The sequence below is a fragment of the Acidovorax kalamii genome (assembly GCF_002245625.1).
In the GTDB taxonomy this organism is placed as follows: Bacteria; Pseudomonadota; Gammaproteobacteria; order Burkholderiales; family Burkholderiaceae_C; genus Acidovorax; species Acidovorax kalamii.
The window spans coordinates 1-57,671 of sequence record NZ_NOIG01000006.1 but is presented as its reverse complement, the minus strand read 5'-3'; the positions used below and the strand labels follow the sequence as shown (position 1 = coordinate 57,671).

Sequence of the window (57,671 nt, the reverse complement as noted above, 5' to 3'; positions counted from 1 at the left end):
AGGGCGTGCTGTTCCTCGACGAAATCGGCGAGCTGGGCCCCGACGAGCAGGCCATGCTGCTCAAGGCGGTGGAGGAAAAGCGCTTCTACCCCCTGGGCAGCGACCGCGAAGTGGAGAGCGACTTTCAACTGGTGGCCGGTACCAACCGAGACCTGCGCACCGAGGTGGCGGCCGGGCGCTTTCGTGAAGACCTGTTCGCGCGCATCAACCTCTGGAGCTATGTGCTGCCGGGCCTGGCCCAGCGGCCCGAGGACATCGAGCCCAATGTGGACCATCTGCTGCAGCGCGCGGGCGAAGAGCTGGGCCGCAGCGTGCGCTTTTCCAACGAGGCGCGCACCGCCTACCTGCGCTATGCCCAATCGCCCGCCGCGCTGTGGACGGGCAACTTCCGCGACCTGTCGGCCAGCGTGACCCGCCTGGCCACGCTGGCCGACAGCGGCCGCATTGGCCTGCCGTTGGTCGAGGCCGAGATCGCCCGCTTGCGTTGGCTGTGGCAGCCCGCCAGCGATGCGCGCCATGGCCTAGCACCCGCATCAGGCGGGGTAGGACGCGACGAACTCGCGGCCTTGCTGGGCGACGAGGCGGTGGAATCCATCGACCTCTTCGACCAGCTCCAACTGGCGGCGGTGCTGCAGGTCTGCCGCCAGTCGCGCACGCTGTCGGACGCCGGGCGCCTGCTGTTCCAGGCCTCGCGCACGCAGCGCACGGTGGTCAACGACGCGGACCGGCTGCGCAAGTATCTTGTGCGCTTTGGCCTGGACTGGGATCGCGTCGTGGCCGCTGGGCGATAATCCCACCCGTGAAGCACGCCAGACCGCCGCTGGTGCAATCTGGGAAACCAGGCACTGGAGGAACGTCCGGACTGCACAGGACAGCGTAGCAGCTAACGGCTGCCCACCGTGAGGTGAGGATCAGAGCAACAGAGACGAGTCCCGGGGGAGTGCCGCAAGGCAAACCACCGGGGGTGAAACGGGCAATCTCTACGCGCAGCAATACCAAGTAGGCCAGCGTTGATGTGGTTCCGCAGAGCTGGCGGGTAGGTAGCACCGAGCCGTGGTGGCGACACCCGGCCCAGATTAATGGCGGTCACGCTGCGGGGGCCCGCAAGGGTTTCCGCAGTGCACAGAATCCGGCTTATCGGCGTGCTTCACACTTTATTTCTAGCCCGCGCTGGCACGCGGGTGCGGTGCCCGCCCTGGGCACCGCTGTCCACCATCCATTCAGCTTTTGGCGCAGTGCGGCGCATGCCCCTGTTCCAGCTCGGTGGCGCGTTTCACCGTTTCGGGGTGGCTGCTGAGCAGTGACCAGACCGGGTGGGATTCGGCCTCCTTGCCCAATTTGCGCTTGCGCGCGGCGTCGGGAGCGCTGGCGGCGGATTGGGGTGTGGGGGCGTGGGCGGCATCGGCTGGGTTGTTGCCGTCTGGCGCTTTTTTGTCCTTGTCGCTGCCTTTGCCCTCTTCGTCTTCCTCGTCACGCGCAATCGCCAGCAGCAGCTGGCCCATGGGCGCCGTGGGCAGCGCGGTGTGGCGCATGAGGGCGATGGCGTAGCAGTCGGCCTCGCGCTCGTGGCTGCGGCTGTAGGCCAGGCCCGTCATCACCGAGGCGCCGGTGGAGACGATGCCCGACACGTCCCCCAGCGCCAGGCCCAGGCCCATGTTGAGCACGCCTTGCTCCACCACCATGCGGGTGGTGTGGCGGTGCACCACGTGGCCGATCTCGTGGGCCAGCACGCCCACCAGGGCGTCGTCGGGCAGGCCCTTGTCGGATGCAGCTTTCACGATGCCGTCGGTCATCACGATCTTGCCGCCGGGCAATGCGAATGCATTGGCGCCCATGCCCGCGCGGAACTCCAGCGTCAGGGGCGGGCGGTAGTCGGGGTAGCGGTGCCGCATTGCGGGCGCCTGCTGCACCAACGTGTCAAAGCGGGCCTTGAGCTGCGCCTGCCGCTCCGGGGGCAGCTTGCTGGGCTTCAGGGTGCCGTCGTCCATCTGCTTGAGTACGTTCTCGGCCACGCTGGTTTCCCAGCTCAGGGGCACAAACCGCGTGAGCTGCGTGGCGGCCCAGGGCGTGCCGTAGCGGTAGAACAGCGTAAGGCCGATGACGGCGGCGGCCGTCACGCCCAGCAACATGGGCCAGCGGGTCTGCATGCGCTGCGCGATGCCGGGGCGATCGCCTGCAGCGGCCAGCGCAGCGCGCCACTCGGCCACGGCGTCGATCTCGACACTGCCGTGGTCGCGCAGATCCACCACCACGCGGGGCTGGGGCTTGCGCTCGTTCCAGGCCTCGGGCCAGCCCACCTGTTTGCAGGCAAACACCACGGGCTCGGCCCCGGCCTGCGAGAGCGGATGCAGTACCAGCGACGGGCCCTGCGGCGTGGGCCGCAGGCTCACCATCACATGCCGGGCCTTGCTGCTGTGGCCGTCAAACCAGCGCCCGGGGACTGGTGTTGCGGTGTGAAGGGGGGCATTCATCTCAGTCGTCCATCACCTGATAGGTGGCCCGTGGCCGTTGAAACTGGCGCTACCCAGGCCAGCGGCCGCCGCGCAAGGGCCGCCCCGCCGCGCTGACGGCGTCCCCCTTCCCGAATCGCGTAGCGATTCGAGAGAAGGGGGAAGGCGCGAAGCGCCTCAGGGGGATGTTCCGTTTCACCCGATAAGGTCCAAACCAGCGGCGTCGGCCAGCGCATCGCCCAGTGCACCTTGCTGCTGGCGCACCATGGCGCCAGCCACCTGTTCCACGCCGCCCTTGACGTGCAGGGTGACGGACTCAACCTTCATGCGGTATTCACTCACCCGCGCAAACGGGCGGTACAGGCCCAGCGTCAGCAGGGAGAGCAGCATGTTCTTGATGCGCAGACCCACGTAGCTGCCGCTCTTGAGGTGGCTTTTGAAGCGGGCCACATGGCTCACGCCGATGTTGTTCCACATGAGCTGGAACATGCGCGCCTCGCGGTAGGCCCGGGCGGGGGCCGAGGCCAGGATCAGCATGAAGAAGCCCACCACGGCCGACACGATGCCCACCACGATCATCCACAGGCCCATGCGCTCGCTCTGGCTGGCCATCAAGGCGATGGAGCTGCCCGCGAGCACGCCGACCAGCACGGCGATGCCCACGACACACAGGATGAACACGGCCACGGTGGCCAGCCAGATCTTCACGAAGTCCATGTACACCGGCTTCCAGCGGCCCTTTTCTGCGCCCAGCTGGGCCTTGAGCACCAGCAGGCTTTTGAAGTTGTACTCCAGCCGGATGAAGCACAGGATCGACAGCACCAGGCCCAGCAGCAGCAAGCCGCCCATGGCGGGGGTGAAGCTGGGCATGGGCGCCTTGCTGCTTTCTTCCTCGACCGCTTCCAGCGCCTGCGCCAAGTCGGGCGACAGCATCTGCATGCCAAAGAACACGCCAAACCACACCAGGGCCAGCGCAAACACGGGCCAGCTGGCGATGTAGACCTCTTTCCAGCTGGCGGTGAACTGCAGCCGCAGGCCGCGCCAGCGTGTGGCCGCGAGGCGAAAGCGCATGGCACTGGCCCAGATGAAGGGGGCCAGCGCCGCACCCGTCAGCAGGAACAGGCCCACGGCCGTGTCCTGCCCGGTTCGCACGGCGATGTTGTAGGCGATGGTGAGCAGCATCAGCATCACAAAACCCATCACCATCTTGCGCTGCTGCGCGGTGAATTCGAGGGGGCTGCCCGCCACCAGGGTGTGGCTGTAGAAATACTGGGCGGTGCGGCGCCGGGCCCAGGGGGTGTAGATGCCCAGCGTGACGATGGACAGCAGCACGTTGACGATCCACACCCGGAAATACTCGCCCCCGCTGCCGGTGAATTCGACGGGGTGGGCGTCGATGGCCTGTGGCATGAAGGTGGACATCGGCCCTGCCGCGCCACCGGATCTTTCTTGGTTCATGAACTCCCTCCTGAGTGCAGCGCAGTGTAGCAGCGGCCCCCGCGCAAGGGAATCATGAATAAAAGGCCGTCATCGCGCGACCATCATGCCTTGATAGCTATCATTTAAGGAGCGAATGCGGCGCGATGGCAAAGTCCCGGCGGCGCATCAGAACTTCTCCCACGGCTGCAGGTAGCGCCACTGCCCCTCGGGCACCTTGGCCAGTGGCACGCGGCCGATGCGGATGCGCTTGATGCCCACCACCGCCAGGCCCACGGCCTCGCACATGGCGGGGATCTGGCCGGGCCGGATGCCCTTGAGCGCAAAACGCAGCTTGGTCTCGTTTTGCCAGCTCACCTTGATGGGCGGCAGCGGGCGGCCGTTGAAGCTCAGGCCATGGCACAGGCGCTGCAGGCCGTTCTGCGCGATCTCGCCTTTCACCTCCACGATGCACTCCTGCTCCAGCACCTCGATGTCTTCGGCCAGCTTGCGCGCAATGCGCTTGTCCTGCGTGTAGACCACCAGGCCGCTGGCCTCGGTGGGCAGGGGGGTGAAGCATTCGAGCTGCTTGAAGTGGCGTTGCAGCACACGGATGCCCGAGGCGTCTTCAGGCAGGTGGGATGCCGCGCTGAGCAGTGTGAGCGCCTGTTGCGCCCCTTGGCTGCGGCTGGCGTGGGCCGCCTGCCCTGTGGCGGCGCCTGGCAGGCCCAGGCCAGCTTCAAACCCTGCGGGCTTGTGCAGCAGCAAGGTGACCGGTGTCAGCTCCAGCAGGCTGGCATCGGGTGCGACCGTTACCGCCTGATCGGGGCGCACGCGCGCGCCGGGGGCTTCCTCGATCTGGCCGTCCACGCTCACAAAGCCGCCCTCGATGAATTGCTCGGCCGTGCTGCGCGAGCAGTTCAGTTGTTCGGCCACGCGTTTGGCCAGGCGGATGTGGGTAGGGTCGGGGTGCTTGTCGGTCATTGAATCGGGGGGATTGCGGTTGGGTGTTCTTCGGTTCAGTTGTTGCCGGGGCGCTGGGAGCGGATGCGCTCGACATGCGCCAGCAGCGAGCGTTGCGCCACCGGCCACATGCGCGGCGGCACGTCGTCATAGGCGTGGCGCACCCAGTCTTCCATGCTGCCCTGCGGCAGCGCCTGCATGGCGGCCAGCACCTTGGCCTCGCGCGCCAGACGGTGGGCCTTGAGCTTGGCAATCGCGCCGCGCGCCGTGTGCACCGGTCCTCCGAGCACATAGCCGTGCGCGGGCAAGATGAACTCCACGCCGTGCGCGGCACAGACGGCATCCAGCCGGTCCAGCGAATCCAGGTAGTCGGCCATGTTGCCGTCCGGCGGATCCACCACCGTGGTGCTGCCGTTCAGGATGTGGTCGCCGCTGAAGAGCAGGCCGTCTTCCACCAGCAGCAGGCACACATGGTTGGCGGCATGGCCTGGGGTGTGGATGGCTTGCAGGGTGTGAGTGATTTTGGCCTCTCCCGCGCTACCATAAAGCCTGAGTAGCTCATCATTTTGTAGCGAACGGTCGGGCGTGAACTGGCTGGCTGCGCGTGCCGTGGGCGCCGATGGCAGGCCCAGGATGGGCGGTCGGGCTTTGCCCGCCTGCACACACAGTGCCTGCAGCGGCGCGGCGCCCGGCGAATGGTCGGGATGCGAGTGGGTGCAGACGATCATGCGGATGTCGCCACCCGCTGCGCGCCAGAGCTTGTCCAGGTGCTCGGTATCCGCCGGGCCGGGGTCGATGGCGATGAAACCCGTGGCCGGGTCGCCCACCAGGTAGCTGTTGGTGCCGGGGCCGGTCATCACGCCGGGGTTGGGGGCGGTGAGGCGCATCACATTGCGCAGCAGCGGCACCGGGCGCTCGGTCTGCCAGTCCAGCGGGTGCACGATCTGCCCATCGGGGCAGACCAGGGCCAGCTCGCCGTAGGGCATGTCGCTTTCCATATAGCGGGCTTCCTTACCTGCCAGCGTGCCCGCGCGGGGGCAGCTGGTCCACAGCGGCGCTTCGCTTTTCAGCGCATCAAACACCGCCTGCGTGGAGCCAAATCCGGCCAGCCGCTGCAGGGTGCGGATGGTCGGGAAGATCATGAAGAACTGCCCCGCCTCGTGCCGCGCGAGCGCGTCGGCCGGGCGCACCCACACGGGCTCGAACTGCTCGGCCTCGTCGGCCACGGGCTCCTGGCCCTCGGGCATGCGGGCCACCAAAAAAGGCACGTCAAAGCGGCGCGGCAGGTCGCGGTCGGTGATCCAGTGCGCGAGCAGAAACACGCCGTCTGCCGCCAGCCGCAGCCCGCGCGCCGCGCATTGCGCCACAAAGGGCTGGTGGCGGTCGATGGCGGCGATGTCCTGCGCGTCGGCCATCTGCCCCTGGCGCGTGCCACCGGCATGGCGGGCCAGCAGGATACCCAGCTCTTCAAAACTCTCGCGGATGGCGGCGATGGCCTGGGTCAGGTGCAGGTCGCTCTGAGAGGGGCGGCGGTCTGCGGCGGCGTGGGTATCGGGGGCCGCGTCCAGCGTGTCGATGCCTCCCCCGGGGAACACATAGGCGCCCGGGGCAAAGCTGGCCTTGTCGGAGCGCCGCGTCATCAGCACCTCGATCCCCCCGGCGCCGCCAGCGGCGGTGGCATCGCGCAGCAGCAGCACGGTGGCGGCAGGGCGGGTGGCGACGGGTTCGCGGAAGGGGTGAAGCTGTTGGGTGGAGCGGGGCATCGGGCGATTATCCGGCGTTGCCCCTGGGGCGTGTCATCAATCAATACCCCCACGCGAAAGCCAGCCAGGCCGTGCAGTGCTAGGCGCCCTGAGTGCCGTGTAGCTTGGCTACACAAGCGAAGGGCAAAGACGCAATGCGCGGCCTGGATGGCTTTCCCTCCGGGCTGACCCCGCAATGCGGCGTCAGCTTTGTCGCGTGGCTTGCCCATAGATGACTATGGGCTGCGCCCCGCTTCGCGCATCCATCCGCATTGCGGGGTCAGCGCGTGGGGGTATTGATTGATGACACGCCCTAGCTGCTTTCGGCTTCCGCCAAAGACGAAGCCTTTTGCTCCGCGCAGGGATCAGTAGGCGCCGGAGAGCAGTGCACCCGCGTTGGGCACCCGCGTTTCCAGCCCCAGGCGCTTGAGCATCGCCCAGGTGGTGCAGGCTGCAGCGGACACGACAGGAATGCCCAACTGGTCCTGTGCCATCTGCACGGACGCCAGCGAGGGCATCTGCACGCAGGCCGAGATCACCACCACGTCCACGCCGCGCGTGTCCAGCCGTTGCACCAGCTGGGCCGGGGCGGCGGGGTCCTGCGCGCCCACCTGCAGGTTGTCGGCAATTTCCAGCGACAGGCTGTCGTGCACGGCAATGCCCTCGTGCTCGATGTAGTCCACCACCAGCTGGGTCAGCGGCTTCATATAGGGCGTGAGCACCGACACCTTCTTCGCGCCCATGGCCTTGAGCCCTTCGATCAGCGCGCCTGCGCTGGACACCACGGGCGCGGGCTTGCCATTGGCCACGGTGACCTCGTGCAGCCGCTTTTCGGATGTGCGGTGGTAGCCCAGGCCCATGCTCATGATGGCCACGAGGCAGGCATAGCCCATCACGTCCATCTTGCCGTCCGACAGCTCCAGCGCGCAGCGGTCAGAGTCGCGGTCCATCGCGGCCAGCTCTTCCTTGGTGACCTTTTGCATGCGCATGCGGCTGGCGTGGAAGCTGAAGCGCTCTGGCAGGATCTGCTCGCGGGCGCGCAGCATGGCCGGGATCTCGGTCTCCATGGTGGTGTTGGAGCTGGGCACGATCTGCCCGATGCGGTAAGTGCGTTGCATGGTGGTCTTTCAGAGGTCAATGGGCAAAGCGCTGCCCGCCCGGCGCGCAGAGCGCCGGGAAAGGGAGTGCGCAGGGGATGTTTGCGGGCCGGTCAGTCGGCCTTGATGCCGGCGGCCTTGATGGTCTTGGCCCAGTAGGCGGTTTCGGTCTTCACCAGCTCACCCAGCGCGTCGGGCGGCAGGTAGCGCAGTTCGATGCCCGCCGCGTCGGCGCGCTGGCGTGTCTCGGGCATGTCCAGCGCCTTCTTCACATCGGCTGTGAGCTTGGCCACCACGGCGGGTGGCGTGGCGGCCGGGGCGAACAGGCCCACCCAGGCTTCGAGCTTGAAGTCGGGCATTCCGGCCTCGGCCACGGTGGGCACGTTAGGAAGACCGGGGTGGCGCTTGGTGCCGGTCACGGCAAAGGCCTTGAGCTTGCCGTTCAGCACATGCTGCATGACCGACGGTGGCGTGGTGATGAACACCTGCACCTGGCCTGCCAGCACATCGGCCACCGCTGGGCCCGAGCCACGGTAGGGGATGTGGGTCATGAAGGTGCCGCTTTGCTGCTTGAAGATCTCGGTGCCGATGTGCGACAGCGAGCCGTTGCCCTGCGAGGCGTAGTTCACCTTGCCCGGGTTGGCCTTGAGGTACGCGATGAATTCCTTGAGGTTGTTGGCTGGCACCGAGGGGTGAGCGGCAATCACGTTGGTGGCCACGGTGAGCAGCGCGATGGGGGCGAAGTCCTTGGCCTCCCAGGGCAGACTGGGGGTGAGCGCCGGGTTGCCCACGTGGTAGGCCGAGTACGAGATCAGCAGGTTGTAGCCATCGGCCTTGGCGCGGGCCACGGCGCCATAGGCCACGTTGCCGCTGCCGCCTGCCTTGTTGTCGATCACCACGGGCTGGCCGATCACACGGGCCAGCGGCTCGTTGAGCAGGCGGGCCGAGGTGTCCACCACACCGCCGGGCGGGTTGGGCACGGTGAGCGTGATGGCTTTGCTGGGGTAGTTGTCTTGCGCCATGGCCAGGCTGGAAAGAGCGAGCGTGGCTGCCATCAGGCTGTGTGAAATCTTCATGGGTGTCTCCGCCGGGTTGTTGTGGTCTGGGCGTATTGTCGAAACGGCGGGGCTTACAGTCCAATATATTGTTGGTCTTGATCTAGATCGGAAAAGTATCAATGGAACTGCGCCACCTGCGTTACTTCGTCGCCCTGGCGGAAGAGCTGAGCTTCACACGTGCCGCGCAGCGCCTGCATGTCTCGCAGCCGCCGCTGAGCCTGCAGATCGCCCAGCTGGAACAAGAACTGGGCGCCCAGCTCTTCGTGCGCACCAGCCGGCGCGTGGAGCTGACGCTGGCAGGCCAGGCCTATCTGGTGGATGCACGCGCGGTGCTGGAGCGGCTGGACACGGCGCGCCAGCGTGTGGCGGCCATCGGCCAGGGGCAGGCCGGGCGCATTGAGGTGGGGCTGTCGGGCTCACATTTCCTCGGGCAGTTTCCGGCGGCGCTGGCGCGCTACCGGCAAAGCCACCCGGGCGTGGACGTGGTGCTGCACGAGATGCAGCCCTCGCTGCAGCAGGCGGCACTGCGCGACAAGCGCATCGATGTGGGCATCTCGCGCACGGCAGTGAATGACGACCAGCTCGCCAGCACCCTGCTGTGGCCCGACCCTGTGGTCGCGGCCCTGCCGCCCGGCCACCCGCTGGCAGCGCGCAAGGCGCTGGCTTTGAAGGATCTGCGCAGCGAGCCCTTCGTGATGCTGCGCCGTGATTCATCGGCCCATGCCGAGCACATGGTGCAGTGCTGCGTACAGGCGGGCTTCGCGCCCCGCGTGGCGCAGACCACGGTGGAGCTGGCGGCCGTGCTGAGCCTGGTGGCGGCTGGGCTGGGCGTGGCCCTGGTGCCGTCGTCCCTGGGCATGCTGTTCGGGCCGCGCGTGGTGTTCAAGCCCCTGGGCGCCAAGGCACCGCGCGCCGATGTGCATGCGGTGCAACGGCGCGACGATCTGCTGGGCGTGGTGCCTGCCTTTGTGCGGGTGATGGCGGGCTGAAGGGGGCTCAGTGCCCCGCAGGCACCACACCAGCGGCACGCACGGGGATGCCGCTGCGCCGGTCCAGCACACCGCTCCAGTGCGTGAGGGCCAGCGACACCAGCACCACCAGCGCACCGATCCACGGCGTGTGCTGCAGGCCCCAGTGCGTCACGATCAGGCCCCCGGCCCAGGCGGCGCCCGCAATGCCCAGGTTGAAGGCGGCAATGTTCAGGCCCGAGGCCACGTCCACCGCTTGCGGCGTGAAGCGCTCGGCCTGCTTGACCACATACACCTGCAGCCCCGGCACATTGCCGAATGCCACGGCGCCCCACAGCAGCACGGTGCCCACGGCCAGCCAGGGGTGGGGCGCGGTGAACTGCAGCAGCAGCAACACGGCCGCCAGCAGCGCAAAGATGATGCGCAGCGCCGGGATGGGGCCCAGCCGGTCGGCCAGCTTGCCGCCCCACAGGTTGCCCACAGCCACCGATGCGCCATACACCAGCATCACCCAGCCCACTGCACTGGCACTGAAGCCCGAGATGTCGGTGAGGATGGGGGCGAGAAAGGTGAAGGGGATGAAGGTGCCGCCGTAGCCGATGGCCGTCTTGGCATATACCAGCAGCAGGCGCGGCTCGGCCAGCACCTTGGCCTGCTGCAGCAGCGAGGCGGGTGGTGTGTGGGCCAGATGGCGCGGCACAAAAAGGGCGCTGCCGATGAACGACACTACGCCCAGCGCCGCCACGGCCAGGAAGGTCTCGCGCCAGCCGAAATGCTGGCCGATGAAAGTGCCCAGTGGCACGCCCGTGACCAGGGCCACCGTGAGGCCGGTGAACATGATGGCAATCGCGCTCGCGGCCTTCTCGCGCGGCACCAGGCCGGTGGCGATGGTGGAGCCGATCGAGAAGAACACGCCATGTGCCAGCCCGGTCAGGATGCGCGCGGCCACCAGCGTCTCATAGCTGGGGGCCTGCCAGGCCAGCAGGTTGCCGGCGGTGAACAAGGCCATCAGCGCCAACAGCAGCGCCTTGCGCGGCAGCTTGCCGGTGAGTGCGGTGAGTACCGGGGCGCCGACGGCCACCCCCAGGGCATACAGGCTGACCAGCAGGCCCGCCGAGGGGATGCTGATGGAAAGGTCTGCCGCCACGGTGGGCAGCAGGCCAACGATCACGAACTCGGTCGTGCCGATGGCAAAAGCGCTGAGCGTCAGCGCGAGCAAGGCAATGGGCATGGGAACACTCCAGTTTTCAGGCTTTCGGGCTCTGGAGTGTGGGCGTTTGGGTCTTGCAGAAAAAGATCGTTAAGTGCCATTGATAATTGATTTGAAATCAACAATCAGGCGCCAGGAGCTCCCATGAAAACCACGTTGGAAGAACTGCAGGCCTTTGTGGCGGTGGTGGACGGCGGTTCGATCACGGCCGCAGCCGACACGCTGGGCCAGACCGTCTCGGGCATCAGCCGGGCACTGGCGCGGCTGGAGAAAAAGCTGGACACCACGCTGCTGCGCCGCACCACGCGCCGCACCGAGCTGACGGAGGAGGGCCAGGCCTTTTTGCAGCGCACGCGCGCCATCCTGGCCTCCATCGACGACGCCGAGGAACACATGGCTGCGCGGCGCCAGCAGCCCGCCGGCCGCCTGCGGGTGAATGCGGCCACGCCGTTCATGCTCCATGCCGTGGTGCCCCTGGTGCCAGCGTTTCGCAAGGCCTATCCGCAGATCACGCTGCAGCTGGACACGGACGAGACATACATCGACCTGCTGGAGCGGCGCACGGACGTGGCCATTCGCATCGGGCAGCTTCCCGACTCCACCCTGCACGCGCGCCCCCTGTGCACCAGCCGCCTGCGGGTGCTGGCCAGCCCTGACTACCTGGCGCGGACGGGCAGGCCCAAGAGCGAGGCGGACCTGGCACGGCACACGCTGTTGGGCTTCAACCAGCCCGAGTCGCTCAACCACTGGCCGCTGCGGGGCGCGCATGGTGATGCCTGGCCCATCGTACCCAGCCTCACAGCATCGAGCGGCGAGACACTGCGCCAGCTCGCGCTGCAAGGGGTGGGCATCGTGTGCCTGTCGGACTTCATGACGGCCGCTGACCGTGCGCGCGGCGATCTGGTGCAGGTGCTGGCCAAGGACACGGTGGAGGTGCGCCAGCCCATCAGCGCGGTGTATTACCGCAACACGCAGCTGGCGGCACGCATCGCGTGTTTTCTGGATTTCTTGCAGGAGCGTCTGGGCTGAGCAGGCCTGCCTTGCAGGCCTGCCGTCAGCGCAACGCGCGCAGTTGCTGCAGGCGCTGCAGCACGGCGTCGATGACGGCGTTGGCGCCATCGACCTCGCAGCTCCACATCATCTCCAGCAACTCGATCAGCGCGATGGCATTGCTTTCCTGCAGCGCTGCGCGGGCGGCAGCCTGCAGGTCGTGCAGGTCCAGATCCTGAAGAACATCAACGGTCAATCCCATGGGGTGCTCCCTGTTTTTTTGAGGAGGCCCATGGTAGGTGCGTGGCGCCCGGGTGCCGGGCTGCGCGGCATGATCAAGATCAAGGGCGGATGAGAAACCCGGCGCCCTAGCCGTCAGCCGCGTGCCGGAATCGCCAGCCCCCGGGCCACCGCCGGACGCGCCACGAAGGCGGCGAGCACGCGCTGCACCTCCTTGAACTGGTCAAACTCCACCAGGTCGCCCGCGCCGTAAAAGCCCACCAGGTTGCGCACCCAGGGCAGGATGGCGATGTCGGCGATGGTGTACTGGTCGCCCATCACCCAGTGGCGGCCCGCGAGGCGCTCGTCCAGCACCTTGAGCAGGCGTTTCGATTCAGCGACATACCGGTCGCGTGGGCGCTTGTCTTCGTAGTCCTTGCCTGCAAACTTGTGGAAGAACCCGAGCTGGCCAAACATGGGGCCCACACCGCCCATCTGCCACATCACCCACTGCAGGGTTTCGTAGCGCCCGGCGGTGTCCTGCGGCAGCAGCTGGCCGGTCTTGCTGGCCAGGTACACCAGGATGGCACCGGATTCGAACAGCGCCAGCGGCTGGCCGTCCGGGCCGTTCGGGTCCAGGATGGCCGGGATCTTGTTGTTGGGGTTGAGCGAAAGAAATTCGGGCGTGGTCTGGTCGTTGGTCTCAAAGCTCACCAGGTGGGGCTCGTACGGCAGGCCCAGTTCTTCCAGCGCTATGGACACCTTCACGCCGTTGGGCGTGGGCAGGGAATACAGCTGGATGCGGTCCGGGTGCCGAGCGGGCCACTTGCGGGTGATGGCAAAAGCGGAAAGATCGGTCATGCGAGGTTCCTGAAAAGCCGGTGGAATCGAGAGAAGCTGCCAAGCGTACGCCCGCGCGCGGTTTGGCGCAGGGGCGGGGCCATAATCCCGTCCCATGCAGATTCGCTTTACCAAAATGCAAGGCGCGGGCAACGATTTCGTGGTGCTCGACGAAACCCAGGGCCGTCTGGGGCTGTCTGCGGCGCAGTACCGCTTCCTGGCCGACCGCCACTTTGGCGTGGGTGCCGACCAGATACTCACCGTACGTCCCTCCCCGGCAGAGGGCATTGATTTCGAATACGTGATCCACAACGCCGATGGCGGCGAGGTGGAGCAGTGCGGCAACGGCGCGCGCTGCTTTGCGCGCTTTGTGCATGACAAGGGCCTCACCGGCAAGGACCAGATCCGGGTGCAGACCCAAAGCGGCGTGATCGCCCCGCGTCTTACGGCCGATGGCCGTGTCACCGTGGACATGGGCCGCCCCGAGTTCGACCCTGCCAAGGTGCCCTTTGATACGTCCGGCCTGGTGCCCGTGGCGCAAGGTTTGGGGCAAAAATGGCCGTTGCCGCCTGATGGTAAAGCGCTTTCAGCTATCGTTTTGGTAGCGGTTGTGTCCATGGGCAACCCCCATGCCGTGCAGCTGGTGGACAACGTGGACACTGCGCCCGTGCAGGAAACCGGCCCCCTCATCGAAAGCCACCCGCGCTTTCCGCAGCGGGTGAATGTGGGTTATCTGCAGATCGTGGACCGTGCCCATGTGCGGCTGCGCGTGTTCGAGCGTGGCGTGGGCGAGACCCTGGCCTGTGGCACCGGCGCCTGCGCGGCGGTGGCGGCGGGCATCCGCCTGGGCCTGCTCGACCCCGAGGTGCAGGTGGACACGCGCGGCGGCCGCCTCACCATTGCCTGGAGCGGCCAGGCGGCCGATTCCGTTTTCATGACCGGCCCCGCCACCACGGTGTTCGAAGGCCAGATCGACATTCCTGACACCCTCGTATGACGACCTCCCACATCCCACCGATCACCGAAGACGACATCGCCCAGTTTTTGACCAACACCCCCGGCTTCTTCGAGCGGCATGCCGAGGTGCTGGCCAGCGTGCAGATCACCAGCCCCCACGGCGCGCGCGCCGTGAGCCTGCAGGAGCGCCAGGCCGAGATGCTGCGCGAGAAGATCAAGGGCCTGGAGCAGCGCATCATGGAGATGGTGCGCAACAGCAACGAAAACGCGGCCATTGCCCACAAGGTGCACCAGTGGACCAGCAGCCTGCTGGAGGTGCGCGACCCGTTCGACCTGCCGCAGGCGGTGGTCGATGGCGTGCGCACCCTGTTCGACGTGCCCCAGGCGGCCGTGCGGGTGTGGGAAGTGGCTGCGCCGTACATCGACGCCGACTTCACCCAGGGCGCGAGCGAAGATGCGCGGGCGTTCGCCTCGTCGCTGACCATGCCGTTCTGCGGCCCCAACCTGGGCTTTGAGCCCGCAGGCTGGCTGGCGCAGGAAAGCGGCGAGCCCGCCCAGTCGCTGGCGCTGCTGCCGCTGCGCGCGGGCGCCATCGATAGCGCCACGCCTGCGTTTGGCCTGCTGGTGCTGGGCTCGCACGACCCGCAGCGCTTTGACGCCACCATGGGCACCGACTTCCTGTCGCGCATGGCCGAGCTGGCCAGCGCTGCGCTGCTGCGCCTGAAATGATGCCCCCCTGTGCGGCTGCGCCGCTTCCCCCTTGCGGGGGGTCGCCACCCCGGGCCCGGCGAAGCCGGTTCCACGGTGGCGCTGGCCTGGGGGCGCGCCCGTTGCGGGGGTAGTGCTCCATGCCCGACGCGCCGCCCACGCAGATCCCCGCAGACCCGCACGTCCTGCGCTACCTGGAGCATGTGCGCGTTGAAAAGCGGCTGGCCGCGCGCACCCTCACGCTCTACACCCTGGACCTGGAAAGGTTGGTGCAACTGGCGGCGGCGGTGAATGTGCCGCTGCTGCAGCTCACGAGCGCCCACATCCGCCGCTTTGTGGCGCAGATGCACAGCGCGGGGCGCAGTGGGCGGGGCATTGCGCTCATCCTCTCGGGCTGGCGGGGGTTCTTCACCTGGGCCGGGCGGCAGGGGCTGATCCCGCACAACCCCGTGCAGGACGTGCGCGCCCCCAAGGCGCCCAAACCCCTGCCCAAGGCCCTGGGAGTGGACGACGCCGTGCGGCTGGCCGAGTTTGACAACACCGGCGCCGACCCCTGGCTGGAGGCGCGCGATGCCGCCATGGTCGAGCTGCTGTATGGCTGTGGCCTGCGCGTGGGCGAGCTGGCCGGGCTGGATGCCGTTGCCAACGCCGACACCCATCGCCTGGGGCGCGGCTGGGTGGATCTGCAGGCGGGCGAGGCCCATGTGTTTGGCAAGGGCAGCAAGCGCCGCAGCGTGCCGGTGGGCGCCGCCGCCACGGCCGCGCTGCAGGCCTGGCTGGCCATCCGCGCCACGCCGTTTGGCGGTGAGGGCGCGGCGCGGCTCGATGCCGCGCTGTTTGTGGGCCAGCGCGGCGCGCGGCTCACGGCGCAGGCCATCTGGCTGCGCCTGCGCCAGCGCAGCCAGCAGGCCGGGCTGACCACGCCGGTGCACCCGCACATGCTGCGCCATTCATTCGCCAGCCACCTGCTTCAAAGCAGCGGCGACTTGCGTGCGGTGCAGGAGCTGCTGGGCCACGCCAACATCACCACCACGCAGGTCTATACACGGCTCGACTTTCAGCACCTGGCCAAGGTGTACGACGCGGCCCATCCCCGCGCTCGCCGGAAAAAGCCAGGCGGCTAAAGGCCGCCGCGGCCGGACACGCCGGGGCGCGTCAGGCCGCAGCGATGCCCGCCGGGCCGTGGCCCAGCAGGTTGCGGCGCGAAGGCTGGTGGGGCAGGGCGGCGCGGTGTTCATACACCTCGGGCAGCTTGAAGGTGGCCACGGTGTCCACCAGTTCCCCGGCCTGGTGGTTCAGGCTGGCGGCGGCAGCGGCCATCTCCTCGACCAGGGCGGCGTTCTGCTGGGTGGCCTGGTCCATCTGGGTGACGGCTTCGCTGATCTGGTCCATGCCCTCGCTCTGCTCGGTGCTGGCGGCGCTGATCTCGCCCATGATGTCGGTCACGCGGCGGATGGAGGCGACCACTTCGTTCATGGTCTGCCCGGCGCGGTCCACCAGGGCGGTGCCTGCTTCCACGCGCTCCACGCTGTTGCCGATCAGGCCCTTGATTTCCCGCGAGGCCTCGGCCGAGCGGCTGGCGAGCACCCGCACCTCGGTGGCCACCACGGCAAAGCCCCGGCCTTGCTCACCGGCGCGGGCGGCTTCCACGGCCGCGTTGAGCGCCAGGATGTTGGTCTGGAAGGCGATGGAGTCGATCACGCCGATGATCTCGGTGATCTTGCTGCTGCTGTCGTTGATGTCCTTCATGGTGCGCACCACGTCAGCCACCACGGCGCCACCTTGCATGGCAATGGTGGTGGCACTGTGTGCGAGCTGGTTGGCCTGGCGAGAGCTGTCGGCGTTCTGCCGCACGGTGGCATTGAGCTGTTCCATCGACGCAGCGGTTTCCTCCAGCGCGCTGGCCTGCTCCTCGGTGCGGGACGACAGGCTGTTGTTGCCCTGGGCAATCTGCTCGGACGCGCTGGCCACGTTGACCGAACTCTGGTGCACCATGGCCACCATCGCCACCAGGCTGTCCTGCATGCGCTTGAGCTGGGCCATCAGGCTGGTGGTGTCACCGGGCTTGAGGTGGATCGCCACCGTGAGGTCGCCATGGGCCACGCTGCGCGCCAACTCGGCGGCCGTGCCGGGCTCGGTGCCCAGCTCGCCCACGATGCTGCGCGCCACCAGGGTGCCAAAACCCAGGGCAAACAGCACACCGCCTGCAATCGCCAGGACCACAAACAGCCGGGTATTGGCGTACGACACCACGGCCTGGTCGTATTCCTTGCGGGCCGTGTCCAGCTGCACCTGTACCAGCGCGCCCAGCACGTCCTGCAAGGGGTCGAGCGCGGGGTACATCTCTTTGGCGGCATAAGCGGTGAGGCCGGGCAGGTCCTTGCGGCCAATCAGTTCTTCCAGGGTGCGCACGGCACCGTCGGCCTGGGGCTGCAGCGTCTTGAACTGCGCGGTCAGACGCACCTCGTCGGCCACCAGCTCGGTGGCCAGGTAGGCGCTCCAGTTGTCGCTGATCTCTTTTTTGGCCTTGGCGATGGAGTCCAGCCCCTGCTGGGGCGTGAAAGCGCCGTCCCGCACCTTGTGGGCCGTGTCCACCACGTTCACGGCGTAAGCGTCGGACACCAACTTGATCTGCTTGAGAGGCACCACCCGGTCCTGGTACACGGTGTTCAAGCCCGCGTTGGCGCGTTGCATGCCCGCCAGGCCCACGCTGCCGATCACGGTGGTGAGCAGGCACAGCGCTGCGAGCAGCAGCGACAGGCGGGTAGAAATTTTCAGCTGCTTGAAGTTCATGGTGAACGCCCTCCTTGGTAAAAAGACCGCTGTCCCCACTGTGGACCGGGGGCCATGTCGCGCTTGTGACGCGTCAGAAGCTTTCCCAGTTTGCGTCGCCCCCGCTTGCAGTTGCCAGCGCAACGGCTGCGGGCTTCAGGGCGGTGGTGGTACGGGGCCGGTGGCCCAGGGTGGGGCGTGGGGTGTCGTGCTTGCCCACCATCGGACGGGCCGCGGCGCGCGGCTGCGCGGCCTGCGGGGTGTGCTGAGTGTGGGCCAGAGCTTTTGTCCGGGAGGGCGGTGGCAGGGCCGTGGTTTCGTCCTGGGCTGAAAGGCGGAAGGTGGCCACCGTGTTCACCAGATCCGTGGCCTGGTGGTTGAGGCTGGCTGCGGCAGCGGCCATTTCCTCGACCAGGGCGGCGTTCTGCTGGGTGGCCTGGTCCATCTGTGTGACGGCCTCGTTGATCTGGTCCACGCCCTGGCTCTGCTCGGTGCTGGCAGCGCTGATCTCGCCCATGATGTCGGTCACGCGGCGGATGGAGGCGACCACTTCGCTCATGGTCTGCCCGGCGCGGTCCACCAGGGCGGTGCCTGCTTCCACGCGCTCCACGCTGGTGCCGATCAGGCTCTTGATTTCGCGCGAGGCCTCGGCCGACCGGCTGGCGAGTACGCGCACCTCGGTGGCCACCACCGCGAAGCCCCGGCCTTGTTCACCGGCGCGGGCGGCTTCCACCGCGGCGTTGAGCGCCAGGATGTTGGTCTGGAAAGCGATGGAGTCGATCACGCCCACGATGTCCGCAATCTGGCGGCTGCTTTCATTGATGTCTTTCATCGTGTGGACCACCTCGGCCACCACGCTGCCGCCCTGTGCGGCCACTTCGCTGGCGCTGCGCGCCATGGCGTCGGCCCGCTGTGCGTTGTCGGCGTTGTTGCGCACGGCGGTGTTGAGTTGCTCCATGGACGCGGCGGTTTCCTGCAGCGCACTGGCCTGCTGCTCGGTGCGGGCCGAAAGGTCGTTGTTGCCTTGGGCAATTTCGGCCGATGCGTTGGAGACGCTGTCACTGTTGTGCCGCACCTGGCCCACCAGATGCACCAGCGATTGCTGCATCTCCAGCAGGGACTTGAGCAGCTGTGCGGTTTCGTTGGTGCCCCGGTAGGTGATGGGCAGGCTCAGGTCTCCGGCGGCCACGGCGCGCGCGGCATCCACGGCGCGGCGCAGGGGCTCGGTGGTGGAGCGGACGATGCGCAGGCCAATCACGGCGCCCGCGATCAGGGACAGCCCCGTAAGCGACAGCACAAACACATTCATGGTGGACACAGCGGCCACCGCCTCGGCCTGGGCGTTCTTGGCCAGCGACTCCTGGTAGGCGATCAGCCTGTCCAGCGCCTCAAAGTAGGTGGCGCGTGGCGCCGCCATGGCACCTGTGAGGATGGTCCGGGCCTCGTCCAGCTGACCCGCGTTGGCCAGTTCGGAGTAGCGTTGCAGTTGCGCTGCATAGTCGCTGCGCGCACGCTGGGTCTCGGCCAGCGCGGCCTTGCCTTCGGGCGAAGTGATCTGCTGGCCCAGGGTATCGAGGAGCTGTGTGATCTCTTGCCGCTTGCTGTTGACCAGGGCCTGGTGGCGCTGCAGGTTTTCGGGACGGGTATCCAGCAGCATCTGCGTGAGGGCCAGTTCCACAGCCGTCACGTCTTCCTTGGCCACGTGCAGGTTCAGCACCTTGGGGAAGCGATCGTCGATGATGGAGTGGAAGGCGTTGTCCGCGCGGTGGGCCAGCCCCATGGACAGCGTGCCCATGATGCCAATGAGCAGGCCCATCAGGCCGAAGCCCAGTGTGAGCCGGGTAGAAATCTTCAGGTCGTTGAAGTTCATGGTGTGCAGTTCCTTGTAGGTTGTGCTGCAGCTCAGTGGCAGGCAGCAGGTGTACCACTCGCCACAGAATTGGCAAGAAATTTTTCGATATCGAGCAGGATCAACATGCGCTGGCCGACCGAGCCAATGGCCAGCAGATGTTCGGGGGCGATGTCGCCACGCAGGGCGGGCATGGGGCGCATCTGTTCACGCTCCAGCGTGAGCACGTCAGAGACGCCGTCCACCACCGCGCCCACCATGCGCTGGCCGATGTTCAGCACGATCACGACCTTGAGGGGGTCGTATTGCACGGCGGTTTGCCCCAGCTTCAGGCGCAGGTCGATGATGGGAACGATCACGCCGCGCAGGTTCATCACGCCCTGGAGTTCGCCTGTGGCATTGGCGATGGTGGTGGGCTTTTCGTACGAACGGATCTCCTGCACGCGCAGGATGTCCACCCCGTATTCCTCGTTCCCGATCTTGAACGCCAGGAACTCGCGGAGGTCGGTCATCGTGGCCTGGGCGGTGCCGGGCGCAGGTGCCAGTCGGGTGGCGGGAATTTGGGTGTGGGTCGCAGGCATGGTTTTGATAAAAATGATAATTTCAGCAATTCTAAGTATGGGCAATCATTTTTGTCAAATAAGGAGGTGAAAATTGATAAATTCAGGAGGCGCAGCGCACTGCCAGCTGTTGCAGGGCTTGGTGGGCTTGGGAGGCTGCATCGCTGTTTTTGCGCGGCCCAGCGGGTGAGGCGGGCTCCCAACCCGCACAATCCGGGGCATGAAAACCCTTCGCCTTCGCCCTGGCAAAGAGCGCTCGCTCTTGCGCCGTCACCCCTGGATCTTTGAATCGGCCATCGCCAAAGGCGGCGGCGACAGCGGCGAGACCGTGCGTGTGGAGTCGCACGAGGGCCAGTTCCTGGCCTGGGCGGCTTTCAGCCCCAGCTCGCGCATCCGCGCGCGGGTGTGGAGCTTTGACGAGGCGCAGCGCATCGATGCTCCGTATTTCATAGCTGCTTGTGCACGCTCCATCATCGCCAGAGCCCGTTTTGATGTTCAAAGCGACGGCGTGCGCCTGGTGCACGGCGAGTCCGACGGCCTGCCCGGGCTCATCGTGGACCGCTATGGCGACACGCTGGTGGCGCAGTTCACCAGTGCGGGCACCGAGCGCTGGAAAGGCGTGATTGCCGATGCGCTGCTGCGCGAGACGGGTCTGACCAAGTTGTACGAGCGCTCGGACGCGAGCGTGCGTGCGCTGGAGGGCCTCCAGCCCGCCACCGGCTGGCTGCGCGGCGGGCCCACGGGGGCGTTGGGCGACGGCGAAGGGCCGCCGCTGGAGCTCACCATCCAGGAACACCAGTGGCGCCTGACCCTCAACATCGCCGAGGGCCACAAGACCGGCTTCTACCTGGACCAGCGCGACAGCCGCAAGCGGTTTGCCGATTACGCGCAGCGCCTGGGCTTCAAGCATGTGCTCAACTGCTTCTGCTACACCGGCGGCTTCAGCGTGGCGGCGCTGGCGGGCATGCGCGCGGCAGGCACCGTGGCCGACGGGCATGTGACCTCCATCGACTCTTCGGGCCCGGCCCTGGAGCGCGCCCGCGCCCATGTGGCGCTCAATGGGTTCGATCCGAACCGGGCCACCTTCCTCGATGCCGACGTGAACGCCTCGCTGCGCCAGTTCCTCAAGGAAGGCCAGCGGTTCGACGCCATCATCCTGGATCCGCCGAAGTTTGCGCCGACTGCGGCCCACGCCGACCGTGCGGCACGGGCTTACAAGGACATCAACCGCCTGGCACTGCAGCTGCTGTCGCCCGGCGGCGTGCTGTTCACCTTCTCCTGCTCAGGCGGCATCAGCGCCGACCTGTTCCACAAGATCGTGGCCTCGGCCGGGGCCGATGCGGGCGTGGACGGCTTCATTCTGGAGCGCCTGGGCGGCGCGCCCGACCACCCGATGACGCTGGAGTTCCCGGAAGGGGAGTACCTCAAGGGCCTGGTCGTGATGCGCAAAGGGTGAACCCGGCAACGCCCGGCAGGGGCTTGACAGCCTCGGTACACTGAAAAAACGTCCCCAGTGCGGGGCCCTGCAGCCTGCGGCACCGGGCTGCAGCGCAAGTATTTGACCCCCTTGAAAGACAGATTTATGGCACTGATCCCCGTCACCATCCTCACCGGCTTCCTGGGCTCGGGCAAAACGACGCTGCTCAAGCGTCTCTTGAGCGAAGCCCATGGCCAGAAGATTGCCGTGATCGAGAATGAATTCGGTGAAGAAAACATCGACAACGACATCCTCGTGACCGAGTCCAAGGAGCAGATCGTGCAGATGAGCAACGGCTGCATCTGCTGCACCATCCGCGAAGACCTGCGCGAAACCCTGCAGCTGCTGGCCGCCAAGAGGCGCAAGAACCTGCTGGAGTTCGACCGCATCGTGATCGAGACCACGGGCGTGGCCGACCCGGGCCCCGTGGCGCAGACCTTCTTCATGGACGAAGAAATCGCCGAGACCTACCTCATTGACTCCATCATCACCCTGGTGGACGCCAAGCATGCGCCCCAGCAGCTCAATGACCGCCAGGAAGCGCGCCGCCAGGTGGGCTTCGCGGACCAGATCTTCCTGTCCAAGACCGACCTGGTCAGCGCCGAGGAAACCGATGCGCTGATCCACCGCCTGAAGCACATGAACCCGCGCGCGCCTATCAAAGCCGTGCATTTTGGCGAAGTGCCGCTCAAGGAGGTGCTGGATCTGCGCGGCTTCAACCTCAATGCCAAGCTGGACATCGACCCGGACTTCCTCAAGGAAGAAGAGCACGGCCATGACCACCATGATCACGACCACGAACATGGCGAGCACTGCAACCACCCCTCGCACCAGCACGACCATGGGCATGGCCACCACCATCACCATGACGACGATGTGAAGAGTTTTGTGTACCGCTCGGAGCGCCCCTTCGACCCGGCCAAGCTCGAAGACTTTCTCGGGGCGATTGTCAACATTTATGGCCCGCGCATGCTGCGCTACAAAGGCGTGCTTAATATGAAGGGCACCGAGCGCAAGGTGATCTTCCAGGGTGTGCACCAGCTCATGGGCAGTGACCTGGGCCCCCAGTGGGCGGAGGGCGAGCCACGGGTGAGCAAGATGGTCTTCATTGGCATCGACCTGCCCAAGGACATCTTCCTGCAGGGGCTGGAGCAGAGCCTGGTCTGACCCCCTTCGCCGGTGTCGGGGCGTCGATTCGGCCCGATCTGTGTTGTATCCGCAACGTTTCTGTTTGCGTCAGCCCAGGTCGATACAATCGCGCCCCGGTAAAACCACCCAAGGCTTGCCACCAGTCCCGGGCCGTGAGAGCGGCCAAGGGCCCGCCCGTACAGCGAGGAGACCAGGAAGTGAAAGCCGACACCAGCAAACCCAAGGCGGCCACGAAGGCAACCAAGCCCGCCGCTGCAGCCCCTGCGGCGGCGCCCAAGCCAGCCGCCAAAGCCGCTGCGGCCAAAGTGGCAGCAGCTGCACCCAAAGCGGCAGCGGCCCCCAAAGCTGTTGTGGCCAAGGCGGCCAGTCCCGCTGTGGCAGCACCGGCGCCCAGCCCTGCCGCACCGGCCGAGTTGCAGGTACCCGTGCGCACAACCCGGCCTTCTTCCCGATTGGCCCAATTGACCGTACCATCCATGGCACAGGCAGTGGCGTCCACCGCTGCCAAAGCCAGTTATCTACATACCATGCCCACGACCGCGCAAGCGCAGCCCACTTTCACGGCTGCCAAAAAAGACCCCAAGCTGGCGAACAACTGGAAAACCAAGTCCGCCGCCGAGCTGACCGACGCTGAAGTCATGGCCATGCCCGACAGCGAGTACATGAACGACAAGCAGATGGCGTTTTTCCGTCTCAAGCTCGTTCAGCTCAAGCAGGACATCCACAACAGCGCTGGCGAAACCACCGAACACCTGCGGGAAGACACCGTGGTGGTGCCCGACCCGGCCGACCGCGCCACGATCGAGGAAGAGCATGCCCTGGAATTGCGCACACGCGACCGCGAGCGCAAGCTGCTCAAGAAGATCGAACAGTCCATCGCCCGCATTGACGCTGGCGACTACGGCTACTGCGACGAGACCGGCGAACCCATCGGTGTGGGCCGCCTGATCGCCCGTCCCACGGCCACCCTGTCGCTGGAAGCGCAGCAGCGCCGCGAACTCAAGCAGAAGATGTTCGGAGACTGATCGGGCCCTACGGCCTGATGACGATCATCGCTGCGCACTCTCCCCTGTACCCTGAGCCATGAGCAAGGAAGAAACCACCCCCGGCGGCCTGCTATCGAAGGTGGTTCGGTTCGTGAAGAATCCCACGGTCAACTGGACGGAGCTGGACTCCATCCAGGATGACCGGGAGAGCCAGTACAGCAAGCAGATGCTCAAGGAGATGATCGAGCGCAAGCGCCGCAACGACTTTGTGCGGCGGCGCGAGTTCGATCAGCTGCGCAAGCTGCGCCAGCGTGAAGTGTTGCAAGGCCAGCGCGTGGAAGACGCTGCCGGTCGCCCCTCGTTTTTTCAAAGCAGCATGGCCTCGCCCGACGAGCGCGCCGTCACGCTCAAGAAGATCGACGAGATCGAGGCGCAGATGTCGCAGCAGTGGTGGAAGAGTAAGCAAGGGGCCGATGCGCCCACCCAACCTGGTGTGATGCCCGAATCCAGCGCGGAGCCCTCCGACTCCGCGCACGCCCGGGCCTATGCCCCCACGGCCCCCGGCAGCCTGCCTGCGCCGCTGGACAACAAGGCCGCAGTCCAGCCGCTGTTTGCCGACGACAGCATGGCCATTGGCAAGTTTGGCGGCACCGATGCACAGATGCTCGGGGGTAACCACCAGCCTGTCGAGGCGTCCTTCAGCCCTGCGGCCCCAGCGGCAGCGCCCGCGACCGCATTCGAACCGGAGGAATTCGTGCACGAACCCGATCTAGAAGAAGCCGCCATCCGGTTTGCCAACGGTGACCATGCGGGTGCAGAGTCTGGCCTGCTGGATGTGCTGGCCCAGCACCAGCAGGACGAGCCAGAGCAGCAGCTCGAAATCTGGATGACGCTGTTTGACCTGTACCGCGCCACCGGGCAACACGACCGTTTTGATGCGCTGGCCATCGACTTTGCGGCCCAGTACAGCCGCTCGGCCCCCCTGTGGTTCTCGATGCCGGAGATGCTCGGGATGGCGGCAGCGGCCGCGCCCGCTGCGGCAGAGGCCGCGCCAGCGCCCGGCATGCGCCGTGATTTCAGCTGGAATGCGCCCCCGACCCTGGCGGTGTCATCGGTAGCAGCCCTGCAGGCCTCGCTGGCGCGCGCCGCCTCCCCCTGGACGCTGTCCTGGTCGCGCCTCACCGGCATCGACGAGGCGGCGGTGCCGCTGCTGGCGGACCTGGTCTCGCAGTGGTCCGACCGCGAAGGCCAGCTGGTGTTTTCGGGGGTGGAAAAGCTCAATGCCCTGCTTGACGCCAAAACCCAGTCCGGCGACCGGTCCAACAGCCCTGAGTGGTGGCGTTTGCGCATGGCCATGATGCGGCTCATGGGCAAGCCCGACGAGTTCGAGCTGGTGGCGCTGGACTACTGCGTGACCTACGAGGTCTCGCCTCCGTCCTGGGTGTCGCCGCGTTGCGGATATTCCGATAACGAAGGTGTGTCCTCCGGTGCAGCGCCCCTGGCGGCCGACAGCGACTTCATGGCCTCCGACCTGGGTGAGCTGTCCGCACCCGCGCCGCTGGAGTCGGGGCCCGTGGCCCAACTCAGTGGCCACATCGACGGCGATGCCACGCCCCTGCTGCAGCCCTTCGAGGCCTTCCTGCGGCCCGGCGTGCCCCTGACCATTGCCTGCGACAAGCTCATCCGCGTGGATTTTGCGGCGGCAGGCTCGGTGCTCAACTGGGCGGCCGAGCAACAAGGCCATGGCCATGTGGTGCAGTTCCACAACCTGCAGCGGCTGGTGGCGATTTTCTTCAACGTGATCGGCATCAACGAGCACGCCTGGGTGGTTCCACGCAAAAATTGACGGGCTGCTGGCTTGCAAACGGTGGCCGTGCCCCCACTTGCGCGGCTATGGAAAATCACAGCGAATCCCCGGTGTTCCACGGCACCACCATCCTCAGTGTGCGCCGCCAGACGCCCACAGGCATCCAGGTCGCCATTGGCGGCGACGGCCAGGTCACCCTGGGCAACATCGTGGTCAAGGGCACGGCGCGCAAGGTGCGCAAGCTCTATCACGGCAAGGTGCTGGCGGGTTTTGCGGGGGCCACGGCCGATGCCTTCACGCTGTTCGAGCGGTTTGAAGCCAAGCTGGAAAAGCACCAGGGCCACCTGACGCGCGCGGCCATCGAACTCACCAAGGACTGGCGCACCGACCGTGTGCTGCGCCGTCTCGAAGCCATGCTGGCCGTGGCCGACGCGAGCGCCTCGCTCATCATCACCGGCAATGGCGACGTGCTGGAGCCCGAGCAGGGCATCGTGGCCATCGGTTCGGGCGGCGCCTACGCGCATTCGGCTGCCAAGGCGCTGCTGGTGAACACAGATCTGTCCGCGCAGGAGATCGTGAAGAAGTCGCTCGAAATCGCGGGCGAACTCTGCATCTATACCAACATGAACCACACCATCGAGACGCTGTAAGGCGGCGAGGTGCGTTTACTCACATTTTGATAGCTGCTTGCGCTTATCCATTGAGCGCAGACGGCTGATTTTGCTTTGAATTTGAAGGCAGGCACCGCATGTCCTCCATGACCCCCCAGGAAATCGTCTCCGAACTCGACCACCACATCGTGGGCCAGGCCAGCGCCAAGCGCGCCGTGGCCATTGCGCTGCGCAACCGTTGGCGCCGCCAGCAGGTCGAAGGCAGCCTGCGCCACGAGATCACGCCCAAGAACATTCTCATGATCGGCCCCACCGGCGTGGGCAAGACCGAGATCGCGCGGCGCCTGGCGCGGCTGGCCGATGCGCCCTTCATAAAGGTCGAGGCCACCAAGTTCACCGAGGTGGGCTATGTGGGCAAGGACGTGGATTCCATCATCCGCGACCTGGCCGAAATGGCCGTCAAGCAGACGCGCGAGGCGGAGATGAAGAAGGTGCGCATGCGCGCCGAAGACGCCGCCGAGGAGCGCATCCTGGACGTGCTCATCCCGCCCGCCCGTGCCGCCACGGGCACCGAGCCTGCGGCCGACAGCACCGCCCGGCAGGTGTTCCGCAAGAAGCTGCGCGAAGGTGTCTTGAACGACAAGGAGATCGAGATCGATGTGGCCGAGGCCCGCGCGCCGCTGGAGATCATGGGTCCACAGGGCATGGAAGAAATGACCGAGCAGCTGCGCGGCATGTTCAGCCAGCTGGGCCAGGACCGGCGCCGCGCGCGCAAGCTCAAGATCGCGGAAGCGCTGAAGCTGCTCACCGACGAAGAGGCTGCCAAGCTCGTGAATGAGGAAGAGATCAAGACCCGCGCGGTGGCAAACGCGGAGCAGAACGGGATTGTCTTCATCGACGAAATCGATAAGGTGGCCGCGCGGCAGGAAAGCAGCGGCGCGGACGTGTCCCGCCAGGGAGTGCAGCGCGACCTGCTGCCGCTGGTGGAGGGCACCACGGTCTCCACCAAGTACGGCATGATCAAGACGGACCACATCCTGTTCATCGCCTCGGGCGCGTTCCACCTGTCCAAGCCCAGCGACCTGATCCCGGAGCTGCAGGGGCGTTTCCCGATCCGTGTGGAGCTGGAGTCGTTGTCGGTCCAGGACTTCGAGGCCATCCTCACGCAGACCCATGCCTCGCTGGTCAAGCAGTACCAGGCGTTGCTGGCCACCGAGGGAGTCACGCTGGAGTTTGCGCCCGAAGGCATCACCCGCCTCGCACACATTGCCTTCGAGGTGAACGAGCGCACCGAAAACATCGGTGCGCGCCGGCTGTCCACCGTCATGGAGCGCTTGCTTGACGAGGTCAGTTTTGATGCGGCGCGCCTGTCGGGGCAGACGGTGACCGTGGATGCGGCTTACGTGGATGCCCGCCTGCAGACCCTGAGCCAGGACGAAGACCTGTCGCGCTACATCCTGTGACGATACGGCCCAGCCTTGAGAGGTCACTTTCATAGGCTTCCGTAAGTTCTTCTTTTTCAACAACTTTTGGCTCTTTTTGGGCTGCAAAGTCGCGCCTAAGTTGTTGATTTCATTACCAAAGTTTGGTGGACACCCTCTTGTTCGGTGTGCTTTTCCTGCTACAGTGCAAAAAAGTGCAATTAAGTGGTGAAAAGTGCCCTCAAAGTCCGCTCCCGGGCCTGCGAGGCGCAAAACCAAACTGGGAATCTGTCCGTGTTTCAAGGTGCCTCGTCGCTAAGTCTCGATGCGAAGGGTCGGCTGTCCGTGCCGACCCGGCATCGTGACGTGCTCGCGGCCACCGCAGCGGGCCAGCTCACGATCACCAAACACCCGCATGGCTGCCTGATGGTGTTCCCCCGCCCTGAGTGGGAGAAGTTCCGCGAGCGCATTGCCCAATTGCCCATGTCCGCCCAGTGGTGGAAGCGCATCTTTCTGGGCAATGCGATGGACGTGGAGATGGACGCCACCGGCCGCGTGCTGATTTCGCCCGAGCTGCGCGAGGCAGCCGGTATTTCCAAGGACACCATGCTGCTGGGCATGGGCAACCACTTCGAACTCTGGGACAAGGCCACCTACGACGAGCAGGAGGCCAAGGCAATGCAGGGCGAGATGCCGGATGTCTTCAAGGACTTCTCCTTCTGACCATGACATCCACTCCTTTGCAACACACCACCGTCCTGCTCGAAGAAGCCGTGGACGCCCTGCTGGGCGGCGCGGGCCCCGAGCCTGCGGGAACCTGGGTGGACGGCACCTTCGGGCGGGGAGGGCACTCGCGGCGCATCCTGCTGCGGCTGGGCCCCCAAGGGCGTCTTGTCGCGTTTGACAAGGACCCCGAAGCCATCGCCGAAGCAACGCGCATCACCGATGCGCGTTTTTCCATTCGGCACGAGGGTTTTCGCCATCTGGCCGATTTGCCGCCCGCAAGCGCCGCTGGCGTGCTGATGGACCTGGGCGTGAGTTCGCCCCAGATCGACAGCCCCGAGAGGGGCTTCAGTTTCCGTTTTGACGGCCCGCTGGACATGCGCATGGACACCACGCGCGGCGAAAGCGTGGCCGATTGGTTGGCCACGGCCGAAGTCGGTCAGATTGCGGAGGTGATACGTGACTACGGTGAAGAACGGTTTGCTGGCCCCATTGCAAAGGCGATTGTTGCTCGGCGCGAAGAGCGGGGCCCTCTTGCAACCACCGCCGAACTGGCCGATCTCGTGGCTGGCGCGGTCAAAACCCGCGAGCCGGGCCAGAACCCTGCAACGCGCACATTTCAAGCTCTTCGGATTTTCATCAACGCCGAGCTTGAAGAGTTGCAACAGGCGCTAGAAGCCAGCCTCTCGGTGCTGCAGCCCGGCGGGCGCCTGGTGGTGATCAGCTTTCACTCGCTCGAGGACCGCATCGTCAAGCAGTTCATCGCCAAGCACTCCAAGGAGGTGTACGACCGCCGTGCGCCTTTTGCCAAGCCGCAGGCCATGAAGCTCGTGGCGCTGGACCGCATCAAGCCCTCTGCCGCCGAGGTTGAGGCGAACCCCCGCGCACGCAGCGCGATCATGCGCGTGGCCGAACGCACTGCCACCGTCTGATATGACCCGGCTCAACCTCGTCCTGTTGCTGGCCGTGCTGGCCAGTGCCATCTATCTGGTACACACCCAGTACGAGTCGCGCCGCCTGTTCACCGAACTGGACCGCGCGATTGCCGAGGCGCGCCGCCTGGAAACCGAGCACCAGCGCCTGCAGGTGGAAAAACGTGCGCAGGCCACGCCGCTGCGCGTGGAGAAGATTGCCCGCGACCAGCTGAAAATGCGCACGGCCACTCCGGCCATCACGCAGTACGTGTCCGACCCGCAGGGTGCGGCGGTCGCGGCGGCCAGCGCGGCGGCGCAGCCCGGGAGTGCACAGCCATGAGCCGCAGCGTGGTCTACACCGCAAGCCCCCTGCTGGCCAGCAAGACACCTGTCTGGCGCAGCAAGTTCATCGTGGCGATGATCGCGCTGGGCTTTGTGGGCCTGGGCGCGCGTGCGGCCTATGTGCAGGTGTTCGGCAATGCCTTCTTCCAGCGCCAGGGCGAGGTGCGGTTTGCCCGCACGCTGGAGCTGCCCGCCAACCGCGGCAAGATCCTGGATCGCAACGGCCTGATCCTGGCGTCCAGCGTACCGGCGGCCAGCATCTGGGCCATCCCCGAGGATGTAGACCAGGACAAGCCCGAGGTGCGCGCCAAGCTCAAGCAGCTGGCCAAGCTGCTCGACATGCCCCAGGCCGAGCTGATGAAAAAGCTGGCCGACGAGGACAAGACCTTCGTCTGGGTCAAACGCCAGCTCGACTGGGACGTGGGCCAGCAGATCGCCAAGCTCGACATCAAGGGCATCTACCAGCGCAAGGAATACAAGCGCCAGTACCCCGAGGGCGAGGCCGCTGCCCACGTGGTGGGTTTCACCAACGTGGAAGACCATGGCCAGGAAGGCATGGAGCTGGCCTTCAACAAGGACTTGGCGGGCAAGCCGGGCTCGCGCCGGGTGATCAAGGACCGCCTGGGCCGCGTGGTCGAGGGCGTGGGCGAGACTGTGCCGCCGGTGGACGGCAGGGACATGCAGCTGTCCATCGACAGCAAGGTGCAGTTCTTTGCGTACCAGAAGCTGCGCGACCAGGTCACGGCGCACAAGGCCAAGGCCGGCAGCGTGGTGGTGCTCGATGCCCACACGGGCGAGGTGCTGGCACTGGCCAACTACCCCAGCTACGTGCCCGACAAGCGCCAGAACCTGACCGGCGAGCAGCTGCGCAACCGTGCGCTCACCGACACCTTCGAGCCGGGCTCGACCATGAAGCCCATCACCATCGGCCTGGCGCTCGAAAGCGGCCGGGTGCGGCCCGAGACCGTGGTGGACACCACGCCCGGCCGCATCAACATCACGGGCTCCACCATTTCGGACACGCACAACTACGGCGTGCTCACGGTGGAAGGCGTGATCCAGAAATCCAGCAACGTGGGCACCACCAAGCTCGCCATGCAGATGCCCGCGCGCGAGATGTGGGAGACCTTCTCGGCCGCAGGTTTTGGCCAGAAGCCGCAGATCGACTTCCCCGGTGCGGTCAGCGGGCGCCTGCGCCCGTACAAAACCTGGCGCCCGGTGGAGCAGGCCACCATGTCCTATGGCTACGGCCTGTCGGCCAGCCTGTTCCAGATGGCGCGTTCGTACACCGTGTTCGCCAACAGTGGACGCGTGATCCCCGCGACCATGCTCAAGTCCGAGCAGCCTGCCGTGGGCGTGCCCGTGTTCTCCGAACGCACGGCCGACCAGGTGCGCAAGATGCTGCAGATGGCCGCAGGCCCGGGCGGCACGGGCCAGAAGGCGCAGACCGTGGGCTACTCCGTGGGCGGCAAGTCGGGCACGGCACGCAAGCAGGTCGGCAAGAACTACGCCGTGGGCAAGTACCGCGCCTGGTTCACCGGCATGGCGCCCATCGACAAGCCGCGCATCGTGGTGGCCGTGATGATCGACGAGCCCAGCAACGGCGTGTACTACGGCGGCGCCGTGGCCGCGCCGGTGTTCAGCGAAGTGGTGCAGCAGACACTGCGCATGATGGGCGTGCAGCCCGACATGGCCGTCAAGCCGCAGATTGTGGCCAACGCGGTGGAGGAGTCGCTGTGACGGCCACACCACTGCCCCTGCTCACCTCGGTGCACGACGCCGTGGCCTGGCTGCGCGAGCGTGTCACGGGCACGCTGCAGACCGACAGCCGCCAGATCCGCCCGGGCGATGGTTTCATCGCCTGGCCCGGTGCCGCCACCGACGGCCGCGCGCACATTGGCGATGCGCTGGCACGCGGGGCCGTGGCCTGTCTGGTGGAGCACGAAGGTGCCGAAGCATTTGCGCTGGCGGGGTTGCCCGTTGCCGCACTGCACGGGCTGAAGGCCGCCACGGGCCTCATTGCCGCCGACTGGTTCGAGCACCCCACGCAGAGCCTGGACGTGCTCGCCGTGACGGGTACCAACGGCAAGACCAGCACCAGCTGGTGGCTGGCTGAAGCCCTCAATGTGCTATCGAAAAATGAGCTATTCGGACAAGGTGGTTGCGCGCTGGTAGGCACTTTGGGCATGGGAACGCCCCCAGCGCTCACCAGCACGGGCATGACCACGCCCGACCCGGTCCGCCTGCAGCGCGCGTTCCGCCAGTTTGCCGATGCGGGCCGTGGCGCCTGCGCCATCGAGGCCTCGTCCATTGGTCTCGCCGAACACCGGATGGTGGGCACCCGCATCCGGGTGGCGTTGTTCACCAACTTCACGCAGGACCACCTGGACTACCACGCGGGCATGGCCGCCTACTGGCAGGCCAAGAGCATGCTGTTCGACTGGCCGGGCCTGCAGGCCGCCGTGGTCAACATCGACGATGCACGCGGGGCCGAGCTGCACACCGCGCTCGCCGGGCGCAACCTGGATCTGTGGAGTGTTTCCATCACCGGCCCTGCCCGGCTGGCGGCGCGCGACATCGGCATGGGCGATGGTGGCCTGCGCTTCACCGTGGCCGAAGGCGTGCAGGCGCATGTGCTGCAGACGCGCGTGATCGGGCTGTACAACGTTTCCAACCTGCTGGGCGTGCTTGCCGGGCTGCGCGCGCTGGGCGTGCCGCTGGAGCACGCGCTGTACGCCTGCGCCCAGCTCTCGCCTGTGCCGGGCCGCATGGAGCAGATCCACCAGAGCGGCCAGCCCCTGGTGGCTGTGGACTACGCCCACACGCCCGATGCCCTGGAAAAGGCCCTGCAAGCTTTGCGCCCCATCGCTGCCGAGCGTGGCGGGCAGCTGTGGTGCGTTTTTGGCTGTGGTGGCGACCGCGATGCGGGCAAGCGTCCGCTGATGGGCGCCGTGGCGCAGCAGCAGGCCGACCAGGTGGTCGTGACCAGCGACAACCCGCGCAGCGAAGACCCCGCCGCCATCCTGCACCAGATCCTGCAAGGCACCATTGCCAGCACCGCTGTGCAGGCCGAGCCCGACCGCGCTGCCGCCATCGCCCTGGCCGTGGCCGCCGCCGCGCCTGCCGATGTGGTGCTGATTGCTGGCAAGGGTCATGAAAACACCCAGGAGACGGCGGGTGTGCACCAGCCGTTCTCCGACATGGCCCATGCGCTTGGTGCGCTGCAGGCCCGAGGAGCCCGCCCATGAGCGCCACCCCCGGCACCATGCTCACCCTGCAACAAGCCCTGGCGCTGCTGCAGCCGCAGACCCCTGCCGCGCGCCTGGTGGGCGAGGGCGCCACGGCCCTGGCCCGCGTGCACACCGACACGCGCACCCTGCAGCCGGGCGATTTGTTCGTGGCGCTCAAGGGCGAGCGCTTTGACGCCAATGCCTTCCTGGCCGATGCACGCGCCGGGGGCGCTGCAGCGGCCATTGCCCATGGCGGCCTCGCGGCAGCGGGCCTGCCGGGCATTGAGGTGCCCGACAGCCTGGCCGCCCTGGGGGCGCTGGCCACGGGCTGGCGCGCGCAGTTCAACCTGCCACTGATCGGTGTGACGGGCAGCAACGGCAAGACCACGGTGACGCAGATGATTGCGTTCATCCTGCGCGCCTGGCAGGGCGAGGCAGCCTTTGCCACCCAGGGCAATTTCAACAACGACATTGGCGTGCCGCTGATGCTGCTGCGCCTCACTCCCGTACACCGCGCCGCCGTGATCGAGATGGGCATGAACCACCCGGGCGAAATTGCCCAGCTCGCGGCCATGGCGCGGCCCACGGTGGCACTGGTCAACAACGCTCAGCGCGAGCATCTGGAGTTCATGCACACCGTCGAGGCCGTGGCACGCGAGAACGGCTCGGTGTTTGCCAGCCTGCCCGCCGATGGCGTGGCGGTGTTCCCGGCGGGCGATGCCTACACGGGCCTGTGGCAGTCGCTGGCATTGGCGCAGCCGGGCCGCCGCGCACTCACGTTTGGCGAGGGCGGCGATGTCCGCTGCGCGCGCGCGGTCTGGGAGCGTGGCGCCTGGGCGGTGGCCATTGCCACGCCCCGGGGTGAAGTCGCCACCCGCCTGCACATTGCCGGCCGCCACAACGTGACCAACGCCCTGGCCGCCACCGCCTGCGCGCTGGCCGCGGGCGCACCGCTGGCCGCCATCGCCCAGGGGCTGCGCGACTTCACGCCGGTCAAGGGCCGCTCGCGCGCGTTCAGCGTGGCGGTGGCGGGCCGCGAGGTCACGGTGGTGGATGACACCTACAACGCCAACCCCGACTCCATGCGCGCCGCCATCGAGGTGCTGGCCGAACTGCCCGGCCCGCAGTTGCTGGTGATGGGCGACATGGGCGAGGTGGGCGACCAGGGGCCGGAGTTCCACGCAGAGGCCGGGGCACTCGCCCACTCGGCGGGTATTCCTCTGCTGTTTGCGCTGGGTGCGCAGTCGGTGCACGCGGCTTCGGCCTACGGCAGCGGCGCCCGGCATTTCAACGAGATGGGCGCACTGCTGGATGCGGTGCGCCAGGCCCTGCCCACGGTGGGCAGCGTGCTGGTCAAGGGATCGCGATTCATGAAGATGGAACAGGTGGTGGGGGCCGTTGCCGCCACTGCACCACCCACAGAACAACAACAAAAGACGATGGAATCACTGGAGGGACCCCATGGCGCAACACATTGACATTGCCTGCGTGGTGCCCGCCCTGGCCGGAGGTGCCGCATGCTGCTGATGCTGTCGCAATGGCTGCAAGGGCTGTCGCCCGAGTTCGGCTTTTTCCGCGTGTTCCAGTACCTCACCTTCCGCGCAGTGATGGCGGCCATGACGGCGCTGCTCATCGGCCTGGTGGCGGGCCCCAAGGTGATCCGCATCCTCACTTCGCTCAAGATCGGCCAGCCCATCCGGGGCTATGCGATGCAGTCGCACCTGTCCAAGAGCGGCACGCCCACCATGGGCGGCGTGCTGATCCTGCTGTCGATCGCGATCTCCACTTTGCTGTGGTTCGACCTGTCCAACCGCTTTGTCTGGATCGTGCTCATCGTCACGCTCGGATTCGGTGCCATCGGCTGGGTGGATGACTGGCGCAAGGTGGTCAACAAGGACCCCGAGGGCATGCGCTCGCGCGAGAAGTACTTCTGGCAATCGGTGATCGGCCTGATCGCTGCGCTGTACCTCGCATTCAGCATTTCTGAAAGCTCCAACGCCAAGGTGTGGGAGCTGTTCGTGGCCTGGGTGCAGTCGGGCTTTTCTCTCGACCTGCCCCCCAAGGCCGGGTTGCAGCTGCCGTTCTTCAAGGAGATCAGCTACCCGCTGGGCGTGCTGGGCTTCGTGGTCCTGACCTACCTTGTCATCGTGGGTTCGAGCAACGCGGTGAACCTGACCGACGGCCTGGACGGCCTGGCCATCATGCCCGTGGTGATGGTGGGCTCGGCCCTGGGCGTGTTCGCCTATGTCACCGGCAGCGCGGTGTACTCCAAGTACCTGTTCTTCCCGCACATCCCGGGCTCGGGCGAGCTGCTGATCTTCTGCGCCGCCATGGCCGGTGCGGGCCTGGCGTTTTTGTGGTTCAACGCCCACCCTGCGCAGGTGTTCATGGGCGACGTGGGCGCGCTGGCGCTGGGCGGCGCGCTGGGCACCATCGCCGTGATCGTGCGGCAAGAGATTGTGCTGGCCATCATGGGCGGCATCTTTGTGGTCGAGGCCCTGTCGGTGATGCTGCAGGTGACCTGGTTCAAGTACACCAAGAAGCGCTATGGCGAAGGCCGTCGTCTGCTGAAGATGGCGCCGCTGCACCACCATTTTGAAAAGAGCGGCTGGAAGGAAACGCAGGTCGTCGTGCGCTTCTGGATCATCACCATGCTGCTGTGCCTGATTGGCCTGTCCACCCTGAAACTGCGATGAACCCGAACGATCCCTCCACCGTCCCTGGCACTCCGGATGTGCCTGAGGCAACGCCGACCGAGGCGGGGCTGGGGGTGGGCGCGCCCGGTGCTGCAAGCGCCGGGCCCACGCCCGATGGGATGGCGCCGCCCGAGTTACCCACAACTCCGGCCGCCGAAGCGGATGTAGATGCCAGTGTGGATACGGACATGGGCCAGCCCGAAGAGCCGGCTCTTGAACTGAAGCCTTCTTCCGATACCGAGGCTCCATCGCCCGCCACCGAGGCCCCTGCCGCCACGGCCCCAGCCCCCAGCGCCGCCTGGAACCCTGAGGCCGTGCCTGCCGTCTCGGCGGCCAAGGCCGCTGCCGATTTTGTGGCGCAGATTTTTGCCGAGGTGTCTGCTCCCGAAGGGCCCGCCGCTGCCGAGCCCGATGCCGTGCAAGACGCGGACGTGGGGGAGGAAGCCGCACCCGCGGAACCCCTGGTGAGCGCCGCGGAGGCCATGGCCCAGCTGCTGCAGGGCCAGAACATCCTGATCCTGGGCCTGGGGGCCTCGGGCATGGCCATGGCACGCTGGTGTGTGCGCTGCGGGGCACAGGTCACCGTGGCCGACACCCGCGCCGCCCCACCCCAACTGCCTGCGCTGCAGCAGGAGATGCCCCAGGTCCGCTTTGTGGCAGGCGCCTTTGATGCCAGCCTGGTGGTGGGGCAGAACCTGCAGGCCGTCTACCGCTCGCCCGGGCTGAGTCCACAGCAGGTTGCTCCTGTTTTGGGAGCTGCTGAGGCAAATGGGGTGCGCACAGGGGGCGAATTGAGCTTGTACTCCGATGCGCTGGCCGCGCTGCGCGCCTCGCATGCGTACGCGCCTGCGGTGCTGGCCATCACCGGCACCAACGGCAAGACCACCGTGACCTCGCTCACCGGGCAGCTGGTGGAGCGCGCCGGCAAAAGCGTGGCGGTGGCGGGCAACATCGGCCCCACGCTGCTGGACACGCTGGCCACGCACCTGGATGCGGGCACGCTGCCCGAGGTGTGGGTGCTGGAGCTGTCGAGCTTCCAGCTCGATGGCGTCACCGGTTTCGAGCCCACGGCCGCTACCGTGCTCAACATCACCCAGGATCACCTGGACTGGCACGGCAGCATCGAGGCCTATGCGGCCGCCAAGGCCCGCATCTTCGGCCAGACCGGGCTCATGGTGCTGAACCGCGAAGACAGCGCTGTGATGGGCATGCTGCCCCCGCCCGTCAAGGTCAAGCTGCAAAAGCCCCAGGTGCGTGCCCACATCACCTTTGGTGCCGACATGCCCCGGCGCCCGGGCGACTTCGGCATCGAGGTCGTGAGCGGCATGCCCTGGCTGGTGCGCGCCATGGACGCTGACGAAACCCGCAAGCGCGGCCGCAATGAGGTGGAGGAAGACCTGCACATTCAGCGGCTCATGCCCGCCGATGCGCTGCGCATCCGGGGGCGCCACAACGCCACCAATGCACTCGCTGCGCTGGCCCTGGCCTCGGCCACCGGCTGCCCGCTGGCGCCTATGCTGTACGGCCTGCGCGAATACCGGGGCGAACCCCACCGTGTGGAGCCCGTGGCCATCATCCAGGGCGTCGAGTATTTCGACGACAGCAAGGGCACCAACGTGGGCGCCACGGCGGCCGCCCTGGTCGGGCTGGGCGCTGAGCGCCGCCTGGTGGTCATCCTGGGCGGCGAGGGCAAGGGGCAGGACTTTGCACCGCTGGCTGCCCCCGTGGCGCGCTATGCGCGCGCCGTGGTGCTGATCGGCCGCGATGCGCCCCTGATCCGCACCGCGCTGCAGGACACCGGCGTGGCGCTGCTGGATGCCTCCACGCTGCCCGAGGCCGTGGCACTGGCCGCCCAGCGCGCCCATGCGGGCGACGCGGTGCTGATGTCGCCCGCCTGTGCCAGTTTTGACATGTTCAAGGACTACGAACACCGTGCCCAGGTTTTCTGCGACACGGTGCGGTCCATGGCCGACGATGCCGGCCAGTCGGCGGAGGGCATGGCATGACCGCACCCGCCAGCAACCTCTTGCAACGCCTGACCGGCTGGTTCGGCGGCCTGCCCGGCAAGGCGGCCGATGTGCTGCCCGTGCGTGTGGGCGGCACCGAGTACCGCCAGTCGTCCAGTACGCCCGCGAGTGTGCTGGGCTTTGACCAGACCCTGCTGTGGGTGGTGGTGGCATTGCTCGCCTGGGGGCTGGTGATGGTGTATTCGGCGTCGATTGCGATGCCGGACAACCCCCGGTTTGCCAACTACTCGCCCACCCATTTCCTCACGCGCCACATGATGTATCTGGTGGTAGGTTTTGTGGCGGCGCTGCTGGCGTTCCAGGTGCCCATGGCGCTGTGGGAGCGGGTCGCGCCCTGGCTGTTTGTGGTGGCGCTGCTGCTGCTGGTGGCGGTGCTGATCCCCGGCGTGGGCAAGGTGGTCAATGGCGCGCGGCGCTGGCTGTCCATCGGGCCCATCGGCTTTCAGCCGTCCGAGGTGGCCAAGTTTGCCGTGCTCATCTACGCCGCCGACTACATGGTGCGCAAGATGGAAGTGAAGGAACGCTTCTTCCGCGCCGTGCTGCCCATGGGCGCGGCCGTGGCCATCGTGGGGGTGCTGCTGCTGGCCGAGCCCGACATGGGCGCCTTCATGGTGGTGGCGGTGATCGCCATGGGCATCCTGTTCCTGGGTGGCGTCAATGCCCGCATGTTCTTCCTGATCGCAGGCGTTCTGGTGGGCGCTTTCGCCATCATGATCGCCAGCTCGCCCTGGCGGCGTGAGCGCGTGTTTGCCTACCTCGATCCGTTCAGCGAACAGCACGCGCTGGGCAAGGGCTACCAGCTGTCGCACTCGCTGATCGCCATCGGGCGGGGCGAGATTTTTGGCGTGGGCCTGGGCGGCAGTGTGGAAAAGCTGCACTGGCTGCCAGAGGCCCACACCGACTTCCTGCTGGCCGTGATTGGCGAGGAATTTGGTCTGGTGGGTGTGCTGGCCCTCATCGTGCTGTTCTTCTGGATGATCCGCCGCATCATGCACATCGGCCGCCAGGCGATTGCGCTGGACCGCGTGTTCTCCGGCCTCGTCGCGCAGGGCGTGGCGATCTGGATCGGCTTCCAGGCCTTCATCAACATGGGCGTGAACCTGGGCGCCTTGCCGACCAAGGGGCTCACGCTGCCGCTGATGAGTTTTGGCGGGTCGGCGATCCTGATGAATCTCGTGGCGCTGGCAGTGGTTCTCAGGGTGGACTATGAAAACAAGCTTCTCATGCGCGGAGGCCGCGTATGAGAAGTTTGTTTCATCAAAACAAGCTGCAGCAGCGTTTCAACGCTGCCGAATGCGGAGCATTCGATGCGCGGAGGCCGCGTATGAGAAGTTTGTTTCACAAAAACAAGCGGTGCATTGCGCAAGCAATGCCAGGCACGCAGTGCCTCATGAGGGGAGGTCGCGTATGAGCGCGCAGAAGACCGCCCTCATCATGGCCGGCGGCACCGGCGGCCACATCTTCCCCGGCCTTGCCGTGGCCGAAGAGCTGCGCGCACGTGGCTGGCGCGTGCACTGGCTGGGCGCGCCTGGCAGCATGGAGTCGCGCATCGTGCCGCAGCACGGTTTTGCGCTGGAACTCATCGATTTTTCGGGTGTGCGCGGCAAAGGCATCGCTACGCTGGCCCTGCTGCCGCTGCGCCTGCTGCGCGCGTTCTGGCAGGCGCTGCAGGTGGTGCGCCGCGTCAAGCCCGATGTGGTGGTGGGCCTGGGTGGCTACATCACCTTTCCGGGCGGGATGATGGGCGTGCTAGCGGGCAAGCCCCTGGTGCTGCACGAGCAGAACTCGGTGGCCGGCATGGCCAACAAGGTGCTGGCTGGAGTGGCCGACCGCGTGTTCACCGCCTTTCCCAATGTGTTCAAGCAGGGGCAGTGGGTGGGCAACCCGCTGCGCACCGCCTTCACGCAGCAGCCTGGCCCGGCCGAGCGGTTTGCGGGCCGCAGCGGCCCGCTGCGCCTGCTGGTGGTGGGGGGCAGCCTGGGCGCGCGTGCGCTCAACGAGATCGTGCCGCAGGCCGTGGCGTTGATGCCTGCCGAAAAACGGCCCACCGTGGTCCACCAGAGCGGCGCCACGCAGATCGACGCCTTGCGCGCCAACTATGCGGCGGCCGGGGTCGAGGCCGAATGCACGCCGTTCATCGACGACACGGCCAGCGCGTTTGCCACCGCCGACATCATCGTCTGCCGTGCCGGTGCCAGCACCGTGACCGAAATTGCCGCCGTGGGGGCCGCGTCCATTTTTGTGCCCTTCCCCTCGGCCGTGGACGACCACCAGACCACCAACGCGCAGTTCCTCGTGGATGCGGGCGGCGGCTGGCTGGTGCAGCAGCGCGACCTCACGCCCGAAGGGCTGTCGCAGATGCTATTGAATTTAGAGCGCTCCACGTTGGTGGATAGCGCGCAGAAGGCCAAAAACATGCAAAAAATCAACGCCACCCGCGAAGTGGTGACTGCCTGCGAGGAGTTGGCCCAACCATGAAACACGCCATTCGACATATCCATTTCGTAGGCCTGGGCGGCGCCGGCATGAGTGGCATTGCCGAAGTGCTGTTCAACCTGGGCTACCGCATCTCGGGCTCGGACCTGGCCGACAGCGCCACGCTGCGCCGCCTGCAGGGCCTGGGCATCCAGACCTGCCTGGGCCATGCTGCGGCGCACATCGACGGCGCGGATGCCGTGGTCACGTCCACCGCGGTCACACCCGACAACCCCGAAGTGCTGGCCGCACGCGAGAAGAAGATTCCCGTGGTGCCGCGCGCACTGATGCTGGCCGAGCTGATGCGCCTCAAGCAGGGCATTGCCATTGCGGGCACACACGGCAAGACCACCACCACGAGCCTCGTGACCAGCGTTCTGGCCGAGGCCGGGCTGGACCCGACCTTTGTGATCGGCGGCAAGCTCAACAGCGCGGGCGCCAATGCCAAGCTGGGCAGTGGCGACTACATCGTGGTCGAGGCCGATGAGTCCGACGCGTCGTTCCTGAACCTGCTGCCTGTGATGGCGGTGGTCACCAACATCGACGCCGACCACATGGAGACCTACGGCCACGACTTCGGCCGACTCAAGGGCGCGTTTGTCGATTTCCTGCACCGCATGCCGTTCTACGGCACGGCCATCCTGTGTGTGGACAGCCCTGCCGTGCGCGACATCCTGCAGAGCGTGACCTGCCCGATCACCAGCTACGGCTTCTCGGAAGACGCCCAGGTGCGCGCCATCAACGTGCGGGCCGAGGCAGGCCAGATGCGCTTCACGGTGCAGCGGCGCAACGGCGTCACGCTGCCCGACATGGAGATCGTGCTCAACCTCGCGGGCGAACACAACGTGCTCAATGCGCTGTCGGCCATTGCCGTGGCGGTGGAGCTGAACATCCCCGACGAAGCCGTGCAGCGCGCGCTGGCAGGCTTCAAGGGCGTGGGCCGGCGCTTCCAGAGCTATGGCGAACTGCCCGCGAAGGACGGCGGTACGTTCACCGTGATCGACGACTACGGCCACCACCCGGTGGAGATGGCCGCCACGCTGGCAGCTGCACGCGGTGCATTCCCGGGCCGCCGCCTGGTGCTGGCCTTTCAGCCGCACCGCTACAGCCGCACGCGCGACTGTTTCGAAGATTTTGTGAAGGTCATCGGCAACGCCGACGCCGTGCTGCTGACCGAAGTGTATGCAGCGGGCGAGGCGCCGGTGGTGGCGGCCGATGGCCGTTCGCTGGCGCGCGCGCTGCGCGTGGCGGGCCGGGTGGAGCCCGTATTCATCGACAACGTGGTCGACCTGCCCCAGGCCATCGCCGACAACGCCAAGGATGGCGACGTGGTGATGTGCATGGGGGCCGGCTCCATCGGTGCAGTGCCGGGCAAGGTGGTAGATTTGCTACAAAATAGTGAGCTTAAAGCGCTGAAGGGGAGCGCGGTATGACCTCTTTTGATTCCAATATTGATGTGAAATCCCTGGGCAAGGTGGCCGTGCTCATGGGCGGCGACTCGGCCGAGCGCGAGGTCTCGCTCATGTCGGGCAGCGGCGTGCTGCAGGCGCTGCGCTCGCGCGGGGTGGATGCCCATGCCTTCGACCCGGCGCAGAACGCGCTGGGCGACCTGAAGCGCGACGGCTATGCGCGCTGCTTCATCGCACTGCATGGTCGCCATGGCGAAGACGGCACGGTGCAGGGCGCGCTCGAACTGCTGGGTATCCCGTACACCGGCCCGGGCGTGATGGCGTCCAGCATCGCCATGGACAAGGTCATGACCAAGCGGGTGTGGCTGGCCGAGGGCCTGCCCACGCCCCGCTACGTGTGGCTGGCCCCCGACCGGCAGCAGCGCGAAGTGGTGCGTACCGTGCCCGATGAGCTGGGCCTGCCGCTCATCGTCAAACCGCCCCGCGAAGGATCGTCCATCGGCGTGACCAAGGTGCGCGGCTATTCGGACATGCAAGAGGCCGTGCAGCTGTCGGCCCGGTACGACCCCGACGTGTTGTGCGAGGAATTCATTGAGGGTGAAGAAGTCACCTGCCCCGTGCTGGGCCAGGGCGCCGGTGCCCGCGCGTTGCCGGTGATCCGCATCGTGGCGCCTGATGGTGCCTACGACTACCAGAACAAGTACTTCACCGACGATGTGAAGTACCAGTGCCCGAGCGGCCTGCCCGAAGCCGAGGAGCGCGAGATCCAGCGCATCGTGCTGGAGGCCTACCGCGCGCTTGGCTGCCGGGGCTGGGGCCGTGCCGACCTGATGATCCGCGCCAGCGACCGCAAGCCTTTCTTGCTGGAGATGAACACCTCGCCGGGCATGACGGGCCACTCGCTTGTGCCCATGTCGGCAAGGGCCTCGGGCATCAGCTACGAAGAACTGTGCCTGCGCATTCTGGCGAGCGCGGCATTGGATACGCCCGCAAGGCCAAAGGCTGTCTGATGACCAGCACCCTGCCCGCACCCCTGGACGTCAAGCTCATGAACCTGACCGCGTCGGTCCTGTTCGTGGGCTTCGCCCTGGCCGTGCTGGCAGCGGGGGCATGGTGGGTGCTGCGCTATCCGGGCTTTGCGATTGCGCGCATCGTGGTGCAGGGCGAGCTGGTGCACAACAACGCCGTCACGCTGCGGGCCAATGTGGGGCCGCACCTGGTGGGCAACTTCTTCACGGTGGACTTGCGCACCGCCCGCGAGGCCTTCGAGCAGGTTCCCTGGGTGCGCAGCGCCCAGGTGCGCCGTGTGTACCCCGCCAGCCTGCGGGTGGAGCTGCAGGAGCACGACGCTGTGGCGTTCTGGGGGCCGGAATCCGGCTCGGCCATGGTCAACAGCCACGGCGAGGTGTTCGAGGCCAACGTGGGCGATGTCGAGCAGGAGGGACTGCCGCGGCTGCTCGGCCCCCAGGGCTCATCTGCCGAGGCTCTGAAGATGGTGGGGCTGCTGCAGCCCGTTTTCCGGCCGCTGGGGCTGGAGGTGGAAGAGCTGGAGCTCACTGGCCGGGGTGGCTGGCGTGCGCGGCTGGACAGCGATGCCGTGGTGGAGCTGGGCGGTGGCACCCCCGAAGAGGTGGTGCAGCGCACGCAGCGGTTTGCGCGCACGCTGACCCAGGTGGCGGCGCAGTACGGGCGGCGTGTGGATGCGCTGGAGTCGGCCGACTTGCGCCACGCCGGGGGTTATGCGCTGCGGTTGCGGGGTGTCACCACGGTGATCCCGGACGCCGCAGGGGCCGTGGCCGGTGCCACCGGCGGTGTGCGCAGGAGGTGATGCGATGCAGTGCAGCAAGGCAACACAAAGTGCGGGGCAGGCCATCGGGCGGTTGAGCACGCGGTGGGATGGTCAGCGGGACAGAACAGAAAAGGGCAGAGGCTGATATGGCAAGAGAGTACAAAGACGTGGTGGTGGGGCTCGACATCGGCACGGCCAAGGTCATGGCCGTGGTGGCCGAGGTGCTGCCCGGGGGCGAGCTGAAACTGGCTGGCCTGGGCGTGGCGCCCAGCAACGGCCTCAAGCGTGGCGTGGTGGTGAACATCGACGCCACGGTGCAGAGCATCCAGCAGGCGCTGAAAGAAGCCGAGCTGATGGCCGACTGCAAGATCCAGCGCGTGTACACCGGCATCACCGGCAGCCATATCCGGGGGCTCAACTCCAGCGGCATGGTGGCGGTGAAGGACAAGGAAGTCACGTCCGCCGACGTGGCGCGTGTGGTCGAAACCGCCAAGGCCATCAACATCAGCAGCGACCAGCGCCTGCTGCTGGTGGAGCCGCAAGAGTTTGTGATCGACGGGCAGGATGTGAAGGAACCCATCGGCATGAGCGGCATCCGCCTCGAAGCCAAGATCCACATCGTGACCGGCGCGCAGAGCGCGGCCGAGAACATCATCAAGTGCGTGCGCCGTTGCGGCCTGGAGGTCGAGCAGCTCATGCTGAACCCGCTGGCCAGCAGCCAGGCCGTGCTGACCGACGACGAGCGCGAGCTGGGTGTGGTGGTGGTGGACATCGGCGCGGGTACGACCGACGTGGCCATCTTTACAGGCGGCGCGATCCGCCACACTGCGGTGATCCCGATTGCGGGCGATCTCATCACCAGCGACATCGCCATGGCGCTGCGCACCCCCACCAAGGACGCCGAAGACATCAAGGTCGAAAGCGGCTATGCCAAGCAATTGCTGGCCGACCCCGAGGCGCAGGTGGAAGTGCCGGGCCTGGGCGACCGCAGCCCGCGCATGCTGAGCAAGCAGGCGCTGGCCGGTGTGATTGAGCCGCGCGTGGAAGAAATCTTCTCGCTCGTGCAGCAGGTGGTGCGCGAGTCGGGCTACGAAGAAGTGTTGTCGTCGGGCATCGTGCTCACGGGCGGCAGCTCGGTGATGCCCGGCATGATCGAACTGGGCGAGGACATCTTCCTCAAGCCCGTGCGGCGGGGCATTCCCAAGTATTCCAGCGCGCTGGCGGACATGGTGGCCCAGCCCCGTGCGGCCACGGTCATGGGGCTCCTGGAAGAAGCCCGGCTGGCGCGCCTGCGCGGCTTCAAGGTGGCGCAAAAGAGCGGGTCCATGAAGACTGCGTTCGGGCGCTTTAAAGATTTCATCGTGGGGAATTTCTGACCATGAAATACCCACTCTGGCTGGCGCGAGGGAGTCCCCATCAAACGCCGCGTGAGCGATGGCGATGTACAGGACCGCCACGCTCTCCCGTACCCGGTACCCCAACCCCCATTTGGCAATTGCATACGAATTTAGAAACAGGAGCTCCAAGATGACCATCGAAATGATCGAAGCCGAAGAATTCAACCAGGGCACCCAGATCAAGGTGATCGGCGTGGGCGGCGGCGGCAGCAATGCCGTCGAGCACATGATCTCGCGCAGCGTGCAGGGCGTGGAGTTTGTCAGTGCCAACACCGACGCGCAGGCGCTCACGCGCAGCTCGGCCCACCGGGTCATCCAGCTGGGCAACAGTGGCCTGGGTGCAGGCGGCAAGCCTGAAAAGGCCCGCGATGCCGCTGAAGCTGGAGTGGAAGACATCCGCGACGCCATCTCGGGCGCGCACATGCTGTTCATTACGGCGGGCATGGGTGGTGGCACGGGCACCGGGGCAGCCCCGGTGATCGCGCGCATCGCCAAGGAAATGGGCATCCTGACCGTGGGTGTGGTCACCAAGCCGTTCGACTGGGAAGGCGGCCGCCGCATGAAGAACGCGGACGAAGGCCTGGCCGAGCTCGAAGCCAATGTGGACTCGCTGATCGTGGTGCTCAACGAGAAGCTGCTCGATGTGCTGGGCGACGACATCACCCAGGACGAGGCCTTTGCGCACGCCAACGACGTGCTCAAGAACGCCGTGGGCGGCATCGCTGAAATCATCAACGAGTACGGCCAGGTGAACGTGGACTTCGAAGACGTGCGCACCGTGATGGGCGAGCCCGGCAAGGCCATGATGGGCACGGCCACGGCCAGCGGCCCGGACCGTGCGCGCATCGCCGCCGAGCAGGCCATCGCCTGCCCGCTGCTCGAAGGCATCGACCTGTCGGGCGCCAAGGGCGTGCTGGTGCTGGTCACGGCGAGCAAGGGCAGCCTCAAGCTGTCCGAGTCGCGCCAGGCCATGAACACCATCAACGCCTATGCATCGACCGACGCACATGTGATCTTCGGTGCGGCCTACGACGAAACCCTGGGCGACGAGATCCGCGTGACCGTGGTGGCCACGGGCCTGTCGCGCGCCAATGCGCGCCGCCAGCCTATCTCGGTGGTGCAGGGCGGCCTGCGCACGGGCACGGACAACATGGCCTACCAGATGCCCGTGGCGGGTGTGGGCACGATGGGCGGCGCCGTGGGCGTGCAAGGTGGTCATGCAGGCAGTGCGCAGGCCGACTACGGCAGCATGTCGGTGCCCAGCGTGTGGCGCACCAACCGCACGCAGGCAGCAGCCCGCGTGGATGCCCTGTCGTCCGGCGGCATGGATGACCTGGAGATCCCGGCCTTCCTGCGCAAGCAAGCCGACTGATTGGTGGGCTGCGGCTCCGGTGCTTCCGGGGCTGAGCAAGCCTCCATCAAAAAACCCTGCCAGCTCACGCTGGCAGGGTTTTTCTTTTGGTGGCGGCGGGATGGATGCGGTGGCTGGCTTTGCGGGGGCGAAGGCACCCGCGCGGCGAAGTCATTGCTTCAGCCGTTCAATATCAGACCTTTAAAAGGATTCCCAGTCGTCGTTGTTGTCTGCTGCGGGCTTGGGGCTGCTGGCCTTGGGCGGCAGGGCCGCTGCCGGTTTGGGCGCCGAGGCTGCGGGGCGCGCTGCCGGGGCTTTGGCCAGGGCCGGGCGGGGCGCGGCGGCACGCACGGCAGGGGCGGTTGCTGGGGGCCGGGGCGCGGGCGCGGGGCGGCTGGCTGGAGCGGGGGCCGCCGTGCTGCCATTCACGCGGAACAGCGCCACCACCTGGGTGAGCTTCATGGCCTGCTCGCGCAGGCTGTCGGCGGCTGCAGCAGACTGCTCCACCAGCGCCGAATTCTGCTGCGTCATCTGGTCCAGCTGGTTCACGGCGGTGTTGACCTGGGCAATGCCCTGGCTCTGCTCGGAAGTGGCCGAGCGGATCTCTCCAATGATGTCCGTCACGCGTTGCACGCTGTCCACGATCTCGGTCATGGTGGCGCCTGCGTTGCCCACCAGCTGCGTGCCCGATGCGACCTTTTCCACAGACGCATCGATCAGGGCCTTGATCTCCTTGGCGGCTGCGGCGCTGCGCTGGGCCAGGCTGCGCACCTCGCTAGCGACCACAGCAAAACCGCGCCCCTGTTCGCCTGCGCGGGCGGCCTCGACGGCGGCGTTGAGCGCCAGGATGTTGGTCTGGAACGCGATGCCGTCGATCACGCCGATGATGTCGCTGATCTTGTTGCTGCTGGCGTTGATGTCCTGCATGGTGGACACCACGCGGGACACGACCTCGCCGCCCCGTGCCGCCACGGCGGCAGCGGATGTCGCCATCTGGTTGGCGGTCTGCGCCGAGTCCGAGGTCTGCTTGACGGTGCTGGTCAGCTCTTCCATGCTGCTGGCCGTGGTCTGCAGGTTGCTGGCCGTGTCTTCGGTGCGGTGGGCCAGGTCGTTGTTGCCCTGGGCAATTTCGCCCGACGCCGTGGCAATGCTGTCCGTGGCAGACCGCACTTCGGTGACCAGCTTGCGCAGCGAGGTGACCATGTGGGCCAGGCCGTCGAGCATCGAGCCCGGATGGGAGGTCGGGATCTGCGCATCCAGGTTCCCTTCGGCCACTTCCTGCATGATGGCGATGGCCTCGGTGGGCTCGCCACCGATCTGGCGCAGCACCGAGCGCGACACGATCAGGCCGATGGCTCCCACCACCAGGAACACCACCACCACCAGCGCCAGGCTGGACCACAGGGCCTTTTGCAGCAGGACATCCACGTCATCGGTGTACAGGCCCGAGCCCACCATCCAGTTCCATCCTTCCACCCGCACGATGTACTGCAGCTTGGGCACGGCCGTGGTCTGGCCGGGGCGGGCAAACATGGTGGGCACAAACGCCTTGCCATCCTTGCTGCTGCGCATGCCGTTCACAAGCAGGCCGATGATGTCCACGCCCGATCCGTCCTTGACCTTGCCCAGCATGTCCTGCCCATCCCATTCGGGCTTGAAGGGGTGCATCACCCCCACGCCTTCGGTGGTCCAGATATAGAAGTACTCGGTTTTGCCCTCGGGGCCACCGTAGCGCGCCAGGCGCAGGGCCTCCTTGGCGGCCTTCTGGGCTTCTTCCTGCGGCATGGCGCCGCTGGCAGCCTTGGCCTGGTAGGCCGCCACGATGCTGTGGGCGGACTGGACGGCTGTGGTCAGCAGGTCTTTGCGCGATTCACTGATGAGCCGGCGCTCCTGCAGCAGGGACATGATGGCCATGATCAGCAGCGCAGCAAGTGCGGTGCCGATCATGAGCATGATTTTCATTTTGAAGCTGAGCTTGCTCATGGTGTGCTTTCTCCGGTGGGGCGGCGTCTGTCGGTCTCTGTAGGCTGTCACTTTGTATTTGCAGGGTGCGCCGGGGCGCTGCCGCCAGAGGATTGTGCGGCGAAGGCCGGGCCGGGCGCAGTAGGTGAAAACGCTGCGGTAGCTCTACCTACCCGGCACGCGCGAGCGCGCAAAACCTCAGTGTGTGCGGGGCAGGGGGGCAGAAACTAAAATGCGCGGATGCTCCAGCAACGCACCCTCAAGACATTGACCCGCGCCGTCGGCGTCGGACTGCACAGCGGCCAGCGGGTCGAACTGACGCTGCGCCCGGCCCAGCCGGACACCGGCATCGTCTTCCGCCGGGTGGACCTGCCCCAGCCCGTGGACATTCCGATCCGGGCCGAGGCCGTCACGGACACGCGGCTGGCCTCCACCATCGCGGTGGGCAACGCCAAGGTGCACACGGTGGAGCACCTGATGTCGGCCTGCGCGGGCCTGGGGCTCGACAACCTGTATGTGGACATCACGGCCGAAGAGGTCCCTATCCTCGACGGGTCTTCGGCTTCGTTTGTGTTCCTGCTGCAAAGCGCCGGGGTGGAGTTGCAGAACGCCCCCAAGCGTTTTATCCGCGTCACCCGGCCCGTGGAGGTGCGCGAGGGTGAAGGCGCCAACGCCAAGTGGGCGCGCCTCACGCCGTACCACGGCTACAAGCTCAGCTTTGAAATCGACTTTGACCACCCGGCCGTGGATTCGACCGGCCAGCGCGTGGAGTTTGACCTGGGCAAGGGCAACTACAGCCGCGACATCGCCCGCGCCCGCACCTTCGGCTTCACACGCGATGTGGAAATGATGCGCTCCAACGGCCTGGCGCTGGGCGGCGGGCTGGACAACGCCATCGTGATGGACGACTACAAGGTGCTCAACAGCGACGGCCTGCGTTACGACGACGAGTTTGTGAAGCACAAGATCCTGGACGCCATGGGCGATCTGTACCTCATTGGCAAGCCCCTGCTGGCGGCCTACAGCGCGTTCCGGTCGGGCCACGCCATGAACAACCTGCTGCTGCGCGAGCTGCTGGCCCAGCGCGATGCCTGGGAGGTGGTCACCTTCGAGGACGAACGCCAGGCCCCCACCGGTTTTGCGCAGCCCGTGCGCGCCTGGTAGTGCTGCGATGCTGATCTTCCGCTGGCTGGCCATGCTGCTGCTTCTGGCGGCGGCCGTGTCGTTTGCGTTTTATGCCGGTACCGGGCAGGCGCGCTACAAGCGCCTGGGGCTGGTCATCCTCAAATGGACGGTGATTGCGACCGTCTTCTTCTTTGCAGTGATCTTCATTGGCCGCCTAGCCTGATGCCCTGATGCGGGTGCTTTGCCACCCCGGTTTTCCTCTGCCCTATACTCGCGCCTGCTCCGGGGTGTGCTGATGCGCTGAGATGCAAGGGTCCTGAAGGAATTCAGGCGAGCTTGCGAACCCGACGAACTTGATCCGGTTCATACCGGCGGAAGAAGAGCCGACCTCCTTGTCCCCGTGCCCGCAATTTTTGCTGGCACGCCATGCCCCAGGCGCTGCCGTACCTGGGGGGCGCACAGGTCCATTCCGGAGCAGACCCCACCGCCACCGGAACCAGGAGACCTGCCCATGAACGCCCCCGATCCCCACGCCAAGCTCGCCGCCCCTGAAAAGTTTGCCGAGCTGCTGGCACGCACACGCGAACCTTTTCCTGCATCGCGCAAGGCCTATATCCCCGGCCAGTTGCACACCGACCTGCGCGTGCCCGTGCGCGACATCGCGCTCACCAACGGCGAGCTGGTCAGCGTGTACGACACCTCCGGCCCTTACACCGACCCTGAAGCCGTGATCGATGTGCGCCAGGGCCTGGCCAGTGTGCGCGGCGGCTGGATCACCGGCCGTGGCGACGTGGAGCACTACGAAGGCCGTGCCCCCGTGGCGCTGGACGATGGCCAGAAGAGCGAAGACGCCGCCCGCCTGGCTCAGTTGCGTGCCGAGGCCGCAGCCCTGCAGCGCAAGCCCCTGCGCGCCAAGGCCGGTGCCAACGTCACGCAGATGCACTACGCCAAGAAGGGCATCATCACCCCCGAGATGGAATACGTGGCCCTCCGCGAAAACGGCAAGCGCGAATGGATGGAGCAGTACATGGCCGATGCAGGCCGTGAGCAGCGCCTGATGGGCAACCCGATGGGTGCGAGCATCCCGCGCATCATCACCCCCGAATTCGTGCGCGACGAAGTGGCCCGGGGCCGCGCCATCATCCCCGCCAACATCAACCACCCCGAGGTGGAGCCGATGGCGATTGGTCGCAACTTCCTGGTCAAGATCAACGCCAACATCGGCAACTCGGCTGTCACGTCCAGCATTGAAGAGGAAGTGGAAAAGCTCGTGTGGGCGATCCGCTGGGGTGCCGACAACGTGATGGACCTGTCCACCGGCAAGAACATCCACACCACACGCGACTGGATCGTGCGCAACTCGCCCGTGCCCATCGGCACCGTGCCGATCTATCAGGCACTTGAAAAGGTGGGCGGCGTGGCCGAAGACCTGACCTGGGAGATCTTCCGCGACACGCTGATCGAGCAGGCCGAGCAGGGCGTGGACTACTTCACCATCCACGCCGGTGTGCGCCTGGCCTACATCCACCTCACGGCGCAGCGGCGCACGGGCATCGTCTCGCGCGGCGGCTCCATCATGGCCAAGTGGTGCATGGCACACCACCGCGAGAGCTTCCTGTACGAGCACTTCGAGGACATCTGCGACATCATGAAGGCGTACGACGTGTCGTTCAGCCTGGGCGATGGCCTGCGCCCCGGCTGCGCATCGGACGCCAATGACGAAGCGCAGTTTGCCGAGCTGCACACGCTGGGCGAGCTGACCCAATTGGCCTGGAAGCACGACGTGCAGACCATGATCGAAGGCCCTGGCCACGTGCCCATGCACATGATCCAGGCCAACATGACCGAGCAGCTCAAGACCTGTCACGAAGCGCCGTTCTACACCCTGGGCCCGCTGACCATCGACATCGCCCCCGGCTACGACCACATCGCCAGCGCGATTGGCGCAGCCATGATCGGCTGGATGGGCACGGCCATGCTGTGCTACGTGACGCCCAAGGAGCACCTGGGCCTGCCCGACCGTGACGACGTGAAGCAGGGCATCATTGCCTACAAGATCGCGGCCCATGCGGCCGACGTGGCGAAGGGCCACCCCGGCGCCCGCTCGCGTGACGATGCGCTCAGCCAGGCGCGCTTCGACTTCCGCTGGCAGGACCAGTTCAACCTGGGCCTGGACCCCGAGACGGCCAAGGAGTACCACGACGAGACGCTGCCCAAGGACTCGGCCAAGGTGGCGCATTTCTGCTCCATGTGCGGACCCAAGTTCTGCTCGATGAAGATCACGCAGGAAGTGCGCGACTTCGCCAAGCAGAAGGGCGTGGCAGAGGCCGATGCGCTGGCCCAGGGCATGGAGTCCAAGGCGGCGGAGTTCCAGCGCGGCGGCGGCGAACTCTACATTCCCCTCAAGCCCGTCTGAACGGCTGGATAAGAGCGGCTACTGGCCCCGTGGTTTCCCTACAAAAGGGCCATGGGGCCGTGCTTACCCTGTGCGGCGGGGGCGGCGGCTGGGCCTATATTTCCCCCAACGTCCGGCCCAGAAGGCCGGTTGGTGGGTGTGGCACCAAATTTGCTATGCTGGGTAGTCTGTTAAAAATTGTAAGGAAGAGCCATGAATGCTCTCGGCCGCTTCTCCATCCGCACGCGTCTCTATTTCGGAACCGTCTTTTCCCTGATTCTTCTGGTCGTCATTGGTGCGATGGGTTATGTGGCCCTGGACCGCACGCGTGGCACGCTGCAGGTGCTGTTCTCCGAGCGGGTGCAGACGCTGACCGACATGTCCGAGCTGCGCACCACCCTGGGTGACCTCCGCCGGACCGAAAAAGACATCATCATCAATTTCAACAACTCGGTCGAGGTGTCTGCCCTGCGCGAGTCCTGGGCCAAGACCCTGGCTTCGCTGCGCAAGAGCCTGGCCGAGGTGCGGCAGGTGCAGTCGGGCGACGCGGCGTTTGTGGCCTCCATCGACAAGTCGCTGGACGAGATCAAGCAGTACGAAACCGGCATCTCCCCCATCTTCGAGAAGATCGAGGGTGCGCAGCTGGACGGTGCCGGCGGCGGGGCCTATGCCGACCGCCTCAAGGTGCACATGGAGGCCACCGACAAGCTGTTCTCCAGCCTGGCCAGCTCGGCCCGCACGCAGATGGACGAAGCCCGTGCGGGCGTCGAGTCGCGCACCTCCACCATGTCGGCGCTGATCGGCATCGGGCTGGTGCTGGGGCTGGCGGTGCTGATCCCGCTCACCTTCTTCAGCGTGCGCTCCATCACCAAGTCGTTGGGCCAAGCCCAGGAACTGGCCGAACGCATCGCCAGCGGCGATCTGTCGCGCGATGTGGCGCCCATGAACCAGGATGAGGTGGGCCAGCTGGTGGGTGCCATGGGCCGCATGCAGGATGCGTTGCGCAGCCTGGTGCGCGAAGTGCAGGATGCAGCGGGCAACATCTCCACGGCCAGCTCCGAGATTGCCAGTGGCAACCACGACCTGAGCCACCGCACCGAGCAGACGGCCGCCAACCTCGAAGAAACCGCCTCGTCGATGGAAGTGCTGACCAGCACGGTGCAGCAAAGCGCCCAGTCATCGCGCCAAGCCAGCGACTTCGCCTCATCGGCCGCCGAAGTGGCTGCGCGTGGCGGCGCCGTGGTGTCGCAGGTGGTGACCACCATGGACCAGATCACCACCAGCTCGCGCAAGATTGCCGACATCACGGGCGTGATCGACTCCATCGCTTTTCAGACCAACATCCTCGCGCTCAACGCCGCCGTGGAGGCCGCACGCGCGGGTGAGCAGGGCCGCGGTTTTGCGGTGGTGGCCAGCGAAGTGCGCAACCTCGCGCAGCGCAGCGCCGAGGCGGCCAAGGAGATCAAGGGCCTGATCGGTTCGTCGGTGGAGCGGGTGGAAGACGGCTCGCGCCTGGTGAGCCAGGCGGGCCAGACCATGACCGAGATCGTGAGCAGCGTGCGCCGCGTGTCGGACATCATTGCCGAGATCACCGCCTCGTCGGCCGAGCAAAGCGACAACATCGGCCAGATCAGCCAGTCGGTCACCCAGCTTGACCAGATGACGCAGCAGAACGCGGCGCTGGTGGAGGAGTCCACGGCCGCGTCCGAATCCCTCAGGGAGCAGGCGCACCACCTGACCAATGCGGTCAGCCAGTTCAAGCTGCAGGATGGCGCCTCTGTGGCGTTCGAAATGACCGCAGCCCCAGCGGCCCCGGTGGGGCACCGGCCTGCGCTGCAGATCCGGTAGTTTTTGGGTTTGAGGTATTCAGGCCACTAGCGCTTATCCATCAAGCGCTAGCAGCTATCAAAGCGATAGCGAAGGGCGCATGGCTGGTGAAACCGGCGCGGCCCAGGCCAGCGCCCCCGTGCAAGGGCCGCCCCGCTGCACCGGGGGCGTCCCCCTCCCGACTTGCGCAGCAAGGCGAGAGAGGGGGAAGGCGCGAAGCGACTCAGGGGGTGTTTCACTTCAATCCCGCGTCACCCGCAGCACTTCTTCGCGGCTGGTGATGCCCGCCGCAATCAGGCGCTCGCCATCTTCGCGCATCAGGGCCATGCCATCGGCCATGGCGGCGGCGCGGATGTCGGCCTCGGAGGCCTGGTTGTGGATCTGTGCGCGAATGGCGTCGTTCGTCACCAGCAGCTCGAACACGCCCGTGCGGCCCGCGTAGCCCGTGTGGCCGCAGGCATCGCAGCCCGCACCGTGGCAGTGGGTGCAGTATTTGCGCACCAGCCGCTGGGCCAGCACGCCCAGCAAGGAAGACGACAGCAGGAAGGGCTCCACGCCCATGTCGGTCAGGCGCGTGACGGCGCTGGCGGCGTCGTTGGTGTGCAGCGTGGCCAGCACTAGGTGGCCCGTCAGTGAGGCCTGGATGGCGATCTGCGCGGTCTCGAAGTCGCGGATTTCGCCGATCATGATGATGTCCGGGTCCTGGCGCAGGATGGCGCGCAGGGCCTTGGCGAAGGTCAGGTCGATCTTGCTGTTGACCTGCGTCTGGCCCACGCCCGGCAGCTCGTATTCGATGGGGTCTTCCACCGTCATGATGTTGTTGCGCGTGGCGTCCAGCCGCCCCAGGCCCGCATACAGCGTGGTAGTCTTGCCCGAGCCCGTGGGCCCGGTCACCAGGATGATGCCGTGTGGCTGGCTGATCAGGCCCTCGAAGCGCTGCAGCGTGTCACCCTGCATGCCCACGGATTCCAGGCTGAGCTTGCTTTCGCTTTTGTCCAGCAGGCGCAGCACCGCGCGTTCGCCATGGGCGCTGGGCAGGGTGGACACGCGCACGTCGATGGCGCGGGTGCCCAGGCGCAGGCTGATGCGGCCGTCCTGTGGCAGGCGCTTTTCGCTGATGTCCAGATCGGCCATGATCTTCAGGCGCGAGATCAGGGCGGCGTGCAGTGCGCGGTTGGGTTGCACCACCTCGCGCAGCGTGCCGTCCACCCGAAAGCGCACGCTCGAATGCCGCTCGTAGGGCTCGATGTGGATGTCGCTTGCGCCGTCGCGCGCCGCCTGCGTGAGTAGCGCGTTGAGCATGCGGATGATGGGCGCATCGCCTGCCGACTCCAGCAAGTCCTCGACGGCGGGCAGCTCCTGCATCATGCGCGAGAGGTCGGCATCGCTCTCGACCTCGCTGACCACCGTGGCGGCGCTCGATTCGCTGTGCGAGTAGGCCGCGCTGATGCGCTGGGCCAGGCCGGGGGCATCGAGCGGCAGCAACTGCTGCACGGGGTGCTTGCGCAGCACCTCGGACAGCGCACCCGCGTCGGGGCTGGGGCCATGCCACAGCACAAGCTGGTGGCCGTCATCCTCCAGCAGCAGCTGGGCCGTGCGGGCAAAGGCGTAGGGCAGGGGGTGGCGCATGCGTCGTGGCCCCTTCAGCGTGGCGAGGCCTCAGGGGGCAAAGGAGCCAGGGGCTGGGCGGGTGCGGTGCCACCGGCGGGTTCAGCGCGCGGGGGGAGCGCTGGCAGGATCGGTGCGCCGGACACAGACTTCATCACTACGCTGGCGGGAGGTTGCGTGGTTTGTTGCAGAGCACGGATCGCCTCGTAGCGGTCGGCCATCAGCGCTTCGCTGGTCGCAGCATCGCGCACCACAATGGGGCGCAGGAACACCATCAGGTTGGTCTTGTTGCGCGACCGGTTCTCGCTGCGGAACAGACCGCCCACCACGGGCAGATCACCCATCACCGGCACCTTGTCCTGGCCCTGTGAATAACTGTCCTCCAGCAGGCCGCCGATCACGATGATGCTGCCATCGTCCACCACCACGTTCGATTCGATGGATCGCTTGCTGGTGGTGGGGCCGTTGGCGTTGCTGAGGGTCGCGGAGTCGATCTTGGAGACCTCCTGGTAGATCGCCATCTTCACCGTGCCGTTCTCGCTGATCTGCGGGCGAACCTTGAGCATCAGGCCCACGTCCTTGCGCTCCACAGTGGTGAACGGGTTGACCGTGCTGCTGCCAGAGCTGTTGGCGTAAGAGCCCGTCACAAAGGGCACGTTGTTGCCGATGATGATGCGCGCCTCTTCGTTGTCCAGCGTCATCAGGTTGGGGGTGGAGAGCACGTTGGCATCGCCGCTGTTTTGCAGGAAGTTGGCCAGCGCACCCAGGTAGTACTGGCCATTGATGCGTGGTGCGAGGGCCAGGTTCAGGCCGTTGCCCAAGCCGCTGTTGCCGGTGAGCGCGGTGTAATTGCCCGTGGCCAGCGCGGCGGTGGCATTTAGGATATTCATGCCCGCCTGGCCCGAGTTGGAGCCAATCACGCCAATCGTGCCGTCGCCTTGCTTGCCCAGCAGGCCTTGCCACTGGATGCCGAACTCAGCCACCTTGTTGGCAGAGACTTCCACGATCAGACTCTCCACGAGAACCTGCGCGCGGCGGCCGTCGAGCTTGTCGATCACGGCGCGCAGCTGGCGATACAGCGGCTCGGGGGCCGTGATGATGAGCGAGTTGGTGGTGGGGTCGGCCTGGATCAGGCCGCCCGTGGAGGGCTGGTTGTTGTTGGTGGCGCTGGTGCCCATGGCGCTGCTGCCAGAACCGAGCCCGCTGTTGCTGCCGGAGCCCGACAGGCCGCTGCCCGTGGACAGCATGTTGCCACTGCTGCCACCGCCGCTCAGGCCCGTGCTGGGGGCTGCGGCGGCCGGGCTGCCGCCACCACCGGCCCCGGTAGCGCTGCCCGTGCCCATGGCCGCCATGGCCGCGCGCAGGGTGGTGGCGAGCTTGGTGGCATCGGCGTTCTTGAGGTAGACCACATGGATGTTGCCGCTGGCGGCGCTGCTGCCTGGCACGGGCGGCTGGTCCAGCCGGTCCACCAGCGCGCGCACCTGGGCCACGCGGGCCGGGTTGGCTGCGCGCAGGATGAGCGAGTTGCTGCGCGGCTCGGCGATCAGCGTGGTCTTGAACGAGGTGTCAGCCTGGCCGGGCGTGGCGGCGGGCGCACTGCCACCGTCGATCAGGCGGGCCACCAGGGGCGCCATGTCGGCGGCGATGGCGTTGCGCAGCGGAATCACTTCCACGTCGCTGGCGTTGGAGACATCCATGGCTGCCACGATGCGCGCCAGGCGCTGCAGGTTGTCGGCGTAGTCGGTGATCACCAGCGAGTTGTTGCCGGGGTTCACGTTGATGGTGTTGTTGGGGCTGATGAGTGGGCGCAGCACCGGCACCAGGTTGGCCGCGTTCTCGAAGTTGAGCTTGAAGATCTGCGTGACGATCTGCCCACCGCTGGGCGCGTTGCCGCTGCTGCCCTGCACCACGCTCACGTTGCCGCCTTGCAGCTTGGCGTCGGCCTCGGGCACCACCTTGTACAGGCCTGCGGCCTCAACCACCGTGAAGCCCTGCAGGCGCAGCGCGGCCAGGAACTGCTGGAACGCAGCCGCGGGGGTGACGGCGCGTTCGGTCACCAGGTTGAGCTGGCCTTTCACGCGCGGGTCCACCACCACGTTGCGGCCGGTGATGGTGGCCATGGTGCGCGCCACGGCCTCGATCTCGGCGTTGGCGAAGTTCAGCGTGACGGGTTCGCTCGGGCGCACGCTGCCAGTGCGGGTGTCGATCGCAGTTTGGGCAATAATTTGGCCGCTGCCGCCCGCTAGTAAAGCACTTGCAGCTATTGTTTTGAGAGCAAAACGCAGGCGTGGAGACAACAAGGAGGTCATAGATTCAACCCACGGTAATGATGGAGCGCGCGCCATTGCGCCGTCCGATGATGTTCAGAAGATTCGACAGGGCGGCCTCGCGCTCGGGGGCGGCGCTGGCCTCGCCCGCAAACCGCAGGCGTTGGCCCACCCACTGGCCCGTGCCGCTGAGCTGCAGCGCGCCGTCCAGGGTGCTGAGCGTGAGGGTCGGCGCTTCGCCGCCTTGCAGGGCCAGCCGGTAGCTGCCCATGGGGCGCAGTGTGGACAGGCGCGACGACATGGCGCGTGCATCCAGCTGCGCCTGGCCCGACAGCAGCATGCGGCCCGCTGCCCAGCGCAGGGCAAGCGCCTGGGTCTGCAGGGCCAGCTGGCCCTGGGGCTGCAGCGTGTTCCAGGGGGTGCCCAGGCCCGCCAGCAGCGCGGCCGGCCACTGGCTCTGGCCGTCGGCCACCTTCAGGGTCATGCCCGCCCAGCTTGCCTGCACCCGGGCCTGCAAGGGGGCGGGGGTGCAGCAGGCGGCGTGCAGCTGCACGCGCAGGCCATCGAAGTTGGGGCGCAGCTGCCAGTCCACGCGGCCGGGCAGGGCGGCGCTGTCGCGGCTGGCGGCGCCACCGGTCAGCACCAGCTGGGCCGAGCCGGTCCAGACCGTGCCGCGTGCCTGCAGCAGCTGCACCTGCCCCTGGGTGGCGCGTGCCACGCCGCTGGCCAGCCAGTGCGCGGGCGCAAACGCGACCACGGCGGGCAGCACACCGGCTACGGCGCCCACCAGGGCCCAGCCCCAGGCGGGGCGGGGGGCGGCGGCCGTGGCCGTGCGGCCTCGGGGGTTGCGGTGCGTGCGTGGGGATCGGTTCACAGTGGCGGGG

At 66.7% G+C, this 57,671-nt stretch carries 47 protein-coding genes, 1 other RNA gene and 1 riboswitch (1 of these 49 running past the window's edge); of the genes, 32 read left to right on the top strand and 16 right to left on the bottom strand.

What is annotated here, in order from left to right; translation table 11 throughout:
* On the top strand, positions 1-791 hold the end of the coding sequence (rtcR, locus tag CBY09_RS09100) for an RNA repair transcriptional activator RtcR (protein ID WP_094288707.1). It extends 844 nt beyond the left edge of the window; the window shows 791 of its 1,635 coding nt (coding positions 845-1,635); its start codon lies off the left edge, out of view; the stop codon is at positions 789-791.
* Between the two features lie 10 nt (positions 792-801).
* Positions 802-1,153, top strand: an RNA gene (gene rnpB / locus CBY09_RS09095) — RNase P RNA component class A.
* A 67-nt stretch (positions 1,154-1,220) separates the two neighbouring features.
* Here the strand turns inward: rnpB and CBY09_RS09090 are convergent.
* The 6 genes from CBY09_RS09090 to CBY09_RS09060 form a co-directional block, all read right to left on the bottom strand.
* Entirely contained in the window at positions 1,221-2,471 is a 1,251-nt protein-coding gene (locus CBY09_RS09090; protein WP_094288705.1) for a M48 family metallopeptidase, read from the bottom strand.
* 174 nt (positions 2,472-2,645) lie between these two features.
* Positions 2,646-3,908, bottom strand: coding sequence for a YjgN family protein (locus tag CBY09_RS09080; RefSeq protein ID WP_094288703.1), 1,263 nt, complete (start codon positions 3,906-3,908; stop codon positions 2,646-2,648).
* A 147-nt stretch (positions 3,909-4,055) separates the two neighbouring features.
* Positions 4,056-4,850, bottom strand: a complete 795-nt coding sequence (locus CBY09_RS09075; protein ID WP_094288701.1) for an rRNA pseudouridine synthase — start codon at positions 4,848-4,850, stop codon at positions 4,056-4,058.
* 35 nt (positions 4,851-4,885) lie between these two features.
* Entirely contained in the window at positions 4,886-6,592 is a 1,707-nt protein-coding gene (locus CBY09_RS09070; RefSeq protein WP_094288699.1) for an MBL fold metallo-hydrolase, read from the bottom strand.
* A gap of 344 nt (positions 6,593-6,936) precedes the next feature.
* The gene (locus tag CBY09_RS09065) at positions 6,937-7,689 is read right to left on the bottom strand and encodes a maleate cis-trans isomerase family protein (RefSeq protein ID WP_094288697.1); all 753 of its coding nucleotides are present in this window, start codon (positions 7,687-7,689) and stop codon (positions 6,937-6,939) included.
* Positions 7,690-7,781: 92 nt separating this feature from the next.
* On the bottom strand, positions 7,782-8,744 hold the full coding sequence (locus CBY09_RS09060) for a Bug family tripartite tricarboxylate transporter substrate binding protein (protein ID WP_094288695.1): 963 nt from the start codon (positions 8,742-8,744) through the stop codon (positions 7,782-7,784).
* Positions 8,745-8,845: 101 nt separating this feature from the next.
* Between CBY09_RS09060 and CBY09_RS09055 the strand changes: the two genes are divergently transcribed.
* Positions 8,846-9,715, top strand: coding sequence for a LysR substrate-binding domain-containing protein (locus tag CBY09_RS09055; RefSeq protein WP_094288693.1), 870 nt, complete (start codon positions 8,846-8,848; stop codon positions 9,713-9,715).
* Between the two features lie 7 nt (positions 9,716-9,722).
* Here the strand turns inward: CBY09_RS09055 and CBY09_RS09050 are convergent, their stop codons facing one another.
* Positions 9,723-10,925 (bottom strand): MFS transporter, encoded by a 1,203-nt coding sequence (locus CBY09_RS09050; RefSeq protein WP_094288691.1) that lies wholly within the window; start codon positions 10,923-10,925, stop codon positions 9,723-9,725.
* Between the two features lie 123 nt (positions 10,926-11,048).
* Here CBY09_RS09050 and CBY09_RS09045 point away from each other — a divergent pair, with 123 nt between their 5' ends.
* The gene (locus tag CBY09_RS09045) at positions 11,049-11,933 is read left to right on the top strand and encodes a LysR family transcriptional regulator (protein ID WP_094288689.1); all 885 of its coding nucleotides are present in this window, start codon (positions 11,049-11,051) and stop codon (positions 11,931-11,933) included.
* Positions 11,934-11,958: 25 nt separating this feature from the next.
* On the opposite strand, the gene CBY09_RS09040 is transcribed toward CBY09_RS09045, so the two are convergent.
* Positions 11,959-12,156 (bottom strand): hypothetical protein, encoded by a 198-nt coding sequence (locus CBY09_RS09040; protein WP_094288687.1) that lies wholly within the window; start codon positions 12,154-12,156, stop codon positions 11,959-11,961.
* Positions 12,157-12,269: 113 nt separating this feature from the next.
* Positions 12,270-12,974 carry a glutathione S-transferase N-terminal domain-containing protein gene (locus CBY09_RS09035; RefSeq protein ID WP_060985167.1) on the bottom strand — a complete coding sequence of 235 codons (705 nt, stop codon included), beginning with the start codon at positions 12,972-12,974 and terminating at the stop codon, positions 12,270-12,272.
* 94 nt (positions 12,975-13,068) lie between these two features.
* Here CBY09_RS09035 and dapF point away from each other — a divergent pair, with 94 nt between their 5' ends.
* The 3 genes from dapF to CBY09_RS09020 all read left to right on the top strand — a co-directional run bounded on the left by dapF (position 13,069) and on the right by CBY09_RS09020 (position 15,742).
* Positions 13,069-13,950: a diaminopimelate epimerase gene (dapF, locus tag CBY09_RS09030; protein WP_094288685.1), complete on the top strand. Its 882-nt coding sequence runs from the start codon at positions 13,069-13,071 to the stop codon at positions 13,948-13,950.
* Positions 13,947-14,639 carry a DUF484 family protein gene (locus tag CBY09_RS09025; protein ID WP_063460064.1) on the top strand — a complete coding sequence of 231 codons (693 nt, stop codon included), beginning with the start codon at positions 13,947-13,949 and terminating at the stop codon, positions 14,637-14,639. The genes dapF and CBY09_RS09025 overlap by 4 nt, the downstream gene beginning before the upstream one ends.
* Before the next feature lie 119 nt (positions 14,640-14,758).
* Positions 14,759-15,742, top strand: coding sequence for a tyrosine-type recombinase/integrase (locus CBY09_RS09020; protein WP_094288683.1), 984 nt, complete (start codon positions 14,759-14,761; stop codon positions 15,740-15,742).
* A gap of 31 nt (positions 15,743-15,773) precedes the next feature.
* Here CBY09_RS09020 and CBY09_RS09015 read toward each other — a convergent pair whose 3' ends face one another.
* The 3 genes from CBY09_RS09015 to CBY09_RS09005 form a co-directional block, all read right to left on the bottom strand.
* A complete protein-coding gene (locus tag CBY09_RS09015) occupies positions 15,774-17,411 on the bottom strand; it encodes a methyl-accepting chemotaxis protein (protein ID WP_094288681.1) in 1,638 nt (545 codons plus the stop codon).
* A 73-nt stretch (positions 17,412-17,484) separates the two neighbouring features.
* A complete protein-coding gene (locus CBY09_RS09010; RefSeq protein ID WP_094288679.1) occupies positions 17,485-19,260 on the bottom strand; it encodes a methyl-accepting chemotaxis protein in 1,776 nt (591 codons plus the stop codon).
* 32 nt (positions 19,261-19,292) lie between these two features.
* Positions 19,293-19,820, bottom strand: coding sequence for a chemotaxis protein CheW (locus CBY09_RS09005; protein ID WP_094288677.1), 528 nt, complete (start codon positions 19,818-19,820; stop codon positions 19,293-19,295).
* 199 nt (positions 19,821-20,019) lie between these two features.
* On the opposite strand from CBY09_RS09005, the gene CBY09_RS09000 reads away from it, so the two are divergent.
* From CBY09_RS09000 to ftsZ, 21 genes are all read left to right on the top strand, one after another.
* The gene (locus tag CBY09_RS09000; protein ID WP_094288675.1) at positions 20,020-21,255 is read left to right on the top strand and encodes a class I SAM-dependent rRNA methyltransferase; all 1,236 of its coding nucleotides are present in this window, start codon (positions 20,020-20,022) and stop codon (positions 21,253-21,255) included.
* A gap of 126 nt (positions 21,256-21,381) precedes the next feature.
* Positions 21,382-22,443, top strand: a complete 1,062-nt coding sequence (locus CBY09_RS08995) for a CobW family GTP-binding protein (RefSeq protein ID WP_094288673.1) — start codon at positions 21,382-21,384, stop codon at positions 22,441-22,443.
* A gap of 179 nt (positions 22,444-22,622) precedes the next feature.
* Positions 22,623-23,450, top strand: coding sequence for an RNA polymerase-binding protein DksA (gene dksA, locus CBY09_RS08990; protein ID WP_094288671.1), 828 nt, complete (start codon positions 22,623-22,625; stop codon positions 23,448-23,450).
* 58 nt (positions 23,451-23,508) lie between these two features.
* Entirely contained in the window at positions 23,509-25,257 is a 1,749-nt protein-coding gene (locus CBY09_RS08985) for an STAS domain-containing protein (protein ID WP_094288669.1), read from the top strand.
* A gap of 47 nt (positions 25,258-25,304) precedes the next feature.
* Positions 25,305-25,868 (top strand): ATP-dependent protease subunit HslV, encoded by a 564-nt coding sequence (hslV, locus tag CBY09_RS08980; RefSeq protein ID WP_094288667.1) that lies wholly within the window; start codon positions 25,305-25,307, stop codon positions 25,866-25,868.
* 98 nt (positions 25,869-25,966) lie between these two features.
* Positions 25,967-27,292, top strand: a complete 1,326-nt coding sequence (hslU, locus tag CBY09_RS08975; protein WP_094288665.1) for an ATP-dependent protease ATPase subunit HslU — start codon at positions 25,967-25,969, stop codon at positions 27,290-27,292.
* A gap of 252 nt (positions 27,293-27,544) precedes the next feature.
* Entirely contained in the window at positions 27,545-27,973 is a 429-nt protein-coding gene (gene mraZ, locus CBY09_RS08970) for a division/cell wall cluster transcriptional repressor MraZ (RefSeq protein WP_063460073.1), read from the top strand.
* Between the two features lie 2 nt (positions 27,974-27,975).
* Positions 27,976-28,905 carry a 16S rRNA (cytosine(1402)-N(4))-methyltransferase RsmH gene (gene rsmH / locus CBY09_RS08965; RefSeq protein WP_094288663.1) on the top strand — a complete coding sequence of 310 codons (930 nt, stop codon included), beginning with the start codon at positions 27,976-27,978 and terminating at the stop codon, positions 28,903-28,905.
* Position 28,906: 1 nt separating this feature from the next.
* A complete protein-coding gene (gene ftsL, locus CBY09_RS08960; protein ID WP_094288661.1) occupies positions 28,907-29,227 on the top strand; it encodes a cell division protein FtsL in 321 nt (106 codons plus the stop codon).
* A complete protein-coding gene (locus tag CBY09_RS08955; RefSeq protein ID WP_094288659.1) occupies positions 29,224-30,969 on the top strand; it encodes a peptidoglycan D,D-transpeptidase FtsI family protein in 1,746 nt (581 codons plus the stop codon). Before ftsL ends, CBY09_RS08955 begins: the two co-directional genes overlap by 4 nt.
* Complete coding sequence (locus tag CBY09_RS08950; protein ID WP_240515655.1) at positions 30,966-32,477, top strand: UDP-N-acetylmuramoyl-L-alanyl-D-glutamate--2,6-diaminopimelate ligase; 1,512 nt, start codon at positions 30,966-30,968, stop codon at positions 32,475-32,477. Before CBY09_RS08955 ends, CBY09_RS08950 begins: the two co-directional genes overlap by 4 nt.
* A gap of 17 nt (positions 32,478-32,494) precedes the next feature.
* Positions 32,495-33,937: a UDP-N-acetylmuramoyl-tripeptide--D-alanyl-D-alanine ligase gene (locus tag CBY09_RS08945; protein WP_205734124.1), complete on the top strand. Its 1,443-nt coding sequence runs from the start codon at positions 32,495-32,497 to the stop codon at positions 33,935-33,937.
* A 39-nt stretch (positions 33,938-33,976) separates the two neighbouring features.
* The gene (gene mraY / locus CBY09_RS08940; RefSeq protein WP_094288654.1) at positions 33,977-35,155 is read left to right on the top strand and encodes a phospho-N-acetylmuramoyl-pentapeptide-transferase; all 1,179 of its coding nucleotides are present in this window, start codon (positions 33,977-33,979) and stop codon (positions 35,153-35,155) included.
* Complete coding sequence (murD, locus tag CBY09_RS08935) at positions 35,152-37,161, top strand: UDP-N-acetylmuramoyl-L-alanine--D-glutamate ligase (RefSeq protein WP_420807445.1); 2,010 nt, start codon at positions 35,152-35,154, stop codon at positions 37,159-37,161. Before mraY ends, murD begins: the two co-directional genes overlap by 4 nt.
* A complete protein-coding gene (gene ftsW, locus CBY09_RS08930) occupies positions 37,158-38,426 on the top strand; it encodes a putative lipid II flippase FtsW (RefSeq protein ID WP_094288650.1) in 1,269 nt (422 codons plus the stop codon). The genes murD and ftsW overlap by 4 nt, the downstream gene beginning before the upstream one ends.
* A 49-nt stretch (positions 38,427-38,475) precedes the next feature.
* On the top strand, positions 38,476-39,660 hold the full coding sequence (murG, locus tag CBY09_RS08925) for an undecaprenyldiphospho-muramoylpentapeptide beta-N-acetylglucosaminyltransferase (protein WP_420807444.1): 1,185 nt from the start codon (positions 38,476-38,478) through the stop codon (positions 39,658-39,660).
* Positions 39,657-41,090: a UDP-N-acetylmuramate--L-alanine ligase gene (murC, locus tag CBY09_RS08920; protein WP_094288645.1), complete on the top strand. Its 1,434-nt coding sequence runs from the start codon at positions 39,657-39,659 to the stop codon at positions 41,088-41,090. Before murG ends, murC begins: the two co-directional genes overlap by 4 nt.
* Positions 41,087-42,076, top strand: coding sequence for a D-alanine--D-alanine ligase (locus CBY09_RS08915; RefSeq protein ID WP_094288643.1), 990 nt, complete (start codon positions 41,087-41,089; stop codon positions 42,074-42,076). The genes murC and CBY09_RS08915 overlap by 4 nt, the downstream gene beginning before the upstream one ends.
* Entirely contained in the window at positions 42,076-42,894 is an 819-nt protein-coding gene (locus CBY09_RS08910) for a cell division protein FtsQ/DivIB (RefSeq protein WP_094288641.1), read from the top strand. Before CBY09_RS08915 ends, CBY09_RS08910 begins: the two co-directional genes overlap by 1 nt.
* 107 nt (positions 42,895-43,001) lie before the next feature.
* A complete protein-coding gene (gene ftsA, locus CBY09_RS08905) occupies positions 43,002-44,231 on the top strand; it encodes a cell division protein FtsA (RefSeq protein WP_063460085.1) in 1,230 nt (409 codons plus the stop codon).
* Positions 44,232-44,382: 151 nt separating this feature from the next.
* Positions 44,383-45,624 carry a cell division protein FtsZ gene (gene ftsZ, locus CBY09_RS08900; protein ID WP_094288639.1) on the top strand — a complete coding sequence of 414 codons (1,242 nt, stop codon included), beginning with the start codon at positions 44,383-44,385 and terminating at the stop codon, positions 45,622-45,624.
* Between the two features lie 180 nt (positions 45,625-45,804).
* Here the strand turns inward: ftsZ and CBY09_RS08895 are convergent, their stop codons facing one another.
* Positions 45,805-47,586, bottom strand: a complete 1,782-nt coding sequence (locus CBY09_RS08895; RefSeq protein WP_094288637.1) for a methyl-accepting chemotaxis protein — start codon at positions 47,584-47,586, stop codon at positions 45,805-45,807.
* A gap of 219 nt (positions 47,587-47,805) precedes the next feature.
* On the opposite strand from CBY09_RS08895, the gene lpxC reads away from it, so the two are divergent.
* From lpxC to CBY09_RS08880, 4 genes are all read left to right on the top strand, one after another.
* Complete coding sequence (gene lpxC / locus CBY09_RS08890) at positions 47,806-48,729, top strand: UDP-3-O-acyl-N-acetylglucosamine deacetylase (protein WP_094288635.1); 924 nt, start codon at positions 47,806-47,808, stop codon at positions 48,727-48,729.
* 7 nt (positions 48,730-48,736) lie between these two features.
* The gene (locus CBY09_RS23850) at positions 48,737-48,913 is read left to right on the top strand and encodes a hypothetical protein (RefSeq protein ID WP_165773891.1); all 177 of its coding nucleotides are present in this window, start codon (positions 48,737-48,739) and stop codon (positions 48,911-48,913) included.
* A gap of 50 nt (positions 48,914-48,963) precedes the next feature.
* A riboswitch (TPP riboswitch) is annotated at positions 48,964-49,087 on the top strand.
* A gap of 114 nt (positions 49,088-49,201) precedes the next feature.
* Positions 49,202-51,106: a phosphomethylpyrimidine synthase ThiC gene (thiC, locus tag CBY09_RS08885; protein WP_094288632.1), complete on the top strand. Its 1,905-nt coding sequence runs from the start codon at positions 49,202-49,204 to the stop codon at positions 51,104-51,106.
* A gap of 192 nt (positions 51,107-51,298) precedes the next feature.
* Entirely contained in the window at positions 51,299-52,933 is a 1,635-nt protein-coding gene (locus CBY09_RS08880) for a methyl-accepting chemotaxis protein (RefSeq protein WP_094288630.1), read from the top strand.
* Positions 52,934-53,152: 219 nt separating this feature from the next.
* On the opposite strand, the gene CBY09_RS08875 is transcribed toward CBY09_RS08880, so the two are convergent.
* From CBY09_RS08875 to gspN, 3 genes are read right to left on the bottom strand one after another with little or no spacing between them, the layout of a single operon-like run.
* A complete protein-coding gene (locus CBY09_RS08875) occupies positions 53,153-54,541 on the bottom strand; it encodes a GspE/PulE family protein (RefSeq protein ID WP_094288628.1) in 1,389 nt (462 codons plus the stop codon).
* Positions 54,542-54,555: 14 nt separating this feature from the next.
* The gene (gene gspD, locus CBY09_RS08870) at positions 54,556-56,829 is read right to left on the bottom strand and encodes a type II secretion system secretin GspD (protein ID WP_094288626.1); all 2,274 of its coding nucleotides are present in this window, start codon (positions 56,827-56,829) and stop codon (positions 54,556-54,558) included.
* A gap of 4 nt (positions 56,830-56,833) precedes the next feature.
* On the bottom strand, positions 56,834-57,661 hold the full coding sequence (gspN, locus tag CBY09_RS08865) for a type II secretion system protein N (RefSeq protein ID WP_094289385.1): 828 nt from the start codon (positions 57,659-57,661) through the stop codon (positions 56,834-56,836).
* Between the last annotated feature and the right edge of the window lie 10 nt (positions 57,662-57,671).

Coding starts and splice junctions, on each gene's coding strand:
- CBY09_RS09090 (WP_094288705.1), bottom strand. CDS start 2,471: ATGAATGCCCCCCTTCACACCGCAACACCAGTCCCCGGGCGCTGGTTT.
- CBY09_RS09080 (WP_094288703.1), bottom strand. CDS start 3,908: ATGAACCAAGAAAGATCCGGTGGCGCGGCAGGGCCGATGTCCACCTTC.
- CBY09_RS09075 (WP_094288701.1), bottom strand. CDS start 4,850: ATGACCGACAAGCACCCCGACCCTACCCACATCCGCCTGGCCAAACGC.
- CBY09_RS09070 (WP_094288699.1), bottom strand. CDS start 6,592: ATGCCCCGCTCCACCCAACAGCTTCACCCCTTCCGCGAACCCGTCGCC.
- CBY09_RS09065 (WP_094288697.1), bottom strand. CDS start 7,689: ATGCAACGCACTTACCGCATCGGGCAGATCGTGCCCAGCTCCAACACC.
- CBY09_RS09060 (WP_094288695.1), bottom strand. CDS start 8,744: ATGAAGATTTCACACAGCCTGATGGCAGCCACGCTCGCTCTTTCCAGC.
- CBY09_RS09055 (WP_094288693.1), top strand. CDS start 8,846: ATGGAACTGCGCCACCTGCGTTACTTCGTCGCCCTGGCGGAAGAGCTG.
- CBY09_RS09050 (WP_094288691.1), bottom strand. CDS start 10,925: ATGCCCATTGCCTTGCTCGCGCTGACGCTCAGCGCTTTTGCCATCGGC.
- CBY09_RS09045 (WP_094288689.1), top strand. CDS start 11,049: ATGAAAACCACGTTGGAAGAACTGCAGGCCTTTGTGGCGGTGGTGGAC.
- CBY09_RS09040 (WP_094288687.1), bottom strand. CDS start 12,156: ATGGGATTGACCGTTGATGTTCTTCAGGATCTGGACCTGCACGACCTG.
- CBY09_RS09035 (WP_060985167.1), bottom strand. CDS start 12,974: ATGACCGATCTTTCCGCTTTTGCCATCACCCGCAAGTGGCCCGCTCGG.
- dapF (WP_094288685.1), top strand. CDS start 13,069: ATGCAGATTCGCTTTACCAAAATGCAAGGCGCGGGCAACGATTTCGTG.
- CBY09_RS09025 (WP_063460064.1), top strand. CDS start 13,947: ATGACGACCTCCCACATCCCACCGATCACCGAAGACGACATCGCCCAG.
- CBY09_RS09020 (WP_094288683.1), top strand. CDS start 14,759: ATGCCCGACGCGCCGCCCACGCAGATCCCCGCAGACCCGCACGTCCTG.
- CBY09_RS09015 (WP_094288681.1), bottom strand. CDS start 17,411: ATGAACTTCAAGCAGCTGAAAATTTCTACCCGCCTGTCGCTGCTGCTC.
- CBY09_RS09010 (WP_094288679.1), bottom strand. CDS start 19,260: ATGAACTTCAACGACCTGAAGATTTCTACCCGGCTCACACTGGGCTTC.
- CBY09_RS09005 (WP_094288677.1), bottom strand. CDS start 19,820: ATGCCTGCGACCCACACCCAAATTCCCGCCACCCGACTGGCACCTGCG.
- CBY09_RS09000 (WP_094288675.1), top strand. CDS start 20,020: ATGAAAACCCTTCGCCTTCGCCCTGGCAAAGAGCGCTCGCTCTTGCGC.
- CBY09_RS08995 (WP_094288673.1), top strand. CDS start 21,382: ATGGCACTGATCCCCGTCACCATCCTCACCGGCTTCCTGGGCTCGGGC.
- CBY09_RS08985 (WP_094288669.1), top strand. CDS start 23,509: ATGAGCAAGGAAGAAACCACCCCCGGCGGCCTGCTATCGAAGGTGGTT.
- hslV (WP_094288667.1), top strand. CDS start 25,305: ATGGAAAATCACAGCGAATCCCCGGTGTTCCACGGCACCACCATCCTC.
- hslU (WP_094288665.1), top strand. CDS start 25,967: ATGTCCTCCATGACCCCCCAGGAAATCGTCTCCGAACTCGACCACCAC.
- rsmH (WP_094288663.1), top strand. CDS start 27,976: ATGACATCCACTCCTTTGCAACACACCACCGTCCTGCTCGAAGAAGCC.
- ftsL (WP_094288661.1), top strand. CDS start 28,907: ATGACCCGGCTCAACCTCGTCCTGTTGCTGGCCGTGCTGGCCAGTGCC.
- CBY09_RS08955 (WP_094288659.1), top strand. CDS start 29,224: ATGAGCCGCAGCGTGGTCTACACCGCAAGCCCCCTGCTGGCCAGCAAG.
- CBY09_RS08945 (WP_205734124.1), top strand. CDS start 32,495: ATGCTCACCCTGCAACAAGCCCTGGCGCTGCTGCAGCCGCAGACCCCT.
- mraY (WP_094288654.1), top strand. CDS start 33,977: ATGCTGCTGATGCTGTCGCAATGGCTGCAAGGGCTGTCGCCCGAGTTC.
- murD (WP_420807445.1), top strand. CDS start 35,152: ATGAACCCGAACGATCCCTCCACCGTCCCTGGCACTCCGGATGTGCCT.
- ftsW (WP_094288650.1), top strand. CDS start 37,158: ATGACCGCACCCGCCAGCAACCTCTTGCAACGCCTGACCGGCTGGTTC.
- murG (WP_420807444.1), top strand. CDS start 38,476: ATGCGGAGCATTCGATGCGCGGAGGCCGCGTATGAGAAGTTTGTTTCA.
- murC (WP_094288645.1), top strand. CDS start 39,657: ATGAAACACGCCATTCGACATATCCATTTCGTAGGCCTGGGCGGCGCC.
- CBY09_RS08915 (WP_094288643.1), top strand. CDS start 41,087: ATGACCTCTTTTGATTCCAATATTGATGTGAAATCCCTGGGCAAGGTG.
- CBY09_RS08910 (WP_094288641.1), top strand. CDS start 42,076: ATGACCAGCACCCTGCCCGCACCCCTGGACGTCAAGCTCATGAACCTG.
- ftsA (WP_063460085.1), top strand. CDS start 43,002: ATGGCAAGAGAGTACAAAGACGTGGTGGTGGGGCTCGACATCGGCACG.
- ftsZ (WP_094288639.1), top strand. CDS start 44,383: ATGACCATCGAAATGATCGAAGCCGAAGAATTCAACCAGGGCACCCAG.
- CBY09_RS08895 (WP_094288637.1), bottom strand. CDS start 47,586: ATGAGCAAGCTCAGCTTCAAAATGAAAATCATGCTCATGATCGGCACC.
- lpxC (WP_094288635.1), top strand. CDS start 47,806: ATGCTCCAGCAACGCACCCTCAAGACATTGACCCGCGCCGTCGGCGTC.
- CBY09_RS23850 (WP_165773891.1), top strand. CDS start 48,737: ATGCTGATCTTCCGCTGGCTGGCCATGCTGCTGCTTCTGGCGGCGGCC.
- thiC (WP_094288632.1), top strand. CDS start 49,202: ATGAACGCCCCCGATCCCCACGCCAAGCTCGCCGCCCCTGAAAAGTTT.
- CBY09_RS08880 (WP_094288630.1), top strand. CDS start 51,299: ATGAATGCTCTCGGCCGCTTCTCCATCCGCACGCGTCTCTATTTCGGA.
- CBY09_RS08875 (WP_094288628.1), bottom strand. CDS start 54,541: ATGCGCCACCCCCTGCCCTACGCCTTTGCCCGCACGGCCCAGCTGCTG.
- gspD (WP_094288626.1), bottom strand. CDS start 56,829: ATGACCTCCTTGTTGTCTCCACGCCTGCGTTTTGCTCTCAAAACAATA.